General features: G+C 71.3%; 58 protein-coding genes and 1 pseudogene. 30 read left to right on the top strand and 29 right to left on the bottom strand.

Translation table 11 applies throughout. The annotated features are described in order from the left end of the window. Window positions 1-526: 526 nt before the first annotated feature. The 9 genes from CLT74_RS07900 to CLT74_RS07860 all read right to left on the bottom strand — a co-directional run bounded on the left by CLT74_RS07900 (window position 527) and on the right by CLT74_RS07860 (window position 8,850). On the bottom strand, window positions 527-1,732 hold the full coding sequence (locus CLT74_RS07900; protein ID WP_143697104.1) for an IS110 family RNA-guided transposase: 1,206 nt from the start codon (window positions 1,730-1,732) through the stop codon (window positions 527-529). 388 nt (window positions 1,733-2,120) lie between these two features. After that, complete coding sequence (locus CLT74_RS30425; protein WP_158240226.1) at window positions 2,121-2,297, bottom strand: hypothetical protein; 177 nt, start codon at window positions 2,295-2,297, stop codon at window positions 2,121-2,123. 197 nt (window positions 2,298-2,494) lie between these two features. Next, entirely contained in the window at window positions 2,495-3,235 is a 741-nt protein-coding gene (locus CLT74_RS07890) for an ABC transporter permease (RefSeq protein ID WP_099845955.1), read from the bottom strand. A gap of 16 nt (window positions 3,236-3,251) precedes the next feature. Beyond that, window positions 3,252-4,130 (bottom strand): ABC transporter ATP-binding protein, encoded by an 879-nt coding sequence (locus tag CLT74_RS07885; RefSeq protein ID WP_099845954.1) that lies wholly within the window; start codon window positions 4,128-4,130, stop codon window positions 3,252-3,254. Further along, window positions 4,127-4,903: an SDR family oxidoreductase gene (locus CLT74_RS07880; RefSeq protein ID WP_099845953.1), complete on the bottom strand. Its 777-nt coding sequence runs from the start codon at window positions 4,901-4,903 to the stop codon at window positions 4,127-4,129. Before CLT74_RS07880 ends, CLT74_RS07885 begins: the two co-directional genes overlap by 4 nt. Further along, window positions 4,900-5,541 (bottom strand): TetR family transcriptional regulator, encoded by a 642-nt coding sequence (locus tag CLT74_RS07875; protein WP_099845952.1) that lies wholly within the window; start codon window positions 5,539-5,541, stop codon window positions 4,900-4,902. The genes CLT74_RS07880 and CLT74_RS07875 overlap by 4 nt, the downstream gene beginning before the upstream one ends. A 108-nt stretch (window positions 5,542-5,649) precedes the next feature. Continuing rightward, window positions 5,650-6,726: an alcohol dehydrogenase catalytic domain-containing protein gene (locus tag CLT74_RS07870; protein ID WP_199172137.1), complete on the bottom strand. Its 1,077-nt coding sequence runs from the start codon at window positions 6,724-6,726 to the stop codon at window positions 5,650-5,652. After that, window positions 6,723-8,141, bottom strand: a complete 1,419-nt coding sequence (locus tag CLT74_RS07865) for an aldehyde dehydrogenase family protein (protein ID WP_099845951.1) — start codon at window positions 8,139-8,141, stop codon at window positions 6,723-6,725. Before CLT74_RS07865 ends, CLT74_RS07870 begins: the two co-directional genes overlap by 4 nt. Before the next feature lie 43 nt (window positions 8,142-8,184). After that, on the bottom strand, window positions 8,185-8,850 hold the full coding sequence (locus tag CLT74_RS07860; RefSeq protein ID WP_099845950.1) for a TetR/AcrR family transcriptional regulator C-terminal domain-containing protein: 666 nt from the start codon (window positions 8,848-8,850) through the stop codon (window positions 8,185-8,187). A gap of 89 nt (window positions 8,851-8,939) precedes the next feature. On the opposite strand from CLT74_RS07860, the gene CLT74_RS07855 reads away from it, so the two are divergent. The 5 genes from CLT74_RS07855 to CLT74_RS07835 all read left to right on the top strand — a co-directional run bounded on the left by CLT74_RS07855 (window position 8,940) and on the right by CLT74_RS07835 (window position 13,316). Next, window positions 8,940-10,088: an acyl-CoA dehydrogenase family protein gene (locus CLT74_RS07855; protein WP_099845949.1), complete on the top strand. Its 1,149-nt coding sequence runs from the start codon at window positions 8,940-8,942 to the stop codon at window positions 10,086-10,088. Window positions 10,089-10,111: 23 nt separating this feature from the next. Further along, window positions 10,112-11,284, top strand: coding sequence for an acyl-CoA dehydrogenase family protein (locus tag CLT74_RS07850; RefSeq protein WP_099845948.1), 1,173 nt, complete (start codon window positions 10,112-10,114; stop codon window positions 11,282-11,284). Beyond that, entirely contained in the window at window positions 11,281-11,745 is a 465-nt protein-coding gene (locus tag CLT74_RS07845; RefSeq protein WP_099845947.1) for a MaoC family dehydratase, read from the top strand. Before CLT74_RS07850 ends, CLT74_RS07845 begins: the two co-directional genes overlap by 4 nt. Continuing rightward, window positions 11,742-12,665 carry an AMP-binding protein gene (locus CLT74_RS07840; RefSeq protein ID WP_099845946.1) on the top strand — a complete coding sequence of 308 codons (924 nt, stop codon included), beginning with the start codon at window positions 11,742-11,744 and terminating at the stop codon, window positions 12,663-12,665. The genes CLT74_RS07845 and CLT74_RS07840 overlap by 4 nt, the downstream gene beginning before the upstream one ends. A 153-nt stretch (window positions 12,666-12,818) precedes the next feature. Next, a complete protein-coding gene (locus CLT74_RS07835; protein ID WP_099851539.1) occupies window positions 12,819-13,316 on the top strand; it encodes a GNAT family N-acetyltransferase in 498 nt (165 codons plus the stop codon). Window positions 13,317-13,362: 46 nt separating this feature from the next. Here the strand turns inward: CLT74_RS07835 and CLT74_RS07830 are convergent, their stop codons facing one another. Then, window positions 13,363-15,225 (bottom strand): adenylyl cyclase, encoded by a 1,863-nt coding sequence (locus CLT74_RS07830; protein ID WP_099845945.1) that lies wholly within the window; start codon window positions 15,223-15,225, stop codon window positions 13,363-13,365. 204 nt (window positions 15,226-15,429) lie between these two features. On the opposite strand from CLT74_RS07830, the gene CLT74_RS07825 reads away from it, so the two are divergent. Beyond that, complete coding sequence (locus tag CLT74_RS07825) at window positions 15,430-16,152, top strand: class I SAM-dependent methyltransferase (protein ID WP_099845944.1); 723 nt, start codon at window positions 15,430-15,432, stop codon at window positions 16,150-16,152. Between the two features lie 19 nt (window positions 16,153-16,171). Here the strand turns inward: CLT74_RS07825 and CLT74_RS07820 are convergent, their stop codons facing one another. From CLT74_RS07820 to CLT74_RS07810, 3 genes are all read right to left on the bottom strand, one after another. Continuing rightward, entirely contained in the window at window positions 16,172-17,341 is a 1,170-nt protein-coding gene (locus CLT74_RS07820; RefSeq protein WP_099845943.1) for a 4-hydroxybenzoate 3-monooxygenase, read from the bottom strand. 185 nt (window positions 17,342-17,526) lie between these two features. Continuing rightward, window positions 17,527-18,291, bottom strand: coding sequence for an IclR family transcriptional regulator (locus CLT74_RS07815; RefSeq protein WP_486582123.1), 765 nt, complete (start codon window positions 18,289-18,291; stop codon window positions 17,527-17,529). A gap of 74 nt (window positions 18,292-18,365) precedes the next feature. Then, window positions 18,366-19,826, bottom strand: a complete 1,461-nt coding sequence (locus CLT74_RS07810) for a benzaldehyde dehydrogenase (RefSeq protein ID WP_099845941.1) — start codon at window positions 19,824-19,826, stop codon at window positions 18,366-18,368. Window positions 19,827-20,165: 339 nt separating this feature from the next. Between CLT74_RS07810 and CLT74_RS07805 the strand changes: the two genes are divergently transcribed. The 9 genes from CLT74_RS07805 (at window position 20,166) to CLT74_RS07765 (ending at window position 28,113) form a co-directional block, all read left to right on the top strand. Further along, a complete protein-coding gene (locus CLT74_RS07805) occupies window positions 20,166-20,984 on the top strand; it encodes a CoA-transferase (RefSeq protein ID WP_099845940.1) in 819 nt (272 codons plus the stop codon). Beyond that, entirely contained in the window at window positions 20,981-21,751 is a 771-nt protein-coding gene (locus tag CLT74_RS07800) for a CoA-transferase (RefSeq protein WP_099845939.1), read from the top strand. The genes CLT74_RS07805 and CLT74_RS07800 overlap by 4 nt, the downstream gene beginning before the upstream one ends. 106 nt (window positions 21,752-21,857) lie before the next feature. Next, window positions 21,858-22,598, top strand: coding sequence for a protocatechuate 3,4-dioxygenase subunit beta (pcaH, locus tag CLT74_RS07795; RefSeq protein WP_099845938.1), 741 nt, complete (start codon window positions 21,858-21,860; stop codon window positions 22,596-22,598). Next, window positions 22,591-23,160: a protocatechuate 3,4-dioxygenase subunit alpha gene (gene pcaG / locus CLT74_RS07790; protein WP_099845937.1), complete on the top strand. Its 570-nt coding sequence runs from the start codon at window positions 22,591-22,593 to the stop codon at window positions 23,158-23,160. The genes pcaH and pcaG overlap by 8 nt, the downstream gene beginning before the upstream one ends. Further along, window positions 23,135-24,475 carry a 3-carboxy-cis,cis-muconate cycloisomerase gene (gene pcaB / locus CLT74_RS07785; RefSeq protein WP_099845936.1) on the top strand — a complete coding sequence of 447 codons (1,341 nt, stop codon included), beginning with the start codon at window positions 23,135-23,137 and terminating at the stop codon, window positions 24,473-24,475. The genes pcaG and pcaB overlap by 26 nt, the downstream gene beginning before the upstream one ends. A 29-nt stretch (window positions 24,476-24,504) precedes the next feature. Further along, window positions 24,505-25,287 carry a 3-oxoadipate enol-lactonase gene (gene pcaD / locus CLT74_RS07780; protein WP_486582120.1) on the top strand — a complete coding sequence of 261 codons (783 nt, stop codon included), beginning with the start codon at window positions 24,505-24,507 and terminating at the stop codon, window positions 25,285-25,287. Continuing rightward, window positions 25,284-25,664 carry a 4-carboxymuconolactone decarboxylase gene (pcaC, locus tag CLT74_RS07775; RefSeq protein WP_099845934.1) on the top strand — a complete coding sequence of 127 codons (381 nt, stop codon included), beginning with the start codon at window positions 25,284-25,286 and terminating at the stop codon, window positions 25,662-25,664. Before pcaD ends, pcaC begins: the two co-directional genes overlap by 4 nt. Then, a complete protein-coding gene (locus tag CLT74_RS07770) occupies window positions 25,661-26,449 on the top strand; it encodes an IclR family transcriptional regulator (protein WP_099845933.1) in 789 nt (262 codons plus the stop codon). The genes pcaC and CLT74_RS07770 overlap by 4 nt, the downstream gene beginning before the upstream one ends. A gap of 89 nt (window positions 26,450-26,538) precedes the next feature. Beyond that, complete coding sequence (locus CLT74_RS07765; RefSeq protein ID WP_486582119.1) at window positions 26,539-28,113, top strand: Na+/H+ antiporter; 1,575 nt, start codon at window positions 26,539-26,541, stop codon at window positions 28,111-28,113. 45 nt (window positions 28,114-28,158) lie between these two features. Here the strand turns inward: CLT74_RS07765 and CLT74_RS07760 are convergent, their stop codons facing one another. After that, window positions 28,159-29,406 (bottom strand): RsbRD N-terminal domain-containing protein, encoded by a 1,248-nt coding sequence (locus tag CLT74_RS07760; RefSeq protein ID WP_099845932.1) that lies wholly within the window; start codon window positions 29,404-29,406, stop codon window positions 28,159-28,161. 84 nt (window positions 29,407-29,490) lie between these two features. Between CLT74_RS07760 and CLT74_RS07755 the strand changes: the two genes are divergently transcribed. Together CLT74_RS07755 and CLT74_RS07750 are read left to right on the top strand one after the other, a co-directional pair. Next, window positions 29,491-30,582, top strand: coding sequence for a ferredoxin reductase (locus CLT74_RS07755; protein WP_099845931.1), 1,092 nt, complete (start codon window positions 29,491-29,493; stop codon window positions 30,580-30,582). Window positions 30,583-30,598: 16 nt separating this feature from the next. Further along, entirely contained in the window at window positions 30,599-31,756 is a 1,158-nt protein-coding gene (locus CLT74_RS07750; protein ID WP_099845930.1) for an acyl-CoA desaturase, read from the top strand. 114 nt (window positions 31,757-31,870) lie between these two features. On the opposite strand, the gene CLT74_RS30720 is transcribed toward CLT74_RS07750, so the two are convergent. Together CLT74_RS30720 and CLT74_RS07740 are read right to left on the bottom strand one after the other, a co-directional pair. Then, window positions 31,871-32,047, bottom strand: coding sequence for a hypothetical protein (locus CLT74_RS30720; protein WP_199172136.1), 177 nt, complete (start codon window positions 32,045-32,047; stop codon window positions 31,871-31,873). A gap of 173 nt (window positions 32,048-32,220) precedes the next feature. Next, window positions 32,221-32,940 (bottom strand): spermidine synthase, encoded by a 720-nt coding sequence (locus CLT74_RS07740; protein ID WP_099851535.1) that lies wholly within the window; start codon window positions 32,938-32,940, stop codon window positions 32,221-32,223. Window positions 32,941-33,048: 108 nt separating this feature from the next. Between CLT74_RS07740 and eccB the strand changes: the two are divergent. Both eccB and CLT74_RS07730 read left to right on the top strand, forming a co-directional pair. Further along, window positions 33,049-34,424: pseudogene (gene eccB, locus CLT74_RS07735) on the top strand (type VII secretion protein EccB). A gap of 116 nt (window positions 34,425-34,540) precedes the next feature. Beyond that, the gene (locus CLT74_RS07730; RefSeq protein WP_099845928.1) at window positions 34,541-35,116 is read left to right on the top strand and encodes a dihydrofolate reductase family protein; all 576 of its coding nucleotides are present in this window, start codon (window positions 34,541-34,543) and stop codon (window positions 35,114-35,116) included. A 131-nt stretch (window positions 35,117-35,247) separates the two neighbouring features. Here the strand turns inward: CLT74_RS07730 and CLT74_RS07725 are convergent, their stop codons facing one another. The 4 genes from CLT74_RS07725 to CLT74_RS30715 are packed head-to-tail and all read right to left on the bottom strand — an operon-like array spanning window position 35,248 to window position 37,603. Continuing rightward, window positions 35,248-35,769, bottom strand: coding sequence for an AAA family ATPase (locus CLT74_RS07725; protein WP_099845927.1), 522 nt, complete (start codon window positions 35,767-35,769; stop codon window positions 35,248-35,250). A gap of 41 nt (window positions 35,770-35,810) precedes the next feature. Then, window positions 35,811-36,242, bottom strand: a complete 432-nt coding sequence (locus tag CLT74_RS07720) for a hypothetical protein (protein ID WP_099845926.1) — start codon at window positions 36,240-36,242, stop codon at window positions 35,811-35,813. A 42-nt stretch (window positions 36,243-36,284) separates the two neighbouring features. Next, window positions 36,285-37,469: a helix-turn-helix domain-containing protein gene (locus CLT74_RS07715; protein WP_099845925.1), complete on the bottom strand. Its 1,185-nt coding sequence runs from the start codon at window positions 37,467-37,469 to the stop codon at window positions 36,285-36,287. Then, a complete protein-coding gene (locus CLT74_RS30715; protein WP_199172135.1) occupies window positions 37,466-37,603 on the bottom strand; it encodes a hypothetical protein in 138 nt (45 codons plus the stop codon). The genes CLT74_RS07715 and CLT74_RS30715 overlap by 4 nt, the downstream gene beginning before the upstream one ends. Before the next feature lie 141 nt (window positions 37,604-37,744). Between CLT74_RS30715 and CLT74_RS07710 the strand changes: the two genes are divergently transcribed. Further along, window positions 37,745-39,112, top strand: coding sequence for an NsdA family TPR-like regulatory protein (locus tag CLT74_RS07710; RefSeq protein WP_486582118.1), 1,368 nt, complete (start codon window positions 37,745-37,747; stop codon window positions 39,110-39,112). Window positions 39,113-39,194: 82 nt separating this feature from the next. On the opposite strand, the gene CLT74_RS07705 is transcribed toward CLT74_RS07710, so the two are convergent. From CLT74_RS07705 to CLT74_RS07675, 7 genes are all read right to left on the bottom strand, one after another. Continuing rightward, entirely contained in the window at window positions 39,195-39,623 is a 429-nt protein-coding gene (locus tag CLT74_RS07705; protein ID WP_099845924.1) for a hypothetical protein, read from the bottom strand. After that, window positions 39,620-40,276 carry a hypothetical protein gene (locus CLT74_RS07700; RefSeq protein WP_099845923.1) on the bottom strand — a complete coding sequence of 219 codons (657 nt, stop codon included), beginning with the start codon at window positions 40,274-40,276 and terminating at the stop codon, window positions 39,620-39,622. The genes CLT74_RS07705 and CLT74_RS07700 overlap by 4 nt, the downstream gene beginning before the upstream one ends. Further along, window positions 40,273-40,533, bottom strand: a complete 261-nt coding sequence (locus CLT74_RS07695; RefSeq protein ID WP_099845922.1) for a hypothetical protein — start codon at window positions 40,531-40,533, stop codon at window positions 40,273-40,275. The genes CLT74_RS07700 and CLT74_RS07695 overlap by 4 nt, the downstream gene beginning before the upstream one ends. A gap of 3 nt (window positions 40,534-40,536) precedes the next feature. After that, entirely contained in the window at window positions 40,537-40,800 is a 264-nt protein-coding gene (locus CLT74_RS07690; protein WP_099851531.1) for a hypothetical protein, read from the bottom strand. 121 nt (window positions 40,801-40,921) lie between these two features. Next, the gene (locus CLT74_RS07685) at window positions 40,922-42,682 is read right to left on the bottom strand and encodes an ABC transporter ATP-binding protein (protein WP_099845921.1); all 1,761 of its coding nucleotides are present in this window, start codon (window positions 42,680-42,682) and stop codon (window positions 40,922-40,924) included. Continuing rightward, the gene (locus CLT74_RS07680) at window positions 42,679-44,430 is read right to left on the bottom strand and encodes an ABC transporter ATP-binding protein (protein ID WP_099845920.1); all 1,752 of its coding nucleotides are present in this window, start codon (window positions 44,428-44,430) and stop codon (window positions 42,679-42,681) included. Before CLT74_RS07680 ends, CLT74_RS07685 begins: the two co-directional genes overlap by 4 nt. A 43-nt stretch (window positions 44,431-44,473) precedes the next feature. Next, the gene (locus tag CLT74_RS07675; RefSeq protein WP_099845919.1) at window positions 44,474-45,076 is read right to left on the bottom strand and encodes a class I SAM-dependent methyltransferase; all 603 of its coding nucleotides are present in this window, start codon (window positions 45,074-45,076) and stop codon (window positions 44,474-44,476) included. Between the two features lie 116 nt (window positions 45,077-45,192). On the opposite strand from CLT74_RS07675, the gene CLT74_RS07670 reads away from it, so the two are divergent. The 8 genes from CLT74_RS07670 to CLT74_RS07635 all read left to right on the top strand — a co-directional run bounded on the left by CLT74_RS07670 (window position 45,193) and on the right by CLT74_RS07635 (window position 52,991). Further along, window positions 45,193-46,560 (top strand): MGH1-like glycoside hydrolase domain-containing protein, encoded by a 1,368-nt coding sequence (locus tag CLT74_RS07670; protein ID WP_486582117.1) that lies wholly within the window; start codon window positions 45,193-45,195, stop codon window positions 46,558-46,560. A gap of 151 nt (window positions 46,561-46,711) precedes the next feature. Continuing rightward, window positions 46,712-47,356, top strand: coding sequence for a PhoU domain-containing protein (locus CLT74_RS07665; RefSeq protein WP_099845917.1), 645 nt, complete (start codon window positions 46,712-46,714; stop codon window positions 47,354-47,356). A gap of 215 nt (window positions 47,357-47,571) precedes the next feature. After that, complete coding sequence (gene pstS / locus CLT74_RS07660; RefSeq protein ID WP_099845916.1) at window positions 47,572-48,648, top strand: phosphate ABC transporter substrate-binding protein PstS; 1,077 nt, start codon at window positions 47,572-47,574, stop codon at window positions 48,646-48,648. A gap of 85 nt (window positions 48,649-48,733) precedes the next feature. Next, entirely contained in the window at window positions 48,734-49,726 is a 993-nt protein-coding gene (gene pstC, locus CLT74_RS07655) for a PstC family ABC transporter permease (RefSeq protein WP_486582116.1), read from the top strand. Further along, window positions 49,723-50,637, top strand: a complete 915-nt coding sequence (gene pstA / locus CLT74_RS07650) for a phosphate ABC transporter permease PstA (protein ID WP_099845914.1) — start codon at window positions 49,723-49,725, stop codon at window positions 50,635-50,637. Before pstC ends, pstA begins: the two co-directional genes overlap by 4 nt. A gap of 1 nt (window position 50,638) precedes the next feature. Further along, a complete protein-coding gene (gene pstB / locus CLT74_RS07645; protein WP_199172134.1) occupies window positions 50,639-51,502 on the top strand; it encodes a phosphate ABC transporter ATP-binding protein PstB in 864 nt (287 codons plus the stop codon). A 179-nt stretch (window positions 51,503-51,681) separates the two neighbouring features. Next, window positions 51,682-52,431 (top strand): response regulator transcription factor, encoded by a 750-nt coding sequence (locus CLT74_RS07640; RefSeq protein ID WP_099845913.1) that lies wholly within the window; start codon window positions 51,682-51,684, stop codon window positions 52,429-52,431. Window positions 52,432-52,493: 62 nt separating this feature from the next. Continuing rightward, window positions 52,494-52,991 (top strand): hypothetical protein, encoded by a 498-nt coding sequence (locus CLT74_RS07635; protein ID WP_486582704.1) that lies wholly within the window; start codon window positions 52,494-52,496, stop codon window positions 52,989-52,991. Between the two features lie 21 nt (window positions 52,992-53,012). Here CLT74_RS07635 and CLT74_RS07630 read toward each other — a convergent pair whose 3' ends face one another. Beyond that, on the bottom strand, window positions 53,013-53,471 hold the full coding sequence (locus tag CLT74_RS07630; protein ID WP_099845912.1) for a transcriptional regulator: 459 nt from the start codon (window positions 53,469-53,471) through the stop codon (window positions 53,013-53,015). Between the two features lie 382 nt (window positions 53,472-53,853). On the opposite strand from CLT74_RS07630, the gene CLT74_RS07625 reads away from it, so the two are divergent. Further along, window positions 53,854-54,210, top strand: coding sequence for a DUF2267 domain-containing protein (locus CLT74_RS07625; RefSeq protein WP_099845911.1), 357 nt, complete (start codon window positions 53,854-53,856; stop codon window positions 54,208-54,210). Between the two features lie 77 nt (window positions 54,211-54,287). Then, window positions 54,288-54,770, top strand: coding sequence for a type II toxin-antitoxin system PemK/MazF family toxin (locus tag CLT74_RS07620; protein WP_099845910.1), 483 nt, complete (start codon window positions 54,288-54,290; stop codon window positions 54,768-54,770). Between the two features lie 29 nt (window positions 54,771-54,799). On the opposite strand, the gene CLT74_RS07615 is transcribed toward CLT74_RS07620, so the two are convergent. Next, window positions 54,800-55,450 carry an NAD(P)H-dependent oxidoreductase gene (locus CLT74_RS07615; RefSeq protein WP_099845909.1) on the bottom strand — a complete coding sequence of 217 codons (651 nt, stop codon included), beginning with the start codon at window positions 55,448-55,450 and terminating at the stop codon, window positions 54,800-54,802. Window positions 55,451-55,484: the final 34 nt, after the last annotated feature.

Here is a 55,484-nt window from a genome sequence, read left to right as displayed (position 1 = left end):
CAGGCTCAGCCAAGCGCCCGGTTGAGGCCGAGCACCATGAGGAGGTGCCTGATGTCCTGTAGCCTTCGGGCTCCAGGATGCCGCCAAAGGCCCTGTTCCAGCAAGGTGGCCACCCGGGGTAGGCAGCAGAAGCCCTCGGACCATCCAACCGTGCGGATGGGGGCATTCCTCGGCTTCGCCTACCGTCACTCGCAGCGTCAATCACCGGGTGACAGGGTACTTGTCAGCCGGGTTAAGGCCTCACGTGCCACACAGCCCGTGAGCCAGCAGCACAGGATGAGTCTTAACTTTGCCTTTGGCAGTGCGGTAGGCGACGCTAAGGTCGCCACCAATGTGGCCTAGTTGTCGAGTCTTGTGTCGTCGCGTTCGGTGACATCCGGGGTCGCTGTGGACCTGCGATGGCCCCGGCTTGCCGCCGCGCTTCTGCCGACGGAGGTGGGGATGCAGGGTGATGGCGACGAGCCAGGGGAGAGCCGGGGCGAGCAGATTTAGGCAGCCGAGCGGGGGGGTGTCCCTATGGGTTTTGTCAAGCCGCGAGGCGGGGTTCGTTCGCCGGTTTCGGCTGGTAGGGGGTCTTGGTGCGCAGCATGGCGTGGAGGACGTCAACACGGCGTCGTGCCAGACAGATGAGGGCGGCGTTGTGCTTCTTGCCTTCTGTTCGTTTGCGGTCGTAGTAGGTGCGGCTGGCCGGGTCGGCCAGAGCGGCGAACGCGGACAGGAAGAACGCGCGTTTGAGTTGCTTGTTGCCGCTCTTCGGTGGGTGCTCGCCGCGGATGCTGGTGCCGGATCGTCGGGTGACCGGGGCCAGGCCGGCGTATGCGGCGAGGTGGCCGGAGGTGGGGAAGGCGGTGCCGTCGCCGACTTCGAGCAGGATGCGGGCTGCGGTCCTGACGCCGATGCCGGGCATCGAGGTCAGGACCCCGGCAAGAGGGTGTGCATCAAGCATCTCCTCGACTTGGCCGGCGAGTTGGTCACGCTGGCGCAGCAGGTCACGCAGGCTGTCGGCCAGGCGGGGCAGGACGGTCTCGGCAGCTGTGGTGCCAGGCACGATCACGGTCTGCGCGGCGAGCGCGGCGAGGATCTGCTCGACCAGGCGAGCACCCATCCGTGGTGCGCGGGCCTTGACGATGTCGAGGAGTTTCGCTCGGCCGGCCTTGCGCAGCCCGGCCGGTCCGCCGCACCTCGACAGCAACTCCAGGACTGCCTTGTGCTGCACGTTCGGGCCGAGGACCCGCTCCAGCGGCGGGTGGATCTGGGTGAGCAGCCCACGAATCCGGTTGGTCACGCGGGTGACCTCACCGGCGAGGTCGTCGTCGAAGCCGACCAGGACTTCCAGCTCGGCCAGGGCCTCGTCGCCGGTGTCGACCCGGCGCAGCGTGTGCGGCAGGGTCCGGGCGGCATCCGCGATCACATAGGCGTCTCGGGCATCGGTCTTGGCCGTGCCGGGATGCAGGTCGGCCAGCCGACGCATGACCAGACCCGGCAGGTAGGCCACCTGATGCCCACACGCGCGGGCGACGGCCACGGGCAGCGCGCCGATCGAGGCGGGCTGGTCGACCACCACCAGGATCAGGCCGTGCCGGGCGAGTTTGTCGAACAGCTTGCGCAGTCCCGCCTCGGTGTTAGGCAACGTGGCGTCATGCAGCCGCTTACCCTCGCAGCTCAGCGCGACCGCGTGGTGTCCCTCTTTGCCGACGTCGAGTCCCACGAAGACGCCGAACCCGTCGCGCACCCCTCGTCTCCTCCCCTGCGGTGGCCTCGGCCGCCGCGTCTAGGCGTCGGACTGCCGGCATCCACGTTACGAAGAGACCAACCCCAGGCGGGGCGGCCGGGTCCCTATCAGCGGTCCGCCGACGCCACCCGACCGGCGACAACACCCCCGGATCATCCGTACGACAGGGGCAGTAAGTCATACCGGGCCGGGCGACCGAGGAGTCCCCGGCTGGGGACGATCAAAAAGGTAACGGGGCGAGGCTTGTGCCTCCGACGGGCCCAGACGAGTCCAGGATGGAGTTGCCGAACGGGCTGCTCCATCGAGGTGTGGGGTCGCCGGCCGACGGGATGGCGGCGCGCTGGGGAGCGCGATGACCGGAGCTGGGACAGCCGCCGTGCATCTCGGGCTATGCGTTGGGTGACCCGCTCCGCCGGTGCCTGATGACGAAATCAGCCACCACAACAGGGATTACCGCCACCGCACCAACCAGGACCTTGAGACCGACGGACGCGTCCCAGGCGAAGCCCAATACCACGAGGGAAAGCAGGATTAGGAAGTAGACGACCTTCAGGTAGCGCGGCATGGCCGTCACCTTACTGGGCGAAGTGCACTGACCGTACAGCACTCCTTACAGCCAAGCTGGCCGGCGGACATCTTCGTGGCGATGGGTGATGGGCTCGCGTCACGTACTGACGGAGCATCTCGAGGTCGCCCGAGAAGGGCCTTCCTCACGCAGCTCGCAGTTTCCCTCGGGGTGGGCTGACCGGTGACGGCGCGGCCTCAGCTGAACCGGCGGACCTGATCGCGGCGATGGCCCCAGATGGTGAGGCCGGCGAAGATCGTGATCCACAGTGCGAGCATCACAAGTGACAGCGCCCCGACCGACTCCCCGGTGAGCGCGACAAGCACCAGGTCGGTCGCGCCCCGGGTGGGTACGAAGGGTGCGATCTGCTCGATGATCTGGGGCGTTCCCGCCTCGTCGAAGAACATCCCGCCGGCCACCGCAAGTGGCAGGAAGCCGATGCTGTTGGCGATGGCGGCCACCCGCATCGACATCAGATAGCCCATCGCCAGCCCCAGTAGGGTGAAGGTCACCACCGCGACCAGCAGTGCACCCGCCGCCAGCAGCACCCGTGGCGGCGGAGCCGAGGCGGCGGTGAACAGTCCGGTCACCAGCAGGATCGGGATGATCGCCGCGGCGACGACAGTCAGGCCGACCAGCAGGTGGCCGAACATCTGCGGCGCGATCCCGCCGGGCAGGGTGCGCAGATAGTGCCCCCAGGTCGATTCCCGTTGCGCGGCGATAGCGACGCTGAAGTGGCCGACGCAGGCCATGAGCACCCCGAACACCACAAGGGTCGCGCTGGCCGAGGTGATCGCCACCGGGTCCTGCCCGATGAACGGTACGACGAAGAACACCATGACTCCGACCGGGACCAGTGCCACGGTCAGAAACATCGTGGGCGTCCGGATGGTCTCAGCGAGGTTCCGTCGGGTGTAGGTCATGGTCAAGGAGGACATGGATCGACCTTTCAGGTCAGCTGGTCCGCCGGTCGCCGGTGATCGCCAGGAAGGCGTCCTCCAGCGAGGCGGATTCGATTTCGATGTCGGTGAACGACGCGCCTGAGGTCACCAGCTCCCGGACCAGCGCGGTGGCGTCGTTCGTCAACAGATGGGTGCGGTCGGCGTCTCGTTCGATCGAGGCGACCCCGCTCAGCGTGGGCAGCACCGGGTCGGTCAGGGTGACCCGCTTGAGCCGGACCCGGCCGCGAATCTCGGCGACACCGCCGTCGGCGATGATCCGGCCGTGGTTCATCACCACGACCCGGTCGGCAAGCGCCTCCACCTCTTCGATGTAATGGCTGGTCAGCAGGACGGCTCCGCCGTCGGCGTGGAAGGCACGGATGCCGTTCCACAGTGCCCGCCGGGCGTCCACGTCGAGACCGGTGGTGGGCTCGTCCAGGAACACCAGCCGGGGCCGCCCGGCGAAGGCCAGTGCGACCGCGACCCGCCGCTGCTGTCCGCCGGACAGGCCGCCGGCCTGCCGGTCGGCCAGCGGAGTGAGGTCGAAGCGGTCAAGGAGTTCGGCCCGGTCCACCGGATCGGGGAAGTGCGCCGAAACGAAGTCCACGAGTTCGGCCACCCGCCAGGTCTCCGGAAGCCCGGTCTCCTGCGGCGTCACGCCGATCACGCGGCGGGTCGACTCGCTGCGCGGGTCGCCGCCGCACAGTTCGACACTTCCGGAATCGGGCCGCAGCAGGCCGGTCATCACGTTGATCAGTGTGGACTTGCCGGCACCGTTGGGGCCCAGCAGTCCGAGTACCTGCCCGGCCGGGATGTCCAGGGACACGCCGTCCAGCGCGATGGTGTCGTGGTAGCGGCGGGTGAGATCGCGCGCGCGGGCGATGATGGTCATGAGGTGGCCTCCGGGACGACCTGTCGGTTCGGGTCGGACATGATCGACGGGATGTCGGGAAAAGCGAAGGGGGCCGGCTCGCCGTGCGGCACGACCGGCCACGCCTGTCCGGTCCCGCCGCGTGCCAGCACCAGTTCGGCGACGTCGGCGACCCGCTCGGGCGAAAGGACCGCCACTCCCAGGTCCCTGACGAACGGGGTCGCCTCGCCCAGGATCGGGGTGTCGATGAAGGTGGGGCACAGCGCGTTGACGGTGACGCCCCGGTCGGCCACGGTCGGCGCGACGGAGCGGACCAACCCGATCACGGCGTGCTTGGTGGCCGCGTAGAGCGGGTTGATCGGGCTCTCGGTCAAGCCGGCCAGGCTGGAGGTGGCCAGGATCGCCCCGGAACCCTGCCTGATGAAGACCTCCAGGGCGGCGTGCAGCCCGTAGACCACCCCGTCGAGATTTACCGATACCAGGTCGCGGTAGTGCTCGGGCCGGAAATCATCGACGAACCCGCCGTGTTCACCGATTCCGGCGTTCAGCACGGCGACATCGAGGCTGCCGAAGTGCTCGGTCGCGGTCCGGACGGCGGCGATGTTGTCGGCCAGCCGGGCGACGTCGGTACGGACGAAGGCGCCGGCAACCTCCCGGGCGACCGTCTCCCCGGCCGGATCGACGTCGGCGATGACGACCCGGGCGCCCCCAGAGGCGAAGCGGCGGGCGATGGCCGCACCGATTCCGCCGGCTCCGCCGGTGACGAGTGCGACTTTGCCGTCAAGGGGGCTCATGTCTGCTCCATGGTGGACGGGACCGGCCGGGTGGCGTGGTCGAGAGCGGTGGTGATCTCCCGCAGGTACCTGTCGATGTCGAGGCCGGGATCGCGGGACAGCGCGGTGGGTACGGCGTCGATCACGCCGCGCACGATCCGGGCCATCACGGTGACGTCGAAGTCCCGGAATTCGCCGCACTCCTGACCCGCCGCGAACAGTTGCTCAAGCGGCAACAGCAGTTGCCTGTCGAATTCGGCCGGGTCGGCGTCGGGCAGGTCAGCCAGGCCACCGCTGGTGAGGATCTCGACGAGGGCGATCATCCGGGCCGGGTGGGCGCGCATGTACTCCAGGTTCGAGCTGACGTAGGCGCGCAGTTGGCGGGCAGGAGTGGTCTCAGCGTCGATCATCGGTGCCATGAATGCCGCGGCATCGGTGTAGACGGTGGTGACGACCTGGGCGATCAGTTCGGACTTCCCCGCGAAGTGGTAGGAGATCAGTCCGCGGCTGATCCCGGCACGATTGCCGATCCTGCCCATCGACGCACGGTGGTAGCCGACCTCCGCGATGGTCTCGACAGCGGCGTTCACGATCTGGGCTCGCCGCGCCTCCTCGATGAAGGAGCGGGATTGGCCGTCGTGTTCAGGATTTGGCACCATGGCCAAGAATTTAGCACGCGGTGTCAGTGAACTGCCAGCACGGCCAAATCAGCAGGTAGGGACCGTCAAAGTGGGTGGGGGAGGTGGTAACGGAGGGCGGGGGCCGCGTCAGTCGAACAGGACCACTGTGCGGGCGCCTTCGCCCCGGGCCATCCGGGCCAGCGCCTCCGGTGCCTCGTCGAGGGTGATCCGGTCGGTGACCAGGAAGTCGAGGTCGAGGGTGCCGTCGAGCACCGCGCGGGCCAGCTCGGGCACGTCCCGGTCCGGGTCTGAGGAGCCGTACACCGAGGAGCGCAGCGTACGGGCCGAGTGGAAGATCTCCAGGGCGCTGAGGGCGACCATGTCGTCCTTGCCGCCCATGCCGACCACGATGACCTGCCCGCCCCGCCGGGTCGCCCGCCAGGCGGTGCGGATGGTGGCGGCCCGTCCGACGCATTCGACCGCGTGGTCGACGCCACGTCCACCGGTGAGCGACCGTACCGCGCGGCTGAGGGTGTCGTCGGCGAGCAGGAAGTCGGTGGCGCCGGCCGCGTACGCCAGCTCGGCCTTTGCGGGTGCGACGTCGACCGCGATGACGGTGGCGGCGCCCGCCGCGCGGGCGGCGGCGACGGCGGAGAGGCCGACGCCGCCGAGGCCGATGACGGCTACCGAGTCGCCGGGCCGGACAGCGGCGGTACGGCGGATCGCGCCGACGCCGGTGAGCACCGCGCAGCCGAGCAGCGCGGCGGTGGGGAAGGGCAGTTCCGCAGGTACGGTCACCACGGCCTGCTGCGGGACCACCACCTGTTCGGCAAGTGCCCCGAGGCCGAGGGTGACGTGCAGGGGCGCGCCGTCGATCGTGTGCCCGAGGGCGGCGGCCGGCTTACCGGAGCGTTCGCAGAGCCACGGCTCGCCGTGCCCGCAGTACCAGCAGTCGCGGCACGGGGGTGCCCAGTTGAGCACCACGTGGTCACCGACCGCTACCCGGCCGACGCCGTCGCCGACCTCGGCGACCACGCCCGCGGCCTCGTGGCCGAGCAGCAGCGGGTACGGCGCGGCGATGGTGCCGTCGACCATGGACAGGTCGGAGTGGCAGACGCCTGCCGCTTTGACCGCCACCCGTACCTGGCCGGGGCCGGTGGCGGGCGGGTCGACAGGCTCGACCCGGGGTGGCGTGCCGACGCCGCGAACCACCAGGCCCTTCACCGCTGGATCGCCTTCACTTCGCAGAACTCCTCAAGCCCGTGCACGCCCAGCTCGCGGCCGAGCCCGGACTGCTTGTAGCCGCCGAACGGGGCGAGCGGGTTGAACGGCGCGCCGTTGATGTCGACGGCACCGGTGCGCAACCGTCGCGCGACTCGCAGTGCCCGTTCCTCGTCGCCGGACCAGACCGCGCCGGCCAGGCCGTAGCGGGAGTTGTTGGCGACCCGCACCGCGTGGTCGTCGTCGTCGACCGGGATGACCGCGAGGACCGGCCCGAAGATCTCCTCCTGGGCGAGGGCGCTGTCGGGGTCGACGTCGGCGATGACCGTCGGGGCGACGAACCAGCCCTGCTGCGGCACGGGTGCGTCGGGTCCGCCGGCGACGAGCCGGCCGCCGTCGGCCAGGCCCCGGGCGATGTGGTCGCGTACCCGGTCCCGCTGCTGGGCGGAGACCAGTGGACCGAGGCGGGTGACCGGGTCGAACGGGTCACCGAGCCGGTAGCCGTCGGTGGCCTTGCCGGCCAGGTCGAGGGCCTCGTCGTAGCGGTCCCGGTGCACCAGCATCCGGGTCCACGCGGTGCAGGTCTGGCCCGAGTTGAGGAACGCGTTGCCGACGCCCACCTTCACCGCGCCGGCCAGGTCGGCGTCGTCGAGGATCACGTTCGCCGACTTGCCGCCCAACTCGAGCGACACCCGGGCGATCCGGTCGGCGGCCAGGTGCGTGATCCGCCGGCCGGTGGCGGTGGAGCCGGTGAAGGAGACCAGGTCCACGTCGGGGTGTCCGGCGAGGGCCTCGCCGACCACCGGTCCGGTGCCGGTGACCAGGTTGACCACGCCGGGGGGCAGGCCGGCTTCGTGGATGGCGTCGAAGAGCAGGTACGCGGTCAGCGGGGTCAGTTCGCTCGGCTTGAGCACGAGTGTGCAGCCGGCGGCGAGGGCGGGTGCGAGCTTGGCGACGATCTGGTGCAGCGGATAGTTCCACGGGGTGATCGCGCCGACCACGCCCACGGGCTCGCGTACCACGAGGGAGTTGCCCACGGTCTGCGGCGCGGGCGGGTGCGCGGCCAGGTCGACGTAGCTGCGCAGGACGGTGAGCGGCAGCCCGGCCTGGACGCGGGTGGCGACCTTCAGCGGGGTGCCGAGTTCACTGGCGACGGTGTGCGCGATGTCCTTGACGCGGTCGGTCAGGGCGGCGTGCAGCCGGTCGAGGTGGGCGGCCCGGTCGGCGGGATCGGTGGTCGACCAGCTTTCGAAGGCGGCCCGGGCGGCGGCCACGGCCCGGTCGACGTCCTCGGCCGTGCCGGCCGGGACGGTGCCGATGACCTCCTCGGTCGTCGGGTTGTGCACCTCCAACGGCTGTCCGCCGGCCGCGCGCACCCAGCGTCCGTCGAGGTAGAAGTCGGTCCGTACGGATTCCATGGGCTCCTCACCTCGACTAAAACTAGCGGTGCAAGTTTGGACTCTAGTACGCCGGGCCGGCTGGCGGGAGGGGTGGCAGCGGGCCGACGACGCGTTCGTAGGTGTGCGACAGCCCGTCGATGAGCGCCTCCAGTCCCAGCGCGAAGGCGCCCTCGTCGACCTGTTGCTGGTGTTCGGCGAGGCGGTGTGCCTGGCTCAGGTGCGGGTACTGCTCCGCGTAGAGCCCCGGATCCTTCACGAAGCCCTGGGCGAAGGAACTGAGCGCGGAACCCATCACGAAGTAGCGCATGAGCGCGCCGATGTGCGTCGCCCGGGCGGGTGGCCAACCGGCCGTGACCAGCCCGCCGTAGACGGCGTCGGCCATGGCCAGGGCAGCCGGGCGTCGACCCGGGCCCTGGGCCAGGTGCGGCACGATGTTCGGGTGGGCGGCGAGGGCGGCCCGGTAGGAGTGACCCCAACGGCGCAGCGCCTCGGGCCAGTCGACCTCGCCGAAGTACGACACGTCGACCTGGCCGGTGATGCTGTCCGCGACCGCGTCGAGGATCTCGTCCTTGGTGGCGAAGTGGTTGTACAGCGACGGTCCGCGTACGCCGAGAGCGGCGGCGAGCCGGCGGGTGGAGAACGCGTCGAGCCCCTCGGCGTCGATCAACGCGGCGGCGGCCTCGACGATCCGCTCCCTGCTGAGCAGGGCCTGTCGCGGCCGGGGCATGGGTGTCCTCCTTCAGGTGGATGGCTCGCGGGGAACTTTGCCACACCGGGGTCTGGACAGCATAAAACTTGCAGCGCTAGTTTACTGGCATGGACCTTCACCTCTCCGCCGAGCAGGTAGCGGTCCGCTCGCTCGCCGCCGACTTCGTCAACCGCGAGGTGGTGCCGCACGCGGCGGCCTGGGACCGGCGCGAGGCGGTCGACCCCGGCATCGTCGGCAAGCTCGGCGAGGTCGGCTTCCTCGGCCTCACCATCGCCGAGGAGTACGGCGGATCCGGCGGCGACCACCTCGCGTACTGCCTGGTGCTTGAGGAACTCGGTCGGGGCGACTCCGCGGTCCGCGGCATCGTGTCGGTCTCCCTCGGCCTGGTCGCCAAGTCCATCGCCACCCACGGCACGCCGGAGCAGCGCGAGCGGTGGCTGCCCGCACTCTGCTCCGGTACCGCCCTGGGCTGCTTCGCCCTCACCGAGCCGGACAGCGGCTCGGACGCGGCGGCGCTCGCCACCCGGGCGGTCCGCGACGGCGACGACTGGCTGCTCACCGGCCGCAAGACGTTCATCACCAACGGCACCACCGCAGACGTCGCGTTGCTCTTCGCCCGCACCGGCGGCCCGGGCCACCGGGGGATCACCGCGTTCCTGGTGCCGACCGACAGCCCGGGCCTCAGCCGGTCGGAGATCAAGGGCAAGCTGGGCCTACGCGGACAGGCCACCGCCGAACTCGTCCTCGACGCCGTCCGGGTGCCCGACACCGCCCGGCTCGGTGCGGAGGGCGCCGGCTTCAAGCTGGCGCTGGCCACCCTCGCCAAGGGCCGGATGTCGGTCGCCGCCGGCTGCGTCGGCATCGCCCAGGGCTGCCTGGACGCCGCCGTCGGCTACGCCGGGACACGCACGCAGTTCGGCAAGCCGATCGCCGGACACCAGCTCGTGCAGCAACTGCTCGCCGGCATCGCCGTCGACACCGCCGCCGCGCGGCTGCTGGTCTGGCGGGTCGCCGACCTGATCGACCGTGGCGAGCCGTTCGCCACCGAGGCGTCGATGGCCAAGCTGTTCGCCAGCGAGGCCGCCGTCCGCGCCGCCAACGACGCCATCCAGGTGTACGGCGGGTACGGCTACATCGACGAGTACCCGGTCGGCAAGTACCTGCGCGACGCCCGCGTCGCCACCCTGTACGAGGGCACCAGCCAGATTCAGCAGCTACTCATCGGGCGGGCGCTCACCGGCGTCAACGCCTTCTGAACCGCGAGAGGAACCGTGCGCACATGGATTTCGGGCTGTCCGACGAGGAGCGGGCCATCCGCGACACCGCTCGTGACTTCATCACCCGGGAGGTCATGCCGCTGGAGCAGGAACTGCTGCGCCGCGAACGGGCCCACCAACCCGGCCTGGAACCCTCCGAGCTGCGTGAGTTGCAGCTCAAGGCCCGAAAGTTCGGCTTCTGGGGGTTGGCCACGCCGCAGGAGTACGGCGGCATGGACCTGCCCGCCGTCGTCCAGTCGCTGATCTGGACCGAGATCGGCCGCAGCTTCGTGCCGTTCCGCTTCGGTGGCGAGGCTGACAACATTCTCTTCCACGCCACCGACGAGCAGCGCAAGGAGTTCCTGCTGCCCACCATCGAGGGGGAGCGAAACTCCTGCTTCGCCATCACCGAGCCGGGTGCCGGCTCGGACGCGGCGAACATCCGGTTCAGCGCCCGCCGGGACGGCGACGACTGGATCCTCAACGGCGAGAAGACCTTCATCACCGGCGGCAACGAGGCCGACTTCGCCATCGTCATCGCGGTCACTGACCCGGCGCGGGGCGCCCGCGACGGTGGGGCGACAGCGTTCCTGGTGGACCGGGCGATGGGCTGGCGGTCGGAGTTCATCCCGACGATGGGCGAGGGCGGGCCCGCCTCGCTGATCTTCGACGACGTACGGGTGCCGCACCGCAACATCCTCGGCGAGGTCGGGCAGGGCTTCGCCCTCGCCATGCAGTGGATCGGCAAGGGTCGCTACACGATCCCCTCGCACGCCGTCGGCATCGCCGAACGCGCGCTGCGGATGGCCATCGACCACGCCAACACCCGGGAGACCTTCGGGTCGAAGATCGGCACCAACCAGGCCATCCAGTGGATGATCGCCGACTCGGAGACCGAGCTGGAGGCGGCCCGCTGGCTCATCCTGCGGGCCGCGTGGACCGTCGACGCCGGTCTGGACCCGAGGCACGCCTCCTCGATGGCGAAGCTCTACGGTGCCGGCATGGTCAACCGGGTGGTCGACCGGGTCATGCAGATCCACGGCGGGATGGGCTACACCCGTGAGCTGCCGATCGAACGCTGGTACCGGCAGGTGCGGCTGTACCGGATCTTCGAGGGCACCGACGAGATGCAGCGACTGATCATCTCCCGCGACCTGCTACGCGGTTACACGAAGCTCGGAGGGCATCTGGGATGAGAAGCTTCGCCAGCCTCGACGAGCTGGCCGGCGCGGTCGGCGAGCGACTCGGCCCCGGCCCCTGGTTCCCCATCGATCAGCGCCGGGTCGACACGTTCGCCGACGCCACCGACGACCACCAGTGGATCCACCTCGACCAGGAACGGGCGGCGGCCGGGCCGTACGGCGGCACCATCGCACACGGCTACCTGACGCTCGCCCTGCTGCCCGCGCTGGTCGGCCGCCTGTACCGGGTGGACGGGGTGCGGATGGGGGTCAACTACGGCCTCAACCGGGTCCGTTTCCCCGCGCCGGTACGCGTCGGCAGCTCGGTGCGGGTGGTCGCCACGATCGACCAGGTGAGCCCGTTCGACGGCGGAGCGCAACTGGTCGCCACGGTGACGGTGGACGGTGACGGCGGCGGCAAGCCGGTCTGCGTGGCCGAGACGGTGAGCCGGCTGTACGCGGGCCCGGCCCGATGACCGCGCTGTCCCCGGCGACAGTGCTGGCCGGGTCCGCCCACCGGCACGCCGACACCGTCGCCGTCGTCGACGGCCGGGTCCGGGTCACGTACGCCGAACTGTGGTTGGAGGCCCGCTGCTACGGCGCCGGGCTACGGGCCGCCGGGGTGCGCGACGGCGACGCGGTGGCCCTGCTCGCGCCGAACGTGGTCGATTTTCCCCGGGTCTACTACGGCGCCCTCGCCGCCGGTGCGGTCGCCGTACCTGTCGGTGTGCCGGTCGCCCCGCAGGCCGTGCACCTGGCCCGCGACGCGCGGCTGCTGGTCTGCCACACCTCGCAGCTGGCCGCCGGGCGGCGGGTCAGCGCCCGGGTCGGCGTACCGCTGCTCACGGTCGGCCCGACCCGGGGTCCGTCCGGCGTACCCCGGCTGGAGGATCTCTGTGACACCCCACCCGGCGGCACCGCCACGGACCCCGACGTCGACCCGGTCGCCGAGCCGGAGGGCACCGACGTGGTCCTCGGCTGTCTGCCGCTGGGCGGCCGGTTCGGTCAGGCCGTCGCGCTGACCGGCACCTTCCGGGCGGGGGCGACCCTGGTGCTGCTGAGCCGCTTCACCGGCCCGGTGGCGCTGGATCTCATGCTCCGTGAGGAGGTCACCGTCTTCCACGGCACGTCGGCGATGTACGCGGCCCTGCTCGACGCGGCTCGGGGCCGGGCTGCGCTGCCCCGGCTGCGGCGCTGCGTCAGCCGGGCACCCCTACCGCCGTCGCTGCGGCAGCGCTTCACCGTCACCTTCGACACGATCGTCGAGGTGGCCGAGGGGGAGCGCGACTCGCCAGTGCCGGGCCCACCCGCCGGCCCGGTGCGCCCGGCCCGGCGGATCCGCTCGCGTCGACTGGGCTGCCCCGGCGAGCGGTACCGGCGGGGGACCGGAAGCTAGGCGCTCGCCCGGCACCACCTGGACCAACGACGGACGTCAGCCAGGCCCGGAACGCTCACCGGACTCGGCGGCGACCGGCGCGGATCCGGTTCGGGTACGAGGCGATCCGAGGCGGTCGCCTACGATTCGCCAATGATCCGAACCGAGCCGCCGATGGCCGAGGTGCGGCTGCGCCCGATGACTGTCGACGACGCCGACCGGGTCCTGGCGATCTACCAGGCCGGGTTGGATGGCGGAAACGCCAGCTTCGATGCCGTCGCGCCGTCCTGGGCCGCGTTCGACGCCGGTCGGTTGCCGGCGCACCGGCTGGTGGCGGTCGATGGGGACGGCACGTTGATCGGCTGGATCGCAGTGACGCCGACCTCCTACCGGGAGGTCTACGCCGGGGTGGTGGAACACTCCGTCTACGTCGACCCGGCAGCCCGGGGCCGGGGGGTGGCGCGGCTGCTGCTCGACGCGCTGATCGCCTCGACCGACGCGGCGGGCATCTGGACGATCCAGGCTGCCGTGTTCCCGGAGAACACCGCAAGCCTCGCCCTGCACAGCAGGGCCGGGTTCCGGGTCGTCGGCACCCGTGAGCGGATGGGCCGCCACCACGGCCGCTGGCGCGACGTCGTCCTGCTGGAGCGCCGCAGCCCGGTGGTGGACTGAACCGCGTCGGCGGGGACCGGCGAGCCGCCGACCCCCGCCTGCGGTGCTACGGGTACTGCTTCAGATAGACCGGAGCGCCGACCCGGTCCATGTCGGCCGCCTCGCCCACGCCGTTGACCACGTGGTCGATGGTGCCGGCGCTGAGGTTGACGGTCATGATGTGGTGCAGCCGGACGCCGGGGCGTACCGGCACCTCGAAGCCGTTCTCGGTGCGGATCGAGGGGTTGTTCTGGTTGAACACGTACACCCCGCCACCGTGCAGGGTGTGGTGGCGGACCCGGTCGCCGACCTTGTAGCCGGCCCACCCGTTGACCTTGCCGTTGTGCCAGTCCGCCTGGGTGGGCGGGTCGTACGGCAGTTCGTTCTGGTAGAGGATCGTGGTGCCGTGCTCACCGTTCCACACCGTGTTGTACCGCTGGAAGTGCTCGACGAACAGGCCGGTGGCGGTGACGTGATCGCCGTTGACGATCACGCCGTAGCGGCCGGTGTTGGTACGCCAGCGATCGGTGTCGCCGTTGACGCCCTCGGTGAAGCCCTCGACACCGTGGTCGCCCCGCCACACCCAGGTGTGGTCGATCAGGACGTGGTCGCTGTTGACCTCCAGCGCGGTGTCCGTCCTGCCGATGTGCGGACCGCCGACCCGGAAGTACACGTCGGACAGCGTGATCGGGTTGCGCGGGGTGCTGTGGTTACGGCCCTTTCGCTGGCCGACCCGCAGTAGCACCGGCGACTCCTTCAGCCCCGCGTCGACGGTGACCCCGGCGACGACCACGCCGGGCACCCCGGCGACGGTGAGGGGTACCGCGCCGTTCACCGCGGTGAGCGTGGCGTGCCCGATGCCGAGCACGATCGTGTCGGGCCGGCGGACCTCGATGCTGCGGGCCACGTCGTACACCCCGGGGGTGAGCAGCAGATGCCTGCCCCGGGCGAGTTCACGGTTGATGACCTGCACCGGGTCGGTCGGCTTGGCGACGAAGAAGTCGCTGATCGGGATGCTCCGCCCCGGCGTGGTCCCGGTACCCCAGGTGATGCCGCGCGTGTCGCGGCGCACGGCGGGTACCCGGACCTGGTACTTCCCCTTGGCGTCGACGAAGAGGTACGGCTTCTCCCGGCTCAGCGGGGTGGTGTCGAGCGTGGTGTACGGCGGGTCGGGGAACCCGGCGTCGTCGGGTGCCCCGACCACCCCGGCGAAGACCTGGTTCCACACGGCGTTGGACCAGCTCTCGACCTCGCTGTTGCGGGTCAGCCACTGCTGCTGGGAGCCGTTTGTGGTGGCCGGCAGCCGGGAGTCGGCGATGAAGCCGCCGCTTGCGTACTGCGGCCCGTTCGTGCAGTAGTCCATCAGGGACAGGCCACCGCCGCTGATGTCGAGCCGGCGCATCGACACGGCCTGGGACACCGCCCAGAAGTTGGCAGTGGCGCGGCAGTCGTCCTGGCCGGCGGCGTTGATCCGGAGCGACAGGTTGCTCAGCGTGCGCCAGAAGTTGACGAGCGCGATGCAGTTGGCGGTGCCGCCCTCGGTGAGGCAGCGGTTGTACGCCTCGACCTTGCCGTTGATGACCACGTCGGTGGGGGAGGAGCCCAGGCCGGAGATCTCGGTGTAGTAGCCCACCTTGATCTGGAGGGGCTGTTCGGCGGTGCCGTAGTGGCCGGGCCGGAACAGGTAGGCGTGCCGGGTGGTGCCCATCTCGTTGTCAACCTGCGCGGCGTGTGCCGCGTCGAGGGTCGCCTGGATCTGGCTGACCGGCATGCTGGGGTCGAAGATCGTGACGTTGGGCCCGAAGCTGGGGCTGGCCGGCCGGGGCGGGCCCGCGCTGACCGGCGTGTTCGTGGCGACGGCGGCGGTGGTGAGCGCCAGCCCGAAGGCCAGGGCCCGGCCGAGTCGCCGGTGTGGTGGTGGGGTCGGCATAGGTTAGTCCTTCCGGTCGGGCGCGGCGTGGTGTCCGCTCCGACGACGTGGGAGACCACGACGGCGGGAGAGCCCACGACGCTGTGAGAGCGCTCTCTCGCCGAGATGTTTGTACCCCGTAACGCCGCCGCGCGCCATGCCTGGCACGATCGGAACGCCCCGCCGTCGGCCGGGTGCGGCGGTCCGGGACGGTACCCTCGGTCGGTGTTCTCGCCACACGGACCGTCGCTACGGGAGCTGTGCGTCCAGGCGCTCTCCTCGGTCGAGCGCGGCTATGACCTGCTGGCGCCCAAGTTCGACCACACGCCCTTTCGGACGCCCGACAGTGTTCTCGGCGCGACCACTCAGGCGCTGTCCGACGTCGGGTCGTTCGACCGGGGGCTGGATGTCTGTTGCGGTACCGGCGCGGGAATGCAGGTCCTCAGGTCTTTGTGTCGGGAACGGATCACGGGCGTGGACTTCAGCGCCGGGATGCTCGCGCAGGCACGCCGCGCTTACCCGGAGGCGACCTGGGTGCGCGCCGACGCCCGGGCCCTGCCGTTCACCGAGGGGTTCGATCTCGCGGTCAGCGCCGGTGCGCTCGGGCATTTCCTGCCTGCGGAACGGCCCGCGCTCTTCGCCGGGGTGTACCGAGCCTTGCGGCCGGGTGGGCTGTTCGCCATTCCGATCGGTACGCCGTCGCCGCGTACCTCGGTCTCGCACTGGGTCACCCGCGGGTTCGACCTGACCATGCGGGTCCGTAACGCCGTGTGGCGCCCGCCGTTCGTGATGTACTACCACACCACCGCGCCGTCCGCGCTCCGCGACGACCTGACGGCTGTCGGCTTCACCGCGACCGACACTGCCCTTAACGGGCTGGGTCAGCATCGCGATGGCAGCCCACGGTTCCGGCTCATCCTCGCGCGTAAAGCGGACGTCTCGCGCTGACGTCCGCTACCTCCCGCGCTCACACCTCGGGTAGACCCACGTAGTTCTCCGCCAGGCTCGTCGCGTACGCCGGGGAGGTGGTGACGTAGCGCAGGGTCGCCGACTGGAGCTTCGCCTCGTACGGGTCGTCGGCGTTGAGCCGGTGCAGCATCGAGGTCATCCACCAGGAGAATTGCTGCGCCCGCCAGACCCGGCGCAGCGCGGTACGCGAGTAGCCGTCCAGCAGGTCGGTGCTGCCGTCGGCGTACCAGGAGGCGAAGGCGTCACCGAGCAGCGCGACGTCCGCGAGCGCCAGGTTCATGCCCTTGGCGCCCGTCGGCGGGACGATGTGCACCGCGTCGCCGGCCAGGTACAGCCGCTGCCACTGCATCGGCTCGACCACCAGACTGCGTAGCGGTGTGATCGACTTTTCCAGCACCGGACCCTCGTTGAGCGTCCAGTTCGGCACCGTCTCCAGCCGGGTACGCAGCTCGACCCAGATCCGCTCGTCCGGCCAGTCGGCGATGTCCTCGTCGGCCGGGACCTGGAGGTACAGCCGGGAGATCTGCGGCGAGCGCATGCTGTAGAGGGCGAAGCCGCGCTCGTGGTGGGCGTAGATCAGCTCCTCCACCGCGGGTGGGGCCGCGGCGAGGACGCCCAGCCAGGCGAACGGGTAGGTGCGCTCGTAGGTGGTCAGCACCCCGTCGGGCACTGTCGGTCGGCTGATCCCGTGGTAGCCGTCGCAGCCGACCACGAAGTCGCAGTGCAGTTCCTCGTCCCGCCCCTGGTGCCGGAAGTGGATCACCGGGGCGCTGTCCAGGCCGGACAGCCGTTCGGCAGGTGCCTCGAACAGGATCGTCCCGCCGGCCGCCAGCCGGGCGGCGATCATGTCCTTGACCACCTCCTGCTGCCCGTACACGGTGATCGCCCGGCCGGTCAGCTCGGTCATCGGCACCCGGTGCGACTCGCCGTCGAAGCGCAGCTCGATGCCCTCGTGCCGCAGCCCCTCCCGGTCCAGGCGAGCCCCCAGGCCGGTGTCGCGCAGCAGGTCGACCGAGCCCTGTTCGAGCACGCCCGCACGCAACCGGTGCTCCACGTACTCGCGGCTGCGGCTCTCGATCACCACCGAGTCGATCCCGTGCCGGTGCAGCAGGTGCGACAGCATGAGACCGGCAGGTCCCGCTCCGATGATGCCGACCTGGGTACGCATCAGTGCCTCCTCGCCGCCGACGGTGGTGGGGGCGACATTGTCACCCGGCTCTCAGCCTGCCCGCTGCGGCCCCGCGCCGCCGCTGCCGGTTTCCACTCAGTGGAAGCCCGCGTCTGCGGGGCGGTTGTCCAGGACGGCGACGGCGGCGTCGGTCGGTGCTGTCCGGTGGCGGCCGGGCCGCAGCGTCAGGCGCTGGAGCGCAGCGAGGTGGTGGCCGGAACCTGTGCGGTGTCGGCGAGCCGGGCGGCGATCCGTTCGGCGGCGGTCAGCAGCGCCGGCACCAGCCGTTGCGGCGCGGTACCGAGGCTGTGCCCGACCACCCCGATCGCGGCCAGCACGGCTCCGTCGGCGTCGCGCACCGGCACGGCGACCGAGCAGGAACCGAGGGTCATCTCCTCGTGGGTCCGCGCCCAGCCGCGCTCGCGTACCGTGGCCAGCTCGCGGGCCAGCCGGCCGGGCTCGGTCACCGTGTACGCGGTGCAGCGGCGCAACGGCCGGCGCAGGTGCGCGGCGACGACCTCCGGCGGAGCGTACGCCAGCAGCGCCTTGCCGACACCCGTGGCGTGCAGTGGCAGCCGCCCACCGGCCCGGGAGACGGTCGGCACCGACCGGTGCCCGGTGACCTTCTCCACGTACAGCGCCTCGTCGCCGTCGCGGACGGCGAGGTGCACGTTCTCCCGCACTGCTGTGTACAGCTCCTGGAGGTAGGGCAGAGCCACCTCGCGCAGCCGGGTGTGCAGTGGCGAGAGCAGCCCGGCCTCCCACAGCCGTACGCCGATGGTGTACCTGCCGTCGGCGGCGCGGGCCAACGCCCGGCCGGTCACCAGTTCGGCGACCAGCCGGTGCGTGGTGGCCAGCGGCAGCCCGCTGCGCCTGGCGATGTCGCTGAGCGTCAACGCCGGGTGGGCCGCGTCGAACGCGCCGAGCACGGCCAGCACCCGCGAGGTCACCGACGCTCCGGGAGTGCCCGTCCTGCCCGCCATCTCCTGCCTGCCCGGCCTACCTGCCCGTCCTGTCTGCCCGCTCAGAACGGGTAGCGGGTGATGTCGCCCTGCATCGTGAGCCACTGGGTCTCGGTGAACGCCTCGATGTTCGCCGCCGCCCCGCCGAAGCGGGAACCGGTCCCGGAGGCGCCGACCCCGCCGAACGGCGCCACCGCCTCGTCGCTGACCGTCTGGTCGTTGATGTGCACGATGCCGCTGGGAATGCGCTCGGCCAGCGCCATCGCCTTCATCACGTCGCGGCTGAGGATGCCCAGCGACAGCCCGTACTCGCTGGCGCCGGCCAGCGCCGCCGCCTCGTCCAGGTCGGTGAAGCTGAGCACCGGGGCGACCGGGCCGAAGACCTCCTGCGCGTACGCCGGGGTGTCCGGGGTGACGTCGGCGAGCACCGTGGGCCGGTAGAACAACCCCTCGTAGCTGCCCCCGGCGGCCAGCCGGGCACCCGCGTCCACGCTCGACGTGACGAGCGAGTGAATCTTGTCGCGCTGCGCCTCGTCGATGATCGGCCCGAGCGCCACCTGCTCCTTGGCGGGGTCGCCGACCGGCAGGTGGTCGGCCTTGGCGGCCAGCTCGGTGACGTACCGCTCGGCGAGGCTCTCGTGGACCAGGTGCCGGCCGGTGGTCATGCAGATCTGCCCCTGGTGCAGGAAGGAACCCCAGGCCCCGGCCGAGACGGCGAGGTCCAGGTCCGCGTCGTCGAGCACCACGAGTGCGGAGTTGCCGCCCAGTTCCAGGTGCGCCCGCTTCAGGTGCCGGGCGGCGGCCTCGCCGACCTTGCGGCCGGCGGCGGACGACCCGGTGAAGCTGATCACCCGTACGTGCGGGTCGGCGACCAGCGCCTCACCTGTCGACACACCGCCGGGCAGCACGTGCAGCAGGCCTTCGGGCAGCCCGGCCTCCTCGAAGACCCGGGCGATGGAGAGCCCACCGCAGACCGCCGTACGCAGGTCCGGCTTGAGCACCACCGCGTTGCCCAGCGCCAGCGCCGGGGCGACCGAGCGGATGGCCAGGATCAGCGGGGCGTTGAACGGCGAGATGACGCCCACCACGCCCACCGGGAGCCGGCGGGCCAGGCTCAGCCGGGGCTGGCCGCTCGGGATGATCTCACCGAGCGACTGCGAGGGCAGGGTGGCGGCCTCGTAGCACTCCTGGGCGGCGGTGCTGGTCTCCAGTACGCCCTTCGGCGGGATCGACCCGGACTCGCGGACCACCCAGTCGCCGACCTCGGCGGCGTGCTGCTCCCACAGCGCGCCGGCCCGGCGCAGCACGGCGGCCCGCTCGATGTAGCTGGTGGCGGCCCAGGCGCGCTGCGCGGCGGCGGCCCGGGCACTGGCCCGCGCCACGTCCTCGGCGTCGGCCACGCCGACCAGGCCGATCTCCTCGCCGGTGGCGGGAGCGCGCGCGGCGGCGGTGCCACCGGCCGCCCGCACCCACCCGTCGCTGTAGATCCGGCCGTGCCAGGTGTCGGTGTCGAGCAGGGGCATGGTGATCCTCCTTGCGCCGCAGAACAGCCGGGGCCGTGGCCGGTGGGGTAGTTCCGACCACGCCTCACGCGTGCGGCGGTCTCCTCGGCAGTCGGACCCGGCCGCGCGCGACGCCTGTTCGCTTGCCGAACAAGCGTTCTCATCTAGGACATTTGCACGGGACTCGACTCGCGTCAACGGATCGCCGCAACATTTCTGCAATAGGCCGGACGCAGGAATCCGGCCGGTCGGTACGCGTTGACGAACCTCACCGACCCGGATTACGTTCGAGATCTGTACGCCGGTCCGCATGCCGAACAACGGTCGGCGGGTGTTCGAACACAGGAGGCAGGGAGGCTCATGGCGAAGCTCGTCTCGCTTGCCGACGGCATCGCGGAGCTGGTCCGCGACGGGGACACGGTGGCGCTCGAGGGGTTCACCCACCTGATCCCGTTCGCCGCCGGCCACGAGATCATCCGGCAGAGGCGGCGCGACCTGACCCTGGTGCGGATGACGCCCGACGTCGTCTACGACCAGCTGATCGGTGCCGGCTGCGCCCGCCGCCTGGCCTTCTCCTGGGGCGGCAACCCCGGCGTCGGATCACTGCACCGCTTCCGCGACGCCGTGCAGAACTCCTGGCCCGGGCCGCTGGAACTGGAGGAACACAGCCACGCCGGGATGGCCAACCGCTACGTCGCGGGTGCCTCCGGACTGCCGTTCGCGGTGCTGCGCGGCTACACCGGCACGGACCTGCCCCGGCACACCACGAACATCCGCAGCATCGACTGCCCGTTCACCGGGGAGACGTTGACGGCGGTCCCCGCGCTGAACCCCGATGTGACAGTGGTGCACGCCCAGCGTGCCGACCGCGCGGGCAACGTGCAGATGTGGGGCATCACCGGGGTGCAGAAGGAGGCGGTGCTGGCTGCCCGCCGGTCTTTGGTCACCGTCGAGGAGATCGTCGACGAGCTGACCCCGGTGGCCGGTCAGGTCGTGCTGCCCGGCTGGGCGATCACCGCCGTGGCACACGTACCCGGTGGCGCCCATCCCTCGTACGCGCACGGCTACTCGGTGCGGGACAACGCCTTCTACGTGGCCTGGGACGAGATCAGCCGGGACCGTGACACGTTCCAGGAGTGGATCGCAGCGCAGGTGCAGAATGCGGGGGCGAAGGCATGAGCACGGGGGACTACACGGCCGACGAGATGATGACGGTGGCGGCGGCCCGGCAACTGCGCGCCGGCACCGCCTGCTTCGTCGGGATCGGGCTGCCCAGCACCGCGGCGAACCTGGCCCGCGCCACCCACGCCCCCGATCTGGTGCTGATCTACGAGTCCGGCTGTCTCGGCGCCAAGCCCGACCGGCTGCCGCTGTCCATCGGTGACGGCGTGCTCGCCGACACCGCCGACGCGGTCATCTCGGTACCCGAGGTGTTCAACTACTGGCTGCAACCCGGCCGCATCGACGTCGGCTTCCTCGGCGCCGCGCAGCTCGACCGGTACGGCAACATCAACACGACGGTCATCGGCGGCGACTACACCGATCCGAAGGTGCGTCTGCCAGGTGCCGGTGGCGCTCCCGAGATCGCTGCCTCCTGCGGTGAGGTGGTGGTGATCGTCCGGCAGAGCCGGCGCACCTTCACCGAACGCGTCGACTTCGTCACCTCGGTCGGCTACGGCGGCGGCCCCGGCGACCGGGCCCGGCTCGGGCTGCGCGGCGGTGGACCCCGCACCGTCATCACCGACCTGGGCGTCCTGGAGGCCGACCCGGACAGCTGCGAACTCACCCTCACCCGGCTGCACCCGGGCGTCACCGTCGAGCGGGTCCGTGAGGCCACCGGGTGGCCCCTCGCCGTCGCCGACGAGTTGAGCACCGGTGAGCCGCCCACCGCCGAGGAACTCGCCGTGCTGCGCGCCCTCGAAGCGACCATGCGGACGGCGGCGTGAGCGAGCGGCCCCAGTTCAACCCGCCGGGCGGCGCGATCGCCCCCGGGCACCCACGCGACGCCGCCGGGTCGCGGATACTCGGACCGACCGACGGGGAGGAGCGGCAGTGACCCAGGACGCCGACCGGAAACTGATCCTGCCGAGCTACCGGCGCGACGATGTCGACGCCCACCCGCCGCTGCTCAGCCCCGGCTACCGGTCGACGGTGACGCGGGCACCGCAGCAGCCGTTGACCTACCTGCCGCAGCGGCTCACCGAGGTCACCGGCCCGCTGCTCGGCGAGGGCCGCCTCGGCGAGCTGGACCACGACCTGACCCGCCAGCACGACGGTGAACCCCTCGGGCAGCGGATCATCGTGCACGGCCGGGTCCTCGACGGCGACGGCCGCGTCGTGCCGCACACCCTCGTCGAGATCTGGCAGGCCAATGCCGCCGGCCGCTACCGGCACGCGGCGGACACCTGGCCGGCGCCGCTGGACCCGAACTTCACGGGCGTCGGGCGGGCCCTGACCGACGCCGACGGGCGCTACCACTTCGTCACCGTGCAGCCCGGCGCCTACCCGTGGCGCAACCACGACAACGCCTGGCGGCCCGCGCACATCCACTTCTCCCTCTTCGGGCGGGCGTTCACCCAGCGGCTGGTGACCCAGATGTACTTCCCGGGCGACCCGCTGTTCTTCCAGGATCCGATCTTCAACTCGGTCCGCGACGAGCGGGCCCGGCAGCGGATGGTGGCCCGCTATGACCACGCCGCCACCCGCCCCGAGTGGGCGCTGGCCTACGAGTTCGACATCGTGCTGCGGGGCCGGGAGGCCACCGTGTTCGAGGACGAGGACGACGATGAGTAAGTCGCTGGGCGTCACGCCCGCCCAGACCGTCGGGCCGTACCTGCACATCGGCCTGCGCTGGCCGGACGGGGCGTACGTGGTTCCGGAGGGCACGCCCGGGGCGTTCTGGCTGCGCGGCCGGATCATCGACGGCACCGGCGCCGCAGTCGTCGACGCGATGGTGGAGAGCTGGCAGGCCGATCCCGACGGTCACTTCGACCACCCCGACGATCCGCGTGGCGCCCGGCCACCGGCGGTCGCCGGCTTCCGGGGCTTCGGCCGGGCCGAGACCGACAGCGACGGTCGGTACGCGTTGCACACAGTCATGCCGGGGCCGCTGCCCACCTTCGACGGCGACACCGAGGCACCGCACCTGACCCTGTCGGTGTTCGGGCGGGGGCTGCTGCACCGCCTCGTGACCCGGGTCTACTTTCCCGGCGAGGCGGCCAACGCCACCGACCCGGTGCTGCGTACCGTCGACCCGCACCGTCGTGACACGCTGCTGGCCCGACCGGCTGCGGACGGGTTCCAGTTCGACATCCGTCTTCAGGGAGACCATGAGACAGTCTTCTTCGCCGTCTGAGGCACTGCTGCGCGGGCTCTCCGGCACCCCTGACGTCGACGCCGAGATCGGTGACCACGCCCTGCTGCGGGCGCTGCTGGACGTGGAGGCCGCGCTGGCCCGGGCCGGCGCGGACGCGGGCCTGCTGCCGGCGTCGGCCGCCGAGGAGATCGCCCGGCACTGCCGCGCCGAACGGTACGACCCGGCTGCGCTCGGTGTCGCCGCCGAGGCCGCCGGCAACCCGGTCGTCCCGCTGGTGCGGGAGCTGACAGCGGCTGTCGACGAGTCGGCCCGGCCCTGGGTGCACCACGGCGCGACCAGCCAGGACGTGCTCGACAGCGCCCTGGCGCTGGTGGCGGTCCGGGCCGCCGGGCCGCTGCTGCGGCAGCTCACCGACGCCGCCGAGGCCGCCGCCCGGCTGGCCCGCAGCCACCGCGACACCCTGATGACCGCGCGCACCCTCGGTCAGCAGGCCGCACCCACCACCTTCGGGCTCAAGGCGGCCGGCTGGCTGGTCGGCCTGGTGGAGGTGCGGGCCCGGCTGAACCAGGTGCGCACCGGCCTGCCCGCGCAGCTCGGCGGGGCGGTCGGCACCCTCGCCACGTACGGCACGGCCGGGCCGGTGATCGTCGAACGGTTCGCCGCGCACCTGGGGCTCGCGGCGAGCCCGCTGCCCTGGCACACCCGCCGGCAGCCCCTGCTCGACCTGGCCTCGGCACTCGGCGGGCTGCTCGCCGCCACCGGCAAGATCGCCCTCGACGTCGGTCTGCTCGCCCAGACCGAGGTCGGTGAGGTGGCCGAGGCGGGGGAGGGGCGCGGCGGCTCCTCGGCGATGCCGCACAAGCGCAACCCGGTGGACTCGGTGCTGGTCACCGCGGCGGCCCGGCGCGGCCCGGGGCTGGTCGGCACGCTGTTCGCCGCCGCCGCGCAGGAACACGAGCGGGCCGCCGGTGGCTGGCACGCCGAGTGGGAACCGCTGCTCGATCTGCTACACCTCGCCGGCGGGGCCGCCGCCCGTACCGCCCGGATGCTCGCCGGGCTCGACGTGCGTCCGCAGCGGATGCGGGCCAACCTGGACGCCACCGGTGGCCTGCTGCTCGCCGAGGCGGTCGCCGCCCGGCTGGCACCGGCCCTGGGCCGCGCCGCCGCCCACGACCTGGTGCGCCGCGCCGCCGGCCGGCCCGACTTCCGGGCGGCGCTGCTGGCCGAGGCGGACCTGCGCGCCCACCTGTCGGAACCGGACGTCGACGCCGCCCTCGACCCGGCCGGCTGGCTCGGCAGCACCGGGCAACTGATCGACCGCGCCCTCGACCTGCACCGCGAGGCCCGGCCGTGACCGCCGGGACGACATCCCGGGGCGGACCGGTGACCCCTGGACTGCACGTCACAGTCGACGGTCCGACGGACGCCCCGGCGCTGCTGCTCGGCAGTTCCCTCGGCACCACCGGCGCGATGTGGCAGCCGCAGGTGGCGGCGCTGGCGACGCGCTACCGCGTGATCCGGTACGACCATCTCGGGCACGGTGGTTCGGCGGTGCCGGCCGGGCCGTACACCATCGACCTGCTCGGCCGGAAGGTGCTGCGCCTGCTGGACGACCTCGGGGTCGCCCGCGTCCACTACGCCGGGCTCTCCCTCGGCGGGATGGTCGGCATGTGGCTTGCCGCGCACGCCCCCGAGCGGATCGACCGGCTCGCCCTGCTGTGCACCTCCGCGTCGCTCGGGCCGGCGGACGGCTGGCGATCCCGCGCCGCCACCGTGCGGGCCGGTCGGCTGGACAGCATCGCCGACGCGATAGTCGAGCGCTGGTTCACCCGGGCCTTCGCCGCGAGCCGTCCGGAGACCGTCGCCGCCTACCGGGATCTGCTGGTCAGCACCCCCGCCGTCGGGTACGCCGGCTGCTGTGAGGCGATCGCCGCGATGGACCTGCGGCCGGACCTGGCCGCCGTGCGCGCCCCGACGCTCGTGATCGGCGCCGCCGACGACCCGGCGACCCCGCCGGAGCAGGCGGCGGCCATCGCCGAGCGGATCCGGGCGGCCCGCCTGGTGGTGGTCGACGGCGCGGCGCACCTGGCCAACGTCGAGCAGCCCGAGGCCGTCACCCGGCTGCTCGTGGACCACCTCGATCCGGAAGGCGCGGTGCGGAGATGACCGACGAGCAGCGGTACGAGGCCGGAATGGCGGTCCGCCGGCAGGTGCTCGGTGACGCGCACGTCGACCGGGCGGTCGCCGGCACCGACGAGTTCACCACCGACTTCCAGGATCTGATCACCCGCTACGCGTGGGGTGAGATCTGGACCCGGGACGGGCTGGACCGGCGTACCCGTAGCTGCGTCACCCTCGCCGTGCTGGCCACGTTGCACCACGACGAGGAACTGGCCATGCACGTCCGCGCCGCCCTGCGCAACGGCCTCACCCCCGACGAGGTGCGGGAGGTGCTGCTCCAGGTGGCCGTCTACGCTGGCGTACCGGCGGCGAACCGGGCGTTCAAGGTGGCCCAGGAGACTCTGCGGCAGGAGGCCCAGTGACCGACGAGGCGACGGCCCGCTCCGGCGAGTTCGTCCAGTCGTTGGCCCGCGGGCTCGCCGTGATCCGGGCCTTCGACGCCGAACATCCGCAGCTCACCCTCAGCGAGGTGGCCCGCAACACCGGGCTGACCCGGGCCGCCGCGCGTCGCTTCCTGCTCACCCTCGTCGACCTCGGCTACGTACGCACCGACGGGCGACTGTTCGCACTGCGTCCGCGCATCCTCGATCTCGGCTACGCCTACCTGTCCAGCCTGAGCCTGCCCGAGGTGGCCCGGCCGCACATGGAGGCGCTCGTCGCGCAGGTGCACGAGTCCTGCTCCGTGTCGGTCCTGGACGGCGACGAGGTCGTCTACGTGGCCCGGGTCCCCACCAAACGCATCATGACCGTGGGGATCAGCGTCGGCACCCGGTTCCCGGCGTACGCCACGTCGATGGGCCGGGTGCTGCTCGCCGCGCAGCCGGCCGGGTGGCTGGACGATTACCTCGCCACGGCGAAGCTGAAACCACTGACCCGGCGCACCGTGACCGACCCGGCCAAACTGCGCGCCATCCTGACGAAGATCGCCACCCAGGGGTACGCCCTCGTCGACCAGGAGTTGGAGGAGGGGCTGCGGTCACTGGCCGCGCCGATCCACGGCGACAACGGCTCGGTGGTGGCCGCCGTGAACGTCTCCGCCCACGCCAGTCGCGGCTCGTTCGAGATGATCCGCAGGGAGTTGCTGCCGCCGTTGCTGGCCACCGCGAAGCGCATCGAGGAGGACCTGGGCGCCGGTCCCGGTCGCTGAGCCCGGTCACGGTCGCGGGCCCTGCGCGATTCGGCCCGGGGCGGCCCGTCGGCGTATCACCATGTGGGGGGCGACGGAACGGGGGCTAGGTGCGCGAGCTGCTGCTGGTCATCACGCTTGGTGTCGTCGTGCTGCTCGGCACCACCATCGGTGGCCGGTACCGGGTCGCGCCACCGGTGCTGCTCATCTGCCTCGGCGCGCTGGTGGCGCTGCTGCCCCCGTTCTCGAACGTGGTCCTCGCGCCCGAGGTGGTGCTGGTGCTGTTCCTGCCGGCGATCCTCTACCGGGAGAGCCTGGTCACCAGCCTCCGGGAGATCAGGGCGAACATCGCGGTCATCGTGTTGCTGGCGGTCGGTCTGGTCGGCGCCACGATGGTGGCGGTGTCACTCGTCGTGCAGCGCTTCGGTGTCGACCCGGCGGTGGCCTGGGTGCTCGGCGCGGTGCTCGCCCCGACCGACGCCGCGGCGGTGGCCGGGCTGGCCAAGCGGATGCCTCGACGCCTGCTGACCACCCTGCGCGCGGAGAGCCTGGTCAACGACGGCACCGCGCTGGTGCTGTTCGCCATCGCGCTGGGCCTGCTCGGCGGGGGTGCCGCACCGAACGCGTTCGAACTCGTCGAACGGGTCGGGCTGTCCTTCATCGGTGGCATCGCGGCCGGCATGGTGGTCGGCACGGTGGTGATCCTGATCCGCAAGCGCATCGACGACCCGCTGCGGGAGGGTGCGCTGAGCGTGCTCACCCCGTTCACCGCCTTCTTCCTCGCCGACAGCATCCACGAGAGCGGGGTGCTCGCGGTGGTGGTCGCCGGCCTGATGCTCTCCTACGCCAGCCCCAGGGTGGTCCGGGCCCGGTCCCGGGTGCTCGCGCTGTCGTTCTGGGACCTGACCACCTTTCTCATCAACGGGGGACTGTTCGTGCTGGTGGGCATGCAGATCCCCCGGGCGGTGCAGAACGTCACGAGCATCTCGCTGGGCCGGGCCGTGGTCATCGCGCTCGTGGTGGCCCTGGTGCTGGTGGTGGTCCGGATGCTCTGGCTGCACCTGATCGCCATCGTGGCCCGGCTGGTGGACCGGCGCGCGTCGCAGCTCGAACGCCGGGTCAACTGGCGGGTGCGTACGGTCGCCGGCTGGGCCGGTTTCCGGGGAGCGGTCTCCCTGGCCGCGGCGCTCGCCGTGCCGTTGACCGCGCAGGACGGCAGCCCGGTGCCGGAACGCGACCTGATCATCTTCGGGGTCGTCACGGTGATCCTGGTGACCATGCTCGTGCAGGGCACCACCCTGCCGTTCCTGATGACCTGGGCCGGGCTCAGCGGTGATCCGGAACGGGTCGAGGAGTCGCGGCGGGCCCAGGTGGCGGCCACCCGCGCCACGCTCGATGCGATGCCCGATCTGGCCGACCGGGTGGGCGCCAGGACGGAGACCATGGAACGGCTCCGGGAGGAGTACGCGGGCCACCTGCGCGCGGTGCGTGCCGAGCCGGAGGACGACTCCTCGGCCGCCCGGGAGGCCGAACGCCAGCTGCGGCTGGCGGCCCTGGAACACAAGCGACGCGAGATCACCCGGATGCGCGATCGGCGGGAGATCGACGACACCGTGTTGCAGGAGTTGCAGGCCCGGCTGGACGTCGAGGAGATCCGCCTGCTGGGCCCGATGTCCTACGAGTGAGTGTTCGGCGGCGGTACGGCCGGTCGCACCCGCCGGGCGGGCCGCTCATCCGGCCGGTGTCCCGCCGGCCGGAAGCGCGAGCGCGACAGTCAGATCGAGCAGACTGCGCGGATCGGTGAGGCGGTCACCGTAGAGCTGGCGCAGCTGACCCATCCGGTACCGCACGGTCTGCGGGTGGACGAACAGGTCAGCGGCGACGTCGTCGCGCCGCCCCTGGTGCAGCAGCCAGGAACGCAGCGTCTCGGTGAGCCGCTCGGCGGTGGCGGCGGGCAGCTCGGCGAGGGGTTGCAGGACCCGGGCGCGGAGGTCGGCGAGCGCCTCGACGTCGGCGCTGAGCAGCAGCTCGGCCAGGTGATGTTCGGTGTCCAGCGGTTCGCCGTCGGTGGGCTGGGCGATACCCAGCGCCACCACCCGGACCACCCGCCGGTACGAGGAACTGACCCGGGCCCACGGACGGGCGGGCCCCAGCACCGCCCGGCGACCGTGCAACACCCGGACGAGCTGTCGGCGACGGTCGCCGTGCATGTCGGGTACGAGCAGCACGGCGGTCTCCTCGCCGGGCTCGCCGACGGGCAGTTCCTCGCTGCTCTCCAGGGTGTGTTCGCCCAGCAGGGCGAGCGCCCCGCGCAGCTTCGCCTGGGGCAGCAGCGCCACGGTGAGGGTCTGTGGCACCGGCCAGTCGGCCCGCTCGGCGCTGCGCAGCAGCACGTCCTCCGCGTCACCGGCGAGCAACTGCTGGGTGAGCCGTTCCAGGTTCCGCCGTCGGGCCCGGCCCACGCTTGCCAACTCGTCGGCGTGCCCGGCGACACTGGCGGCGGACAGCTCGTCGATGTACGCGAACATCAGCTCGGCGAACTCGGCGACCGTGGCGGCGGGCAGGCCGGTCGCCACGGTGACGGCGGCCAGTTCCCGCCAGGAGACCCGGGCACCCACCCGGTACGCGGCCAGCAGCGCGTCCACGCTGCGGCCCGACCGGGCCTCGCCACTGCCCAGGGCGTACGCGGCCTCCAGCGCCGGCACCAGCGGGGTGCTCGGGTCGTTGACCTGCGGACGGTCGGCGGCCTGGGACTGTTCGAGTAGTTGCAGGAAGGTGCCCAACGCGATCTGCACCGCGTTCTCTATCTTGTCCCGCATCTGTCCGGTCAGGGTGCCGCCGTAGCTGGGCACCTCGGCCGTGATCGCGGTGACGGTCTGACCGGCCACCAGCGGCAGCCGGTCGCGCAGTTCACGGGCCACCCGCTGGTCCAGTTCGATGCGGGCCGCCCGATTGGTCGTTCCGGATGGTTCCGCCACGGTTGTTCTCTCCGCACAAAAGGGGTGGATCGCTTTACCTTCGCAGACCAAGAGTTTATGCCAGCGCGCCGCGACCATCGTCTTATGACCACCACCGTCCCGCGACCGGGCACGACGAGATCTTTTCGGCGCCGCCTGTGGCGGCTCGCCGAGACGGTGACCACGCCGGCGCTGCCCAGCGACTACCTCGACCTGATCGCCCCGCTACGCGCCGGGGCCGACCTGCGCGGCCGGATCGTCGACGTGCGCTCGGAAACCCCGGACGCGGCGACCCTGCTGATCCAGCCCGGCCGCAGCTGGCGCGGGCACGTCCCCGGCCAGTACGTCCGGCTCGGCGTCGACGTCGACGGGGTTCGCCAGTGGCGGGCCTACTCGGTCACCTCGGCTCCCGGCCGGCGCGCCGACCCGATCTCGGTGACGGTCAAGGCGATCCCCGACGGTGTGGTCAGCAACCACCTGGTCCGTCGGATCCGACCGGGCACGATCGTGCAGCTCGACCAGGCGCGCGGGGACTTCGTGCTGCCGGAACAGGCACCGTCGCAGGTGCTGTTCCTCACCGCGGGCAGCGGCATCACCCCGGTGGCCGGGATGCTGCGCTCGGGAGCGCTGGCCGGCAGCGACGTGGTGCTTGTGCACTCGGCGCCCACCGCCACGGACGTGGTCTTCGGAAGTGAGCTGCGCGCCCTCGCCGAGCGCGGCACCATCCGACTGATCGAGCGGCACACCGAGGTCGACGGCCTGCTGGACGTGGCCGAACTCGACACCCTGGTCCCCGATCACCTGGAGCGCCAGACGTGGGCGTGTGGCCCGCTCGGGTTGCTCGACGCGGTGGAGGAGCACTGGTCGGCTCGCGGCCACGCCGCGCGGCTGCACACCGAGCGGTTCCGTCCCACCGTGATCACTGCGGGTGACGGCGGAACCGTCACCTTCACCCGCTCGTCGGTGACCGTGGAGGCCGCCGGCGCCACCCCGCTGCTGGATGCCGGCGAAAACGCCGGTGTGCTGATGCCGTCGGGCTGCCGGATGGGCATCTGCTTCGGCTGCGTGCTGCCGCTGCGCCAGGGCGCGGTCCGCGACCTGCGTAACGGCCAGCTCACCACCGCCCTGCCCGGCGACGGCGTACGCGTGCAGACCTGCGTGTCTGCCGCCGCCGGCCCGTGCGAACTCGAGATCTGATCGGAGAACGACCGACGTGACTGTGATCCAGAAGAAGGCCGACAACCCGATCGCCCACCTCACCGCCGAGGACATCGAGACCCTCGGCAAGGAACTCGACGCCATCCGGGAACGGGTCATCGCCTCCCGGGGCGAGCGGGACGCCGCGTACATCCGCAAGGTCATCTCGACGCAGCGGAAGCTGGAGATCGGCAGCCGCGTGGTGCTGCTGTTCTCGCTGTTCCCGCCGGCCTGGATCGTCGGCACCGCCGGGCTCTCGGTGGCGAAGATCCTGGACAACATGGAGATCGGGCACAACATCCTGCACGGCCAGTGGGACTGGATGCGGGACCCGAAGATCCACTCGACAAGTTGGGACTGGGACCACGTCGCCCCGGCCGACCAGTGGAAGCAGTCACACAACGAGCTGCACCACCGCTACACGAACGTGGTCGGCAAGGACAACGACCTCGGCTACGGCATCATGCGGGTTGACGAGGACCAGCCCTGGCACCCGGCTCACCTGGGCCAGCCGCTCTACAACTTCCTCAACGCCTGCTTCTTCGAGTACGGCATCGCCGCGTACGACCTCGACCTGGGCAACAAGCTGAAGAACGGGGGTCACAAGGACCCCGAGTTCCGGTCCCGGGTCCGCGCCGTCGGCCGGAAGATCCGCCGCCAGGTCCTCAAGGACTACCTGCTGTTCCCGCTGCTGTCCGGCCCGTCGTTCCTGCACACCCTGGCCGCCAACTTCACCGCGAACCTGATCCGCAACTGGTGGAGCCACTCGGTCATCATGTGCGGGCACTTCCCGGAGGGGGTGGAGACCTTCGAGAAGACCTCGATCGAGGGTGAGACCCGGGGGGAGTGGTACGTGCGGCAGATGCTCGGCTCGGCAAACATCAGCGGCAGCCGGCTGCTGCACATCATGACCGGCAACCTGTCGTACCAGATCGAGCACCACCTCTTCCCCGACCTCCCGAGCAACCGCTACCAGGAGATCGCCCCGGAGATCCGGGCGCTGTTCGACAGGTACGGGCTGAAGTACACCACCGGCTCGCTGCCCCGGCAGGTCTTCTCCGCCTGGCGGAAAGTCTTCCGGCTCGCCCTGCCGAACCGTCGCCAGCCAGCCACCCCGGCCGCCCCGCTCGACGACTCCGGCGACCGCCCCACCCGGGAACTCGTCGCCGCCTGACCACCCCACCCCGCTGCGCAGTTTCGGGCAACTTCGGGGTTGTTGCCGCCTGGGGGGCCCGCCGACCCAGCAACAACCCTGAAGTTGCCCGCCAGGAGCGTCCCGGGGGGTGGGTCAGCGGCGGTTGGGGTAGTTGTGGGCGGACTGGCGACCCTTGATGAAGGCCAGCACGATCACCGCGGCGAGCGCGATGACACCGATGATGACCAGCCAGCGGACCGCTTCGAGGAGCAGCCCGAGCAGGACCAGCGCTCCGGCGACCACGCCGACGACCCAGAGCAGGGCGCGCATCTCCACCTCCCAACCGGCCGCCCGGTCGGTCCGGGCGCGTTGCCGAACCGGCTACCCGTTTCCACCCGGATGATGCCGTCTGCGTGGGTGCAACCCGCCGCCCGGGGCGCGGAACCGCGCGGGGACGCGGCGGAGGTTCCCGAGGAGCGGTCAGGGGGCGCTCAGGGCGGCGCTCAGGCGGGGAGCTGCCCCAGATAGACGGTGTTGGCCGACTCACCGCCGGTAAGCGGGTTGGCGAACCGCACCACGTGGCTGTGCTGGGTGGGGAACACGGCGGCCAGGTCGGTTTCGAAGTCCCGGTCCGGTGGATCGTCCGACCAGAGGGCGAACACCCCGCCCGGATGCAGCAGCCGCGCCAGCCGGCGCAACCCCTCGGGCCGGTAGAACGCGGCGTGGCTCGGATGCAGCGGATGCCGGGGCGAGTGGTCGACGTCCAGCAGCACGGCGTGGAAGCGGCGCTCCGCGTCGTCGGGGTCGAGCCCGTCCGGACCGGCCACCCGGGCGAAGAAGTCCGCCCGCACCAGCCGGGTACGCGGATCTGTGGCCAGGCCGGCGGCGAAGGGCAGCAGACCGCGCCGGTGCCAGTCGATGACGTCCTCGACCGCCTCCACCACCAGCAGCGAGGCGACCCGGTCGTCCGCCAGCGCGGTGCGGGCGGTGTAGCCGAGACCCAGCCCGCCGACGACGACGTCGAGGCGGTCGCCGACCAACGGCGCCAACCCCAACCGGGCCAACTCGATCTCACCGGTGGTGAACAGGCTCGACATCAGAAACTCGTCGTCGAGCTTGACCTCGTACACGTCCAGGTCGAGCCGTGGATCGCGACGCCGGCGCAGGCTGATCTCGCCGATCGGTGTCGGCCGCCAGGCCAGTTCTTCGAAACGTACGCTCACCGCCGGGATGCTACCGGCCGGTGCGCCGCCGCCCGGCGTGACGCACGGTCCCCGGGACATCGACGCGGCGCATATCCTGTGCCCGGATCGTCTCGCCGGAGGGAAACGATGCCGTCGCGGCAGGACCAGCTGCACTCGTACCAGTTCACCGTCCAGCGGACGGTGGCCGCCCTGGTGACGCGGGATTCTGATCCGGCGCAGTCGCCGTTGCGCCGGCTCGCCGGAGCCGGGATGGCAAGTGTGCTGGTGGCAGCCATCGGGCTGGGTGGCGCCGCCCTGTACGGCCTGTTCACCGGCGGGGGCACGACGTGGCGTGACGCCAGCGTGGTCATCGTCGAGAAAGAGTCCGGCGCCCGGTTCGTCTACCGGGAGGAGAAACTGCACCCGGTGCTCAACTACGCCTCCGCCCTGCTGATCATCGGCACGCAGCGTCCGAAGACGGTGCTGGTGTCCCGCCGGTCGATCGACGGGGTGCCGAGGGGCCTGCCGTTGGGCATCCGCGACGCCCCCGACTCGCTGCCCCCGGCGGCCCGGCTGTCCACCGCACCGTGGACGGTCTGCTCGGTGCCACCGGCCGGGCCCGGATCGGTCACCCGGTCGGTGCTGCTCGTGGGTACCGGCGGCACCGGCGGCCGGCCGTTGGGTCGGGACGCACTGCTGCTGCGTGATCCCGACGGCCGGCTGCACCTGTTCTGGCAGCAACGGCGGCACCTGATCCGGGACACCGACCGGGTGCTGGCCGCCCTGGCGACCACCCGTTCCCGCAGCGTCCCGGTGGCCGCGGCCCTGCTCAACACGGTGCCGGCCGGTGTCGACCTGGCCCCGCTGGACCCGCCCGGCCTGGGCCGGCCGTCCACCCGGGCCGCGCCGGCCCGGATCGGCGACGTGCTGGTGGTCAGCAACTCCGGCGGCGTACGACAGTTCGCGGTGGTGCTGCGCGACGGGCTCGCCGGCATCACCGAGCTCCAGGCCGGCCTGCTGCTGGCCCGCACCGGCCAGCGGGCACCGGAACAGATAAGCCTCGGGCGCTTCGCCGCGCTGCCGCAGCTACCCGACCTCGTACCCCTCGGGCCCGACGCGCCGCCGGCCGCCCCACCCCGGCTGGCCGACCCGGCCTCGTCGGCGATCTGCGCGCGAGTCGGCGATGACACCGGGCCGGTCGAGCTGCGGCTGGGGTGGACCTGCCGACGCCGATCCCGGCGCCGGAACAGCCGGCCGGTTCGACAACCGCCGACCAGGTGCTCGTCGAGCCGGGGCGGGGCGCGGTGGTGGAGTCGGTGGCCACCCCCGGTGCCACCGGTGGCGCGATCTCCGTGGTGACCGACCTCGGCCGCCGGTACGCACTCGCCGGCCCCGACGTGACAGGCATGCTCGGCTACGACGACGTGCGCCCCGTCCGGCTGCCCGCCGGGGTGGTCAGTCTCGTACCCGCCGGTGCGCCGCTCGACCCGGACGCGGCCCGCCAGCGCGCCGCTCCCGCCTGACGCGTCCGGACGCCGCGAAAGTGGTAGGAAATTTCTCGGCGTGCGTTGTCGATTCCGTCGACTCCCGCTCGTCGCACTGACGACAGCACGTCAGATCAACACCAAGGAGCAACCTCATGCGTACCCTGATCGCCACCGCGTTCGTCTCGCTCGACGGCGTCGTCGAGGCACCCGGCGGAGAACCGGGCTACCGCAACTCCGGCTGGACCTTCAACGACATCGCGTTCGACGAGGCCGCCTACGAGATCAAGGCCCGTGAGCAGGACGAGGCCACGGCGATGATGATGGGCCGGGTCAGCTACCAGGCGTTCGCGCCGGTGTGGCCGAGCATGACCGTCGAGTTCGCCGGCTACAACGCGATGCCGAAGTACGTCGTGTCGACGAGCCTCAAGGAGCAGGACCTGGTGGCCAACTGGGGAGAGATCGTCATCCTCCGGTCGCTCGACGACGTCGCCGCGCTCAAGCAGACCGAGGGCGGGCCGATCAGCATCCACGGCAGCGCCACGCTGAACCGCAACCTCTCCGACGCCGGCCTGATCGACCGCTACCACCTGCTGGTCTTCCCGGTCCTGCTGGGCGCGGGCAAGCGGCTGTTCTCCGACACCGACCGGGACAAGCAGAACCTCAAGCTCGTCGAGAGCGAGTCCTACGCCAACGGGATCCAGAAGCTGGTCTACGACGTCGTCCGTTGACCAGCCGACCGGCCCGGCCGGTGGCCCGCTCCCGTCCCGCCTGACCGTCGTGCCGCGGTGGGTACATCTGTTGTCGTCAGAGCGACAACAGATGTACCCACGGCGAAGCTGCGTGAGGGTACGGAAGCGGGTCAGCGGCTGGGCACTGACTGGATGCTCATGGCAATGGCGTCGGCCACCTGTTCGGGCGGCTGGGACGCGTCGACCACATGCGCGCCGGTCACGGCGGCGAAGCTGGTAAGCGCCCGAGCGACATGATCGTGGCGCCACTGGCGGGCAGCGACATCAATCTGGTCGGCGTCGATGCGGGCACGCAACTGCTCCTCCGGAAGCGTGAGCACGACCTCGCGCACCTCGACGCCTACCGCACGGATACCGTCGAGAATCTCCTCACGGTAAGCCGGGTTGATCAGGCTCATCGGCGCGATCCAGGGGTGCGGATACTCCCGGGCGAGGCCGCTCATCGTCTCGACGACGAGGTGACGCCACAGTGGAAGATCCTGGAAGTCGCCGGTGGGCGAGGTGATGAACGGGGTCAGCAGGTAACCGACGTACTCGGGGTCGAAGAGCTTGGCGTCCGGGAGCCGCTCCACGAGCAGGCCCGCAGTGGTCGTCTTGCCGACGCCGAAGGCACCGTTGATCCAGACAATCATGCCGAGGATGCTCCCACGGCGACGATCAGGCTGGCGGCTGCCTACTGGTACTCGGCCGCGACTTCCTCCGCCTCGGCGAGGAACTCGTCCAGTTCGGTGTCGGTCAGGTTCTTGTCCAGGAGTATGTGGACGAGGACGAAGATCTCGGCGTCGAGCACGGTTTCGGCGGGCATGTTGTCGACCAGTTCCGGCTCGCCGAGGGCAGCGCGGATGAGACCCTCCGTTTCGAGGGCCGGCGGGGTGTCTCCGTCCTGGTAACGGGCGCGGACTGTCGACACCCAGGCGGCGACGTCGGTGGGTGTCGCATCGGGCGCGAAGTACCGGTTGACGGCGAGGGCGAACGCGGCTCCGATGACGAAGGGGGTGCCGGCCTGGCCACTTCGGCGAATCTCGTCGCACAGTGCTTCGGCGGTGTCCCAGTCGGCCCGGGCCATGGCCCGGATGACATCGCTGTACGGCTGTTCACGCACCATCCCTCATCTCGTCGGTCGGTTGGGCTGTGGATGGGCTGCGGGTCACGGTTGCCGGGTCAGGCCGAGCATGGCGGCGAGGCGGGTCACGTCGGCAGGGGAGGTGCCCGCGCGAAGCACGGCGGTGAGTGCGACGCGGGCGATCGGGCGCAGGCGGGTCTCGGCAGGGGCGATCCGGTCGGCGGTGACCAGGGCGCGTCCGGCGGCCTGATGGTCGCCGAGGGCGAGGTGGGCGCGGGTGATGTCGATCAGGTGACCGGCGCGGTGTTCGGCGGGCAGCCGATGCCAGGCAGCTGTGCTGACGGTGCGTTTGTGGGTGGCAACGGCGAGGCCGTTGTCACCGAGGCTGGCGGCGGTCAGGGCACGGGCGAGATCGACAGTGACCGGCCCGAACCCGCCACCATGACCGGATAGGCGGGCCAGGCCGGCGGCCTGATCGGTGAGGCTGCCGGCGGTGGTGGCGTCGCCGCAGGTGGCGGCGGCGAGGGCGGCTTCGACAACCAGGACGCCGACAAGGGCGACATCCTCCGGTGGGCTGTCGGGGCAGGGCGTCGGGCCGAGCTCGTACAGGGCGGTGCGAGCGACGGCCAGCGCCAGCCGGCCGCGCCGCACCGCACGCAGCGCCTGTGCCAGGCCGACCACGGCGATCGCGGTACGCCGTGGGTCGCCGCCGGCAGCGGCCATTGCCCGGTCGGCGGCGAGCCAGGCGAGGTCGGGCTCGCCGAGTTTGACCAGAACCTGGGCGGCCAGCCGGTACACCCGTACCAACATGTCGACAGCGGGCACCGGCATGTCGGCGGCTGCGGTGTGGCGGGCGTCGGCGAGCAGGTCGGGCAGGATCCGGAGCAGCTGCGGATACTGGGCGTGCCGGTACGCGGCGAGCGCGTACCCGACCTGCCGGTCAAGATCCGCCGCCGTGCCGTAGGTGGTGCGAATGTCGTAGCGGGCGAGGGCCTCCCGGACCCGCTCCACGGCGGCCGTCATCTCGGTGACCGTCGGCTGACGGCTGTCACGTCCGACAAGCACGCCGGTGGCGACGCCCAGCGCCCCGGCGACCGTCTCGATCACCGACAGCCGGTCGAGTCGGCGGGCGCCGCGTTCGATCTTGTCGACCCAGCTCTTCGACTTGCCGATCCGGTCGGCGAAAACCTGCTGACTCATCCCACGGCGGACCCGAAGCTGCGCGATACGCCGCCCGATCGGCAGCTCCTGCCGGCTGCCGCCGGTCATCGCCGCGCCGCCGGACGGATGGCCTCCGTGGAGGCTCCGCAGCGCGGGCACCACCGTGCCTTCACCTTGAACGCGAACAACCCGGAGAGGAACCCCAGCAGTACGCCGCCGAGCACCATCATCGCCATCCTCATGTGGTCAGTCCATCCAGTGACGACAGTCGGGTGAGGAGGTGCGCGGGGTGCCTACCGGTGCGGACCGGTGGCGAGGGCGTTCTCGTCCACAACTGTCCGTTACTCTCCGTGTGATGAGCATTACGTACGGAGGGTGATGGCGTGGTGTCCAGCGGAGAGGCGATCACCCGGCTGCTGGCCGAGGTGGGCTGGCAGCCTGAACAGCTCGCCCGACGTCTGAACGAGTGCGCCGAACGGCATGGCCGCACGGATCGGTTGCATGTCAAGACTCCGTACAAGTGGAAGAAGGGCGATGCACCCCGTAACCCCTGGCCCTCGCTGACCACCGCGCTGCTGTCAGAGCAGTTGCAACGGACGATCACTCTCGATGAGTTGGGTTGGCCCGACGACGGGTTCGAGGCGCTACCCGCCTCGGCCGGTCTGGAGTTGCCCTGGTCCCCGGCCGGGGCCTTGCGGGCCGCCGAGGTGGTGAACGAACCTGAGGGCATGATGCACCGACGGATGTTTCTCACTCTGCTCGGTTCCGCACTGACGTCACCCGCGCACGAGTGGCTGATCTCCCAACCTCCGCACGCGGTGGCGTCGTCCAGCGGCCGGCCGATCTCCAGTGAGGTCGTCGACCACCTGGACGCGGTGACCGCCAGCCTGCGTCGCATGGACGATCACCTCGGCAGCGGCCAGACCCTCGGCATGGTTCGCCACCATCTGAGCACGGTGGTTGGCGTGCTGCGTGATCGCAGCTACACCGACAGCGTTGGCCGCCGCCTCCACGGCACCGCTGGGGAACTGCTACGGCTTGCTGGTTGGCTTTCGTTCGACGGCGGGCACCACAGCCAAGCCCAGCGGTTCTGGATCGCCGGGCTTTACCAGGCCCATACCGCCGGCGACCGTGGCCTTGGAGCGAACATCCTCGGGTTCATGTCCTGCCAGGCCAAAGACCTCGGTCAACTGCGTCAGGCCGTGACCCTCGCCGAGACCGCGCGCGCGACCTACCCGGAATCCAGCCCGAGGGTGTCGACAATTCTCGACCTGAGGGCTGCCGAGGCATACGCCAACAACCAGTCCGTGACCGACACCCGTCGCGCGCTCGACCGCGCCTTCGACCGCCTCACCGACAGCCGACCGGAACACGGCGACCCGGACTGGTCCTACTGGATCAACGAGGCGCAGGCCCACGCACAGGCTGGATACTGCTACGTCAAGCTCGAACACTGGTCCCGCGCCCGAGAGCACCTGCGAGCAGCGCTACGCCTACAGAGCAGCGAGTACTCCCGAGAAGCTGCCCTGCGTAACGCGTTGCTCGCCACCACCTACGTGCGGCAGGCACAGCCGGACCTCGACAAAGCGCTCGCCCTGGGTGACCAGGCGGTGCAGACGCTCACCGGTCAGGTCACCTCCGCCAGATGCACCAAGCACGTACGCAATCTGGTCGGTGCCCTCGCACCCTACCGTCGCACCCCCGCCGTCCGTCGCTTCTGCCTGGACGCCAAGAACCTGATCTCCACGTGACACGACAGCACCACCCAGCGATCCGTCGTCGAACAGCAGCGGTGCGCGAGTTGGGATACGGCTGTGACGGCTAGCCGTAGCTCTACATGTACTCGGCCGCGACTTCCTCCGCCTCCGCCACGAACTCGTCGAGCTCCGCTGGCGTCAGCTTCTTCTCAAGCAGAAGCTGTCCGAGGACGAAGACCTCGGCAGCGATCATAGTTTCGGCGGGGATGTTGTCGATCAGCTCCGGTTCGCCGAGGGCGGCGCGGATGAGACCTTCCATCTCCAGGGCTGGCAGGGTGTCCCCGTCCTGATATCGGGCACGTGTCCTGGACACCCAGGCGGCCACATCGCTGGGAGTGGCCTCGGCGGGGAAGTGCCGATGGACGGCGAGGGTGAACGCCGCACCGATGACCTGTAGGCCGCCGACCCAGCCGCCGCGGCCGATCTCGGCAACGATAGCCTCGGCAGCATCCCAGTCGGCTCGGGCCAAGGCCCGGATCAGTTCGCTGAGCGTCTGGACCGTCACCGCTTCAACCTCGCTATCGTCTTGCCGATCGCATTCGCGAACCACCGAGCCCCCACACCTGCCAGCAGGCCGACTATCACAAGATTCCCCGCAGCCTCCGCGCTGTCAATCTTCGGGCGTGCTGTCGGGCTCGGGTTCGTGGGGGTGCCAGTCGCGGTGGAGTGGGTCCCGTCTGAGCCCTTGGGACCACGGAGAATATTGATCATCTGCTGTGTGGCGTCTGTTGCGTTGACCGCGTGGTCCTGTAGCTCGTCGGCCTTACGCACAGACCGGTTCAATACTCCCCGCATCCGTCGACGGCCGAGGTCGCGTCGGTCGCTGTCGGCTGTGAGGTCCTCGCCGGAAGGCGGGCCGGACGGAGCGGCAGATGTCTGCGGCAGCGACCCCGGGGCGATGGCGTTGAGGTACGCGGCGACATTCCGGGCCGCTTCACTGCTCAGTCTGGCAAGCCGGTGTGTCTTGTCGACACCGGTGCGGCTGCCGGTCACCGCCGCACGCAGGGTCGGGTGATCGGAGCCTTGGCCGGCCGTCGTGTATCGGGCGTTCGCTTCGGCGACGTCCGTGGCGGCGCGCGTTGCCTGCACCGCGAGGCCGTCCAGTTGGTCCATCGCGGATCTGAGTTGGGCGACGACCTGGGCGAGCAGGGCACTCATCCCAGCAGCTTCCGGTACGCGTTGCCGTTGTCCTGGGCCGTGGTGATGGCCCGCAGGGTCAGGGTGACCTCGCGGATCGCGTCGGCGATTGCCTTGCGGGCCTGGTCCGCCTCGGTCCGGCGGCTGTCGTGCAGGGTGGTGAGCACCAACCCGGAGACCTCGTCCAGGGCCGCACCGACCCCTTCGATTGTGGTCCTTGCCTGATCGAGCAGTTGGTCCGCCTCGCCGAGTGCGGCCTTGACCTCGCCGATGCTCACGGCTCAGCCGAGAATGCTGATGTACTGCCGGGCCGCCTGGGTGCTGCCCTGGAGGACGGTTGCCGCCTCGACCAGCCGCTGCTTGCTCTGTTCGGCTCGGGAGATCGCCTCCGCGATGGCGGGATGCCCGGTGCCGGCGGCGACCGCACGCAGCCGGGAGATCACCTGCTCGGTGCCGTCGATGGCGGCCCGGATCTGGCCCGTGGTCGCGTTGCACTGCTCGGCTGCCTGGGCGAGCTCGGCCTTCACTTGCTCGATGCTGGCCATGCCGTCCTTCCGGTCCACCGCACTTGTCGCTTGTCAGTCACGTTTCGTGGCGGGGCCGACACTATCCAACGTGAATCCCTCTGCGCAGCCCCGTCCGTGGGAGAGTGACAGCGCTGCCGGTTCAGCCGTGCCAGGAGTTCCAGAGGGCGGCGTAGGCGCCACCGGCGTGGACCAGCTCGTCGTGGCTGCCGAGTTCGGTGATCCGGCCGTCCTCCAGCACCGCCACCCGGTCGGCGTCGTGTGCGGTGTTCAGCCGGTGTGCGATGGCGATGACGGTGCGCCCGGTGACCACGGCGGCGAGGGCCCGTTCGGTGCGCCGGGCGGTCGTCGGGTCGAGCGCGGCGGTCGCCTCGTCGAGGATCAGCGTGTGCGGGTCGGCCAGGACCAGCCGGGCCAGCGCGAGCTGTTGGGCGTCGGCGGCCCCGAGTTCGCGGGCACCGTCGCCGAGCTGCGTGTCGAGCCCGTCGGGCAGGTCGGCGTACCAGTCGGCGCTGACGGCGACAAGTGCGGCGCGCATCTGCTCGTCGGACGCCTCAGGCGCGGCGAAGGCGAGATTGTCGCGCAGCGTACCGATGAAGACGTGGTGTTCCTGCGTGACCAGGGCGATCCGGCGACGCCGCTCGGCCGGGGCGAGGTCGGTGACCGGACGGCCGTCGAGGCTCACCACACCCTCGCGGGGTGCGTCGATCCCGGCGAGCAGCCGGGCGAGGGTGGACTTGCCCGCCCCCGACGGGCCGACGATGGCGAGGCGTTCACCAGGGCGTACGTCGAGGTCGATGCCGTGCAGCACGTCGTGGCCGTCGGCGTACGAGAATCGGGCGTCACGCACGACGAGCCGCCCGGACCGGACGGTGCCGGGGCGGCGTGGTCGTGGTGTCCCGGCCGTGACCGGGGCAGCGGCGGGCTCGGCCTGCTGGCCGACACCGAGCACGCGGGCGAACGAGGCGAGGCCACGTTGGGCCTGTTCCATCCACTGCAACAGCCGGTCCAGCGGTTCGATCGCCTGTTGAAGGTAGAGGGCGGCGGCCACCACCGCGCCGAGGGTCACCATGTCCCGGTCCAGTAGGAATCCGCCGAACAGCAGCACCACCGCGATCGGCAGCGCGTAGCTCGCCTCCACCACCGGGAAGAAGACCGACCGCAGCGCCAGGGTCGCCCGGCGGGTGGTCCACACCCGGCCGATGCGCTGCCTGCCGGACGCGATGCGGTCGGCACCGAGGCGGAGCGCCTCGACGGTGCGGGCCCCCTCCGCGGTCGTGGTGAGCGCCTCGGTCAGCTCGGCGGTCGCGGCCCCCTCGGCCAGGTACGCCGGCCGGGCCCGACGCAGATACCAGCGGGTGACCGCGACGATCGACGGCAGCCCGGTCAGGGCGACCAGGCCCAGCAACGGGTGCAGCAGGAAGACCGCGCCGAAGAGCAGCGTCAACTGGGTCGAGGCGATGACCATGACGGGCACCACGTCCCGAACGGTGCTCCCGACTGTCGTCACGTCCACCGAGCTGCGGGTGGTCAGTTCGCCGGTGCCGGCCCGTTCGACGACGGAGATGGGCAGGTCGAGCGTGCGCGCGACGAATCCTTCCCGCAGCCGGGCGACGGCGCGTTCGCCGAACCGGTGGCCGGCGTACTGGGCGTACCGGGTGAGCAGCCCGTGAGCCAGCACGCTCGCGCCGATCGCGAGCGTCAGGCGGTCCACGGCGGCGGCACCCGCACCGGCCGCGACCTGGTCGACGATTTTGCCCAGCAGCCACGGCGTGGCAAGTCCAGCGACCGCGGCGGCACCGTGCAACACCAGCATGACGACCACCGCACGCCGGTCCACGGCGATGAGGCCCAGCGCGGCGCGGCGGACGACAGTGCGGTCGGCGACGGGCAGTCCGCTCACCGCAGCGACCGGTCCACGTCGGCGGTCGCGCCGTCCCGGGACACCAGGGCCTGATAGCTCGGGTCACGGTCCAGCAGCTCGACGTGGCTGCCGACGGCGACGATCCGGCCCTGGCGCAGATGCGCCACCAGGTCGGCCCGACCGAGCAGTAACGGGGAGCTGGTCATGACGACAGTGGTGCGCCCGGCCCGCGCCGCGCCGAGACGCTGCGCGATGCGGGCCTCGGTGTGCGCGTCCACGGCCGAGGTCGGGTCGATCAGGATCAGCACGTCCGGCTCGACGAGCAGGGCCCGGGCCAGTCGTACGCGTTGTCGCTGGCCGCCGGAGAGGGTCCGGGCCCGGGTACTGACGGGCATCGCGAGCCCGTCCGGATGGGCGTCGACCACGTCCTCCGCCGACGCCGTGCGCAGGGCCGCCCGCAGGTCGGTGTCGCTGAGGTCGGCACGGCCACGCAGGATCTCGCGCAGCGTGCCGGCGAAGAGGTAGGAATCGTGGTCGGCGACGAGGATCCGGGCCCGCACCTCGTCGAGCGCCATCCTGGTCAGCGGTACGCCACCCCAGGTCACATCGGTGGCGACGAACCGTCCGAGGCGGTCGGCCAACACGACGGCCTCGGCCGGGTCGTCGGCGGCGACGGCCAGCAGCCGCCCGGCGGGCACGGTCAGGCCACTGTCCGGATCGTGCAGGTCGGCGGGCCGGTCCGGTCCGGCCTCGGTCGCTGTTCCGTCGAGCGGCGACGGTGGGCCGGCCTCGTCCGGCGTCAGGTTGAGCAGCGCGACGATCCGGCGGGCGGCGACCCGCCCCCGGATGAGCTGATAACCACCTTCGAGCAGGAACCACACCGGCACGATGAGGACCGCCACGTATCCGTAGACGGCCACCATCTGCCCGATCGTGATGTCACCGGCCGAGGCCATCCGCGCCGCCAGCCACACCACGGCGGCCAGGAACAGCCCCGGGATGGCGATCGTCAGTGCCTCGATCCAGCTGTTCACGGCACCGACCCGGTAACCCTCGGCCAGCAGCCGCTGCGAGCGTTCCGCGTACCGGCGGGCGAACAGGCCCCGACCACCGACCCCGGCGAGCACCCGCAGCCCGGCCACGATGTCCGCGGCGCGGGTGGTGAGCAGGCCCTGCTGGTGGCGGTAGCCCGACTCGACCCGTTCGAGGCGGCGCAGCAGCGGCCCGATCACCAGCACCACCGCCGGCACGCCGAGCAGCACGAACACCGCCAGCAGCGGGGAGACCGACCACAGTACGAAGGCGACGAACGCGTACGCGATGACCGCGCCGACGCCCGGACCCGTCATCGTCAGCACCGCCGAGGTGTTGATGATGTCGGCACCCCCGACGGTGGCGACCTCCCCGGCGGCGAGCCTGCGGGGCAGCACCGCGCCGATCCGGGACAGGTGACGGAGCAGCACACCGGCGGACCGGGCCGACGCGTCCTCCCGGACGAACGTCATCGTCCGGTGCCGCATGATGCCCAGGTAGGCCAGGCACATCCCGGCGACGACGATCGCGGCCACCCACCACAACAGGGCCCGGTGGTCGCCGGGGCGCAGCCCGTCGTCGATGGCGCGGGCGACGAGGTACGGCCGGACCGACAACCCGAGCATCCAGGCCGTGCCGATCAGTCCGCCGCGCAGCACCCGCCCCGGCTGACAGCGGACCAGCCACCAGATGTACCGCAGTGGCCCCCGCGTGTCCGGCGTGCCTGGTTCGGCGTGCGGGAGCTGTGGAGGCATCCGTTCAGATTACGATCAGGCTCGCAACGCTTCCACGCCGATATCAGGCGGGGCGACGCAGGATCGTGACGGCGAAGTCCGCGTCGTCGCGCCACGGGCGCAGGTCCCAGGTGGCGAAGCGGTGTTCCAGCCGCAGCCCGGCACCGACCGCGTCGGCGTCGAAGTCGGTGAGCGGGTACCCCCGGTCGGTGCCGAACCCCACCGCGACCACGCCGTCCGGGCGCAGGTGGGCGGCGACGCGCCGCAGCACCTGACGTTCGGTGCCCTCGGCGACGAAGGCCATCACGTTCCCGGCGAGCACCGCCGCGTCGAACGGTTCGTCCTCGCCGAGTGCCGCCAGGTCCAGTTCGGCCAGATCGGCGACGAGCCAGCGGGGCGTGGGATGGTCGGCGCGGGCCGCGTCGATCAGGACCGGGTCGGCGTCCACCCCGACCACCGTGTGGCCGCGCCTGGCCAACTCGGCACCGACCCGGCCGGTGCCGCAGCCGGCGTCGAGGATCCGGGAGGCCGGCGGCACCAGCGTGTCGAGCAGCCGGGCCTCACCGGCCAGGTCGGCTCCTTCGGCCGCCAACTGCCGGAACCTGTTGACGTACCACTGCGAGTGCTCGGGACCGGTGTCGGTGGCCCAGCGGGTGCGGTTGCTCATGTCTGCACCGTATCCGGACTGCTCAGGGCAGTCGGGCGACGGTCACGAACTCGTTGTAGGTGAACAGCTTGCCGGCGACGCGGGGGAACGCCCTCACCGCTACCATGTTGTGACACATGGTGAACCAAACTGTTCCGCCGGCCGAGTCGGGCCCACCCGTGCGGGTCGCCGGCCAGACCGCCGACGAAGACGGCCGGCTCTGGGAGTTGGCCCGCGACACCCTCGACGGCAACTGGGCGGGTGGACACACGGTGCCGTCGCGCACCCTGTACCCGCACCAGTGGAGCTGGGACTCCGCCTTCATCGCGATCGGCTGGGCCCACGTTCATCCGGCGCGCACCTGGTCGGAGCTGACAAGCCTGTTCCGTGCCCAGTGGCGCGACGGTCGGGTGCCGCACATCGTGTTCAACCCGGCCGTCTCCGGTGGGGCGTACTTTCCCGGGCCCGCGTTCTGGGCGTCCGAGACCGTCGCGGGAGCGCCCCCGATGGCCACCTCCGGCCTGGTGCAGCCGCCGGTGCACGCGCTGGCCGCCTGGCACGCGTACCGTCGGGTGCCGTCGGAGGACGGTCGGGCCGCGTTGCGTCGGCTCTATCCGCGCCTGGTGGCGCAGCAGCGGTACCTCGCCACCTGCCGTGATGTCGGTGGCGCCGGGCTGGCCAGCATCGTGCATCCGTGGGAGTCCGGACTGGACAACAGCCCCGCCTGGGACGCACCGATGTCCGCGGTGCCGGCGGAGGCGTCGGTGATGCGGGCGTACCGGCGGCGGGACACCGTGCACGCCGATCCTGCGCACCGACCCACCGACCTGGACTACGCGCGGTACGTCACGATCGTCACCGCGTACCGCGCGGGCGGTTACCGCGACGACGACCTGGCGGAGCGGCATCCGTTCCTGGTGGAGTGCCCGCTGTTCAACGCGGCCATGGGCGCGTCGGAGTTGGCGCTCGCCGGGATCGCCGGGGTGGTCGGTGCCGACCCGGGCCCGCACCGGGATCGGGCGGCCCGGATCACCGAGGCGGTGGTGACCCGGCTGTACGACCCGCACAGTGGCACCTTCCACCCGCGTGACCTGCGTACCGGCCGACTCACCCCGGCGCGTACGGTGCTCGGACTGACCCCGCTGATCCTGCCCGGCCTGCCGGCGCGACAGGTCGATGCGGTGCTGGCCGAGGCCCGTTCGGCCCGCTTCGGTCTCGCCGCGCGGATGGACCGGCCACTGCCCAGCCACGACCGCACCGCCACCGACTTCGAGCCGCTGCGCTACTGGCGCGGCCCGAGCTGGCTGAACATCACCTGGCTGGTCCGGCATGGACTGCTGGCGCACGGACACGACCGGTTAGCGGCCGGGCTGCGCTCGTCGATGATCGAACTGGTTGCCGGGGCCGGCTGTCGCGAGTACTTCCACCCGGACACCGGTGCCGGCCTGGGCTCACCGGCGTTCAGCTGGACGGCGGCCCTGCTGCTGGACGTGCTGGCCGACTGACCGGTGCCCGGCCCGACCCGCCGATGGCACCGCCGGCCGACGGGTGGCGTCAACCCGGGGCAGGTAGGTTGCTGTCCAGGGTGGGCCGGCTGCCGCGCCGGTTCCGGGTGCCACCGTCACCGGCTGACCGGTCGACGGGGAGGGGCGTGCGATGAGTCGGGACAGCTTCGACGAGCAGCTCGACCGGCTCACCGGCGTCCTGGCGTTGATGAGCCGGGAGGCCGGCGCGGCGATCCGGGGGGCCAGCACCGCCCTGCTGGAGGTGGACCGGGGCGCGGCCGAGACGGTGCTCGCCGGTGACGCCGTGCTGGACGCCCGGCGGGCCGAGGTGGAGGCGATGATCCCCGAGGTGCTGGTGCGGCACCAGCCGGTCGCCTCGGACCTGCGGCTCGTGGTGTGCGCGCTGCGGATCGCCGGTGCCCTGGAACGGATGGGTGACCTCGCGGTGCACGTCGCGAAGGTCGCGCTGCGCCGGCATCCGGTCGGGGTGGTCCCGGAGCCGGCGATGCCGGTGATGACGGCGCTGGCCGAGGCGGCGGCACGCGTCGCCGACAAGAGCGCGCTGGTGCTGGCCACTCGGGACCGGCTCGACGCGATGCAGCTCGGGCTGGACGACGACGAGGTCGACGCCGCCCAGGAACGCCTGCTGTCACTGCTCGTCGCCGGCTGGCCCTACGGGGTGGAGTCCGCGATCGATCTGGCCCTGCTCGGCCGGTACTACGAGCGCTACGCCGATCAGGCGGTGAACGTCGGACGCCAGGTCGTCTACCTGGTGACCGGCACCATCCGCCTCTGAGTCGGCCCGCGAAGGCCAGCCGTCGACGCGCGAAATTCCGGACATCCGGTACGCCGCGTCCGCAACGTCACATCCTGGCTCCCGTTTGGCCACCACCGAGCCGGCAAGTTCATTTTTCGTTCACCTGGGTCCGGGAGTCCGGCTACCTGCGCCTCCTAACTTGACTCGCGTACGGCCCGGACGGGCTGATGCACCCCGATAGAGAGGCTTACCTGGTGAACCGCAACGTGCTTTCGCGGCGCGTCCTTGCCGGCGTCGCGCTTGCCGCGCTCGCGCTTACCGGCTGTGGTAGCAACGGCAACAGCTCGGAGCCGGGCGGCAGTGGCGGCGACGGCGCCTACGCCGACCTGTCCGGCGAGTTGAAGGCGTCGGGCGCCAGCTTCCCGGACGCTTACTACCAAGAGGTCGTCGAAGCCTTCAAGGGCGAGGCGTCCGACGTCACGGTCACCTACAACGCGACCGGTTCCGGCACCGGCAAGAAGCAGTTCGGTGAGGGTCTTGTCGACTTCGCCGGCACCGACAGCCTGGTGAAGGACACCGACGGCGTCGCCGCCGGCTCGTTCCTCTACGTCCCGACGGTGGCGGCCCCGATCACGGTCTCCTACAACCTTGAGGGCGTCGACAAGCTCCAGCTCAGCCCGGAGACGCTCGCCAAGATCTTCCAGACCGACATCAAGACCTGGGACGACGCGGCCATCAAGGCCGACAACCCCGGTGTCGAGCTGCCCAGCACGCCGATCACCGTCGCGCACCGGTCGGACGGCTCCGGCACCACCAGCAACTTCACCAAGTACCTCGACGCCGCTGCCGCCGGCACCTGGAAGCTGGGCAGCGGTGACACCGTGGCCTGGCCGGCCAGCACCCAGGGCGGCGAGAAGAACACGGGCGTCGCCCAGATCGTCAAGCAGACGAACGGTGCCGTCGGGTACGTCGACCTGAGCGACGCCAAGGCGACCGGCCTGAAGTTCGCCGCCATCAAGAACAAGGACGGCCAGTTCGTCGAGCCGACGCTGGAGGGCACCACCGCCGGCCTGGAGGGTGCCGAGATCGCCGACGACCTGAGCTACAACCCGCTCAACGCCGCCGGTGCCACCGCGTACCCGATCACCGCGCCGACCTTCATCATCGTGAAGACCTCGTACGGCGACGCCGCCAAGGCCGAGCTGGTCAAGGGCTTCCTCACCTACCTGCTCAACGACGGCCAGGAACTGGCCGAGGAGGTCGACTTCGCACCGCTGCCGGCTTCCCTCAAGGAGAAGGCGCTGGCCCAGGTCGAGAAGATCCAGGGCTGATCAAATCAAGATCGCTAGGGCGTTCCAGCTGGGGACGGGATCACGTCGATCCCGTCCCTAGCGGGGTACCTGAGCTGGAGTGAAGATGACCTTGACGAACAATCCCCCCGCCACCAAGCCGACGTTGACCCAGCGCGGCAGCAGCGCCCTCGGCGACCGCATCTTCTCCTGGTGGACGCTCGGCACCGGTCTGCTGGTGCTTGCGATCCTCGGGCTGATCCTCATCACCACCGTCCGGGAGGCCTGGCCCGCGTTCGACGCGATGGGGCTGCGCTTCATCACCGAACGCGTCTGGGACCCGAACCCGGCCACCGGCGACGCCATCTTCGGTGCGCTGTCGTTCGCGTACGGCACCGCTGTCTCGTCGCTCATCGCGCTGCTGTTCGCGGTGCCGGTCTCGGTCGGCATCGCCCTGTTCCTGACCGAGCTGGCCCCGCGCCGGCTGCGCGGCCCGGCGGTCACCGTGATCGACCTGCTGGCCGCCGTGCCGTCGGTGGTCTTCGGTCTCTGGGGCATCCTGGTCGTGGCCCCCTCGCTGGTCCCGATCTACCAGTGGATGCACGACGTCTTCGGCGGCATACCGCTGCTCGGCCGCCTCTTCGGCCCGGTCGGCAGCGGCCGTAACTTCATGACCGCCGGCCTGATCCTGGCGATCATGGTCACGCCGATCATCACCTCGATCACCCGCGAGGTGTTCAGCACGGTGCCGCGCGCCGACAAGGACGCCGCTCTCGCCCTGGGCGCCACCCGCTGGGAGATGATCCGGGGCGCGGTCTTCCCGCACAGCTTCGGCGGGGTCGTCGGCGCGGTGATGCTCGGCCTGGGCCGGGCGATGGGCGAGACGATCGCGGTGGCGCTTGTCATCGGCGGCGCCACGAACATCACCGCCAACCTGTTCGCCCCCGGCAACTCGATGGCCGCCGTCATCGTGCAGCAGTTCGGCGAGTCCACAGGCACCTTCACCGCCGCGTTGATCGGCTTGGGCGTGGTGCTGTTCGCCATGACGGTGCTGATCAACGTGCTCGCCCAGGTGGTCGTCCGTCGGGCCGAGGCCCGGATGAAGGGAAGTGTCGCGTGACTCTCACCGCACCACCCGCCGCGCGCCCGGCCGCGCCCGGGCCCGACCTGACCCGGGCGGCGCTCTCCGGTCGCCGCCGGTTCACCAACCATCTCGCCACGGCGGCCATCTGGACCGCTGTGCTGCTCGCCGTCATCCCGTTGGCGCTTGTGACCTACACCGTCATCGCCAAGGGCGGTGGGGTGATGAGTCTGTCGTTCCTGAACGAGGACATCCCGAACTCCTACCGCCGCGATGGCGGGGGCATGGGCCCGGCGATCGTCGGCACGCTGCTCATCACCGGGATGGCCGCGTTGATGGCGATCCCGCTCGGCGTCTTCGGCGCGATCTACCTCAACGAGTACGGCAAGCAGCGGCCACTGGCCCGGATCATCAGGTTGATGTCCGACGTGATGACAGGCGTGCCGTCGATCGTGATGGGGCTGTTCATCTACATCTCCTGGGTGCTGCTCGTCGGTGAGCAGACCGGTTTCGCCGGCGCGTTGGCGCTGGCCTGCCTGATGCTGCCGGTGGTCATCCGCAGCAGCGAGGAGATGCTCCGGCTGGTCCCGGACGAGTTGCGGCAGGCCAGCATGGCGCTGGGTGCCCGCAAGTGGAAGACCACGCTCACCGTGGTGCTGCCGGCGGCGATCTCCGGGATCACCAGTGGTTCGTTGCTGGCCGTCGCCCGCGCGGCCGGCGAGACCGCTCCGATCATCATCGTCACCGGCATCGTCTTCTCGCCCAACTGGAACCTCTTCGACGGCTCCAACACGGCGCTGCCGGCACAGATCTTCCGCAACGCCAGCCAGCCCTTCGAAGCCGCCCAGGACCGGGCCTGGGGTGCGGCGCTGACGCTCATCGTGATCGTGCTCGGCTTCACCATCATCGCCCGATTCATCTCCAGCCGGTTCGCCATCAAGGAGCGCTGACATGGCCATCAACGACACCAACCTCACCACCCGCCCGTCCGTGGCGGTGCACGCTCCCGGCACCACCATCTCCGGCGCGGACGCCGCAACCGCGTCAGTGATGCAGTTGCGCGACGTCAGCGTCTACTACGGCAGCTACGAGGCGGTCCGCGGCACCAGCATGCCGATCCAGCAGAACCAGGTCACCGCGATGATCGGGCCGTCCGGCTGCGGCAAGTCCACCGTGCTGCGGGCGCTCAACCGGATGAACGACCCGATCCCGGGTGCCCGGGTCAGCGGTGACGTCCTCTTCCACGGCCAGGACCTGTACGCCAAGGACGTCGACCCGATCCAGGTGCGCCGGCGCATCGGCATGGTGTTCCAGAAGCCCAACCCGTTCCCCAAGTCCATCTTCGACAACGTCGCGTACGGGCTGCGGATCAACGGCATCAAGGGCCGCCTCGACGACCACGTCGAGGAGGCGCTGACCAAGGCCGCGCTCTGGGACGAGGTCAAGGACAAGCTGCGCAAGAGCGCCCTGGCGCTCTCCGGCGGCCAGCAGCAGCGGCTCTGCATCGCCCGGACGATCGCCGTGAAGCCCGAGGTGATCCTGATGGACGAGCCCTGCTCGGCCCTCGACCCGATCGCCACGGCGAAGATCGAGGATCTGATCTTCGAGCTGACGAACGACTACACCATCGTGATCGTCACGCACAACATGCAGCAGGCGGCCCGGGTCAGCCACTACACCGCGTTCTTCACCGCCGAGGTGGACGAGGCGCAGGAGCGGCACGGGCGGCTCGTCGAGTTCACCCAGACCGGCAAGCTGTTCACCAACCCCGCGGACAAGCGCACGGAGGACTACATCACCGGTCGCTTCGGCTGAGGCCGACCGCGACTGTCGATGATGGGTCGCCGTTGGTCCAGGGTGACCCACCGGGCGTGGCTGCTCGTCGTGACGCCCAGCCACGTCCGTCCGACCGTCGCCGACCTGTAGTGCGGGGGATCGCCCGGCGTGACCGAGGGTGTCGCGGCGGGCCTGAACTGAACCGGAGCCGGTGTGCGATGAACAATCTCGTCGAGGCCACCAGGGGTGACCATCGATCCGACGGGCGTTTCGTGCTGCTCGTGGTGGACGACGACGAGAGCGTCGGTGCCGCGTTGGTCGCCCAGTTGGCCGACCATCTGGTACGCGGCCACCACTTCGCGCACGCCGCCGAGGCGCTGCTGGCCGCCGGGGCGCTGCAACCGGACGCGGCAGTGGTCGCCGCCGGCCTGTCCACCATGAGCTGCACCGAGCTGGTGCGGCTGCTCGCCCGCCGGGCGGGGATTCCCACGGTGGTCGGGGTGGGCGACGAGGACGGTGGGGTCGCCGCCGCCGCGCTCAAGGCCGGTGCCACCGCCTGCGTACGGCGTCCCTACCGGGCCGAGGAGGTGCTGCCCATCCTGCGGGCCATCCGCCCGGAGACCTCAGGCGCCCTCGATCCGCCCATCGAGCTCGGCGGGCTGCGGGTGGACCCGGCGACGTTCGAGGTGAGCCTGGACGGCCGGACGGTGGCCCTGCCGTTGAAGGAGTTCCGGTTGCTCTACTTCTTCATGAGCCACGCCGAGCGCACTGTCACCCGGGAGCAACTGCTCGCCGCCGTCTGGGGTGGCATCTCCGACGACACGTCGAACACCCTGACGGTGCACATCAAGCGACTGCGTCGGCGGTTGGCGCTGGACGGGGGCCAGGCACCGATGATCGTGACGGTACGCGGTCTGGGCTACCGGTTCGTGCCCGCCCAGGCCACGGCAACGCCGTCGACGTCGTGAACATGCCGGCGCTGCCGCCGTACCCGCCGTCGACGGGTGGTCCGGGGACGCCTGCGGAGGGGATGGTACTGGTGGCGGTCCCGCTGGCGTACATCCCGCACGTGGCCCGGTTGCTGGCCGACCTCGACGCCCGGCAGCGGGTGGGGTCGGTGCCCCGACGACGCACCGACCCGTCGCACCGCCCCACGGAGTCCGACTGGACGGTGGAGGATCTGCGCCGGCTCAGCCAGGGGCGCAGCGCCACCCACCGGACGGTATGCGCCGTGCTCGACGCGCTCGCCGCCGAGCCGGAGCGGCTGTTCACGGTGGGGGATCTGGCCGAGGCCACCGGACGACCGCGCAAGAAGATCATCGGTGCGATGGCGGGGTTGACCCGGCTGTTGAAGGCCCACTACGACTACGCCGGCCGGGGGTTCCCGTTCGACCGGGTGCCCGGACGGCCGGAGGCCCCTCGGGAGCTGTGCTACACCATGGACCGGGTACGGGCCGCACGCTGGCGGGAGGCGCAGCAGCGGGCCCCGGAGGCGGCCGGGGGTGCGGTCGCGCAGCCGAACCCCTGACCGGGCTGCCGGCCGGCGCGCTCACCGACCGGCGACGCCCGCGGCGTCACCGCCTCGGGTGCCGGCGGCGATCTCGAGCCGGCGGACCTGCTCGATCACCGCCACCACGACGGCGTGTCCCTCCGGCGACAGGCGCGCGTCGACGAGCCGCAGCGCCACCTGCCGGAGGTACGGATCGGCAAGCAGTCGGACGAGTTCGTCGTCGGGCGGATCCCGGTCGGCCGGTCGCCCGGTGAAGTACGAGGGTGGGCGGCCGAAGAAGGCGGCTATCGCCTCCATCACCGACCGTCGCGGGTCCGGTGCCCGGCCCTGGCGCAGGTTGTTGAGGTGGGTGTGGGAGATCCGGCAGCCGCGTCGGGTCAGCTCGCCGGCGACGTAGCGGACACTGTAGGGCTTGCCGGTCGGGTCCGGGGTGGTACGGAACAGCCAGTCGAGACGCTCGGCGAAGGTCTCGCCAGGGTGGTCCGGCTCCTCAGGCATGGAGGCTCCTCGCACGGCGGAACACCAGATTTACACGAGGACTGGACACGGAATCCAGCATTGACAGGACTCCTTACTGTACGCGTACGATGGCATTCGCCTGGCAACCCCGGCGGTCGGAAAGCTACGGCCCGGTGGTTGCCAGCGTGGTCTTTCGGGCACGCACACGTGGCGGGTGAACGGGGGCGCGACGTGTGCGTGTGAGCCGCGCACGACGGCCGAGGGACCTCCGGGCGGCGCTCGTCCCGCCGACCGCGCTCGTGGTCGGTCCTTGACGGGCCCGCCCGGCACCGCACGGAGTCGATCGGGCCGCGGTCCGCACCGGGCGTTTGCCCGGTGCCGGCGAGGGTATCCAGCGCGGCGCTGACGACGGGAGGGCGCCGTGCGGTTTCCGCTGTTCGTCGCCGCGGTGTCACGCCGGTCCGGGCTGGCGCCCGAACCCGCGGCCATCGTCGCGCGGGCGGTTCTGCAGACAGTCGTGGAGCGGATGACCGGCTCGTCGCCGATCGACCCGACCGGGTACCTGCCGACCGAGCTGACCGACGCGGTGTCGCCGGGCGGACCGTCGGACTTCCTGCGCCGGGTGGGCGAGCGGGCCGGAGTCGACGAGCGGACGGCGGCCGCCGGGGCCGCCGCCGTGTTCGCCACCCTGCGCGAGACGGTGACCGTCGGCGAGTTCCAGGAGATGGTGGCGCGGCTGCCGACCGCTGGTGGTGGCATCGACCCGATCGTCGGGTGAGGCGTTACCCACACCCGGCGCAGCCGCGCACACTCCCTGCCGGCGGGAGGGCCGGTGGCGGCGGATAGGCTGCCGCCGTGGCAGGTCTGCTCAGGAGTGTGGCGTCCCGTGTCGGCGCGGTGATCCCGAGGCCGCGGGCCGCCGGGCCGTCCCCGGCGAAGCTCGCGCGTCGGCGTCAGGTGAGCGCGTTGCAGCGCCGCGAGTTGTCGTACGCCCCCGAGCCCGACGGCCAGGCCGACCCGGGCGAGATCGTCTGGACCTGGGTGTCCTATGAGGACGACCCCCGGCAGGGCAAGGACCGACCGGTGCTGGTGGTGGGCCGGCACAGCCGGACGCTGTTCGGGCTGATGCTCTCCAGCCAGCAGGACCGGCACGACGACCGGCACTGGCTGGCGCTCGGGCCCGGGGAATGGGACCGTGACCGGCGTCCGAGTTGGGTGCGCCTGGACCGGGTGCTGACCATGCGGGAGGACAGCATCCGCCGGGAGGGCGCGGTGCTGGACCGGGCCCGATTCGACCGGGTGGGTCAGGCCCTGCGCGCGGGGTACGGCTGGCGCTGACCGCCCGCCTCGCTGCGGAGCCGGTGGGCTCAGCCTGACCGCTGCGCCGGTTCGACAGCGGCGTCGCGGGCGTCCGGCGGCGGGTACGGCTGCTCCGCGAGCAGCCGAGCCAGGTGGGCGCTGTTGAGCGCCATCGCACTCGTCGTCCGACCGGTGGTGTCGGACTTGGGGCGGGCGTCGATGTAGTCGGTCTTGTGCAACGCCTCGCCGACCCAGTAGGTCGCGCCGGCGGCCGGGCAGGTGAAGCCGACCTCGTTGAGCGCCTGCTGCACCTGGCCGATCGTGTGGTGCGCGCCGTCCTCGTTGCCGACCACAGCTACTGCGCCGATCTTGCCGTAGGTGAGCAGCCGCCCCTGCTCGTCGGTCTCGCTGAGCTCGGCGTCGAGGCGTTCCAGGATCATCTTGCACACGCTCGACGGCTGGCCGAGCCAGATGGGTGTGGCGATCACCAGGATCTGTGCGGAGAGCAGCTTCGCGCGGATCTGCGGCCAGCCGTCCCCGTCGCCCTCGTCGGTGGAGACACCGAAGCGGACGTCGTGGTCCACCACCCGGATCAGCTCGCCCGTCACCCCCTGCTCGCCGAGGGCGTCGAGTACCTCCCGTGCCAGGACTTCCGAGCTGGACCGGGCGGGGGAGCGTTTGAGGGTGCAGTTGAGGACCAACGCTCTGATGTCCGCCATGATCTTCCCTCCGCCGTACGGACCTGGTTCTGGC

The organism is Verrucosispora sp. CNZ293, from assembly GCF_002754655.1.
This window is presented reverse-complemented; position numbering and strand designations above follow the sequence as displayed.

Coding starts and splice junctions, on each gene's coding strand:
- CLT74_RS30425 (WP_158240226.1), bottom strand. CDS start 2,297: ATGCCGCGCTACCTGAAGGTCGTCTACTTCCTAATCCTGCTTTCCCTC.
- CLT74_RS07890 (WP_099845955.1), bottom strand. CDS start 3,235: ATGTCCTCCTTGACCATGACCTACACCCGACGGAACCTCGCTGAGACC.
- CLT74_RS07885 (WP_099845954.1), bottom strand. CDS start 4,130: ATGACCATCATCGCCCGCGCGCGCGATCTCACCCGCCGCTACCACGAC.
- CLT74_RS07880 (WP_099845953.1), bottom strand. CDS start 4,903: ATGAGCCCCCTTGACGGCAAAGTCGCACTCGTCACCGGCGGAGCCGGC.
- CLT74_RS07875 (WP_099845952.1), bottom strand. CDS start 5,541: ATGGTGCCAAATCCTGAACACGACGGCCAATCCCGCTCCTTCATCGAG.
- CLT74_RS07865 (WP_099845951.1), bottom strand. CDS start 8,141: ATGGAATCCGTACGGACCGACTTCTACCTCGACGGACGCTGGGTGCGC.
- CLT74_RS07860 (WP_099845950.1), bottom strand. CDS start 8,850: ATGCCCCGGCCGCGACAGGCCCTGCTCAGCAGGGAGCGGATCGTCGAG.
- CLT74_RS07855 (WP_099845949.1), top strand. CDS start 8,940: ATGGACCTTCACCTCTCCGCCGAGCAGGTAGCGGTCCGCTCGCTCGCC.
- CLT74_RS07850 (WP_099845948.1), top strand. CDS start 10,112: ATGGATTTCGGGCTGTCCGACGAGGAGCGGGCCATCCGCGACACCGCT.
- CLT74_RS07845 (WP_099845947.1), top strand. CDS start 11,281: ATGAGAAGCTTCGCCAGCCTCGACGAGCTGGCCGGCGCGGTCGGCGAG.
- CLT74_RS07840 (WP_099845946.1), top strand. CDS start 11,742: ATGACCGCGCTGTCCCCGGCGACAGTGCTGGCCGGGTCCGCCCACCGG.
- CLT74_RS07835 (WP_099851539.1), top strand. CDS start 12,819: ATGGCCGAGGTGCGGCTGCGCCCGATGACTGTCGACGACGCCGACCGG.
- CLT74_RS07830 (WP_099845945.1), bottom strand. CDS start 15,225: ATGCCGACCCCACCACCACACCGGCGACTCGGCCGGGCCCTGGCCTTC.
- CLT74_RS07820 (WP_099845943.1), bottom strand. CDS start 17,341: ATGCGTACCCAGGTCGGCATCATCGGAGCGGGACCTGCCGGTCTCATG.
- CLT74_RS07810 (WP_099845941.1), bottom strand. CDS start 19,826: ATGCCCCTGCTCGACACCGACACCTGGCACGGCCGGATCTACAGCGAC.
- CLT74_RS07805 (WP_099845940.1), top strand. CDS start 20,166: ATGGCGAAGCTCGTCTCGCTTGCCGACGGCATCGCGGAGCTGGTCCGC.
- CLT74_RS07800 (WP_099845939.1), top strand. CDS start 20,981: ATGAGCACGGGGGACTACACGGCCGACGAGATGATGACGGTGGCGGCG.
- pcaG (WP_099845937.1), top strand. CDS start 22,591: ATGAGTAAGTCGCTGGGCGTCACGCCCGCCCAGACCGTCGGGCCGTAC.
- pcaB (WP_099845936.1), top strand. CDS start 23,135: ATGAGACAGTCTTCTTCGCCGTCTGAGGCACTGCTGCGCGGGCTCTCC.
- pcaC (WP_099845934.1), top strand. CDS start 25,284: ATGACCGACGAGCAGCGGTACGAGGCCGGAATGGCGGTCCGCCGGCAG.
- CLT74_RS07755 (WP_099845931.1), top strand. CDS start 29,491: ATGACCACCACCGTCCCGCGACCGGGCACGACGAGATCTTTTCGGCGC.
- CLT74_RS30720 (WP_199172136.1), bottom strand. CDS start 32,047: ATGCGCGCCCTGCTCTGGGTCGTCGGCGTGGTCGCCGGAGCGCTGGTC.
- CLT74_RS07730 (WP_099845928.1), top strand. CDS start 34,541: ATGCGTACCCTGATCGCCACCGCGTTCGTCTCGCTCGACGGCGTCGTC.
- CLT74_RS07725 (WP_099845927.1), bottom strand. CDS start 35,769: ATGATTGTCTGGATCAACGGTGCCTTCGGCGTCGGCAAGACGACCACT.
- CLT74_RS07720 (WP_099845926.1), bottom strand. CDS start 36,242: ATGGTGCGTGAACAGCCGTACAGCGATGTCATCCGGGCCATGGCCCGG.
- CLT74_RS07715 (WP_099845925.1), bottom strand. CDS start 37,469: ATGACCGGCGGCAGCCGGCAGGAGCTGCCGATCGGGCGGCGTATCGCG.
- CLT74_RS30715 (WP_199172135.1), bottom strand. CDS start 37,603: ATGAGGATGGCGATGATGGTGCTCGGCGGCGTACTGCTGGGGTTCCTC.
- CLT74_RS07700 (WP_099845923.1), bottom strand. CDS start 40,276: ATGAGTGCCCTGCTCGCCCAGGTCGTCGCCCAACTCAGATCCGCGATG.
- CLT74_RS07690 (WP_099851531.1), bottom strand. CDS start 40,800: ATGGCCAGCATCGAGCAAGTGAAGGCCGAGCTCGCCCAGGCAGCCGAG.
- CLT74_RS07680 (WP_099845920.1), bottom strand. CDS start 44,430: ATGCCTCCACAGCTCCCGCACGCCGAACCAGGCACGCCGGACACGCGG.
- CLT74_RS07675 (WP_099845919.1), bottom strand. CDS start 45,076: ATGAGCAACCGCACCCGCTGGGCCACCGACACCGGTCCCGAGCACTCG.
- CLT74_RS07670 (WP_486582117.1), top strand. CDS start 45,193: ATGGTGAACCAAACTGTTCCGCCGGCCGAGTCGGGCCCACCCGTGCGG.
- CLT74_RS07665 (WP_099845917.1), top strand. CDS start 46,712: ATGAGTCGGGACAGCTTCGACGAGCAGCTCGACCGGCTCACCGGCGTC.
- pstC (WP_486582116.1), top strand. CDS start 48,734: ATGACCTTGACGAACAATCCCCCCGCCACCAAGCCGACGTTGACCCAG.
- pstB (WP_199172134.1), top strand. CDS start 50,639: ATGGCCATCAACGACACCAACCTCACCACCCGCCCGTCCGTGGCGGTG.
- CLT74_RS07640 (WP_099845913.1), top strand. CDS start 51,682: ATGAACAATCTCGTCGAGGCCACCAGGGGTGACCATCGATCCGACGGG.
- CLT74_RS07635 (WP_486582704.1), top strand. CDS start 52,494: ATGGTACTGGTGGCGGTCCCGCTGGCGTACATCCCGCACGTGGCCCGG.
- CLT74_RS07630 (WP_099845912.1), bottom strand. CDS start 53,471: ATGCCTGAGGAGCCGGACCACCCTGGCGAGACCTTCGCCGAGCGTCTC.
- CLT74_RS07615 (WP_099845909.1), bottom strand. CDS start 55,450: ATGGCGGACATCAGAGCGTTGGTCCTCAACTGCACCCTCAAACGCTCC.